We start from the raw sequence: 56,376 nt of genomic DNA, 5'->3' as shown, positions 1-56,376 counted from the left end.
GGTGCAGATGAAGGAGAGCGACAGATCGTGCGGTCCCTGCTCGCGGATGCGAGCCGCCGCCCGCGTGAAGCGGCCCGGACCGAAGGCTTCTTCGTTGATATGTTCGATGGCGGCGTCATGAGACGCGTCTTCGGTGAGGTAGACGAGATCGTGCTTGTACATGATGACAGAAACCGGATGGACAGATTGATGGGTCTCCAACACGCCTTGGGCGTTCGGGAGCATCAGCGTCGTCGCGGGTTTCTGGAAATGAACATCAGGCAGGGATCCTAAAATCGTGAAAAGGCCGATAGCAGGAAAAATTTCCGCCGTCCAACGCAAAATGCACACCACGGAACTCGAAACCATACAGGACCGGAACGGTGTGACACACTGTTCAACCTTTACCGCCTGCAAAGCCCCGCTATCTCAGCTAAGTTCGGTCCCGACACGCAACCAAAGGAAACGAAGATCATGGGAATGCTGGTGGACGGCGTCTGGCATGATGTCTGGTACGACACGAAGGAGAGCAAGGGTCAGTTCAAGCGTCAGCCCTCGCAGTTCCGCAACTGGGTGACATCGGACGGTCAAGCCGGCCCTTCCGGCAGCGGCGGCTTCAGGGCCGAGGCCGGGCGTTACCATCTCTATGTCTCGCTTGCCTGCCCCTGGGCTCACCGCACGCTGATCTTCCGCAAGCTGAAGAAGCTGGAGGATCTGATCTCGGTCTCCGTTGTCGACCCGCTGATGCTCGACAACGGCTGGGAATTCAAGGTCGGTGATGGCGCCACCGGCGACCAACTCTTCGGCGCCGCCACCCTCTGGCAGATTTACGCGAAGGCCGATCCGCATTATTCAGGCCGCGTCACCGTTCCCGTCCTTTGGGACAAGAAAACCGGCACGATCGTCAGCAACGAATCCGCCGAGATCATCCGCATGTTCAACAGCGCCTTCGACGAGCTGACCGGCGCGAAGGCCGATTTTTATCCCGACGATCTCCGCGCCGAAATCGATGCGCTGAACGCCACCGTCTACGACACCGTCAACAACGGCGTCTACAAGGCGGGCTTTGCCACCACCCAGGAAGCCTATGAGGAAAATGTCGGGAGGCTGTTCGAAACGCTCGACATGCTCGACGAACGCTTGGGCAAGGGCCGCTATCTCCTCGGCAACCGGCTGACCGAAGCCGATTGGCGCCTGTTTACGACGCTGGTGCGCTTCGACGCCGTCTATGTCGGCCATTTCAAATGCAACATCCGCCGGATCGCCGACTACCGCAACCTGCCCGGATATTTGCGCGACCTCTATCAGACCGCGGGCGTTTCCGAAACGGTGAACCTGAAGCACATCAAGGAACACTACTATCGCAGCCACAAGACCATCAATCCGACAGGCATCGTTCCCGTCGGTCCGGCGCTCGATCTCGACAGTCCGCATGGACGTGCGAAGCTTGCCGCTGCCTAATGCATGTCGCCCGGAAGTATGCAGCGGTTCCGGGGCAACGACATGCATCAAAACAAAGGATTAAAGCGCGTCGCATGAATGAGATTTGACGCGACGCGCGTTGAAAACTGCGCAGCCCTCACCAGCGGTGGTCGGGCTCCTGCTCGCCCCGAAGCTCCGCAAGGCGGCGATACGTCGCCTCGGTCGTGCCCTCGGGCAGGCTGTCGAGGGAGAAGAAGCCGCTGTCGGAGATTTCCCAATCGGGCGGGCGCGGCGCCGTCTGCTCGACACTCGCCCGGTAGAACACGACATGGTCCCGCCGTGTGATCGTGGTGTTGAAATAGACCTGAACCAACTGTGGCTTACCGATGATCCTGAGGTTGCCCTCCTCGCGCAGTTCCTTGGCCAGTGCCTCTCCGACCGTCTCGTTGCGCTCCAGCCCGCCGCCCGGCATATGCCAGCCACCGACATAACTGTGGCGCACCAGGAAAATCCGCCCCTCCGCATCGAAGCAGGCGGCCCTGACGCCCATCGTCATGCCGCGGGCGAAGGAAAAATAGACATGCAGAAGGCGCAGGGCCATCCGGATATGAAGGGGCCGCTTTTCTTTATCCACCATCGCTCCGTTTCAGCCCTTCATCGCGCCGGATGTGTTTGATTTGTCAATAAGCTGGTCTATGTCTCGTAACATGTTCAAGCTCGCGCATATTTCCGACGTCCACCTTGGGCCGTTGCCCCGTCTTTCCATCCAGGAGCTGTTTTCAAAACGCATAACGGGCTTTGTGAACTGGCATCGAAATCGACGCAAGCACCTTTTCGGCGGCACGCTGGATCTATTGCTCGACGACATCCGCGCCCATCAGGCAGATCATCTCGCGGTCACCGGCGACCTCGTCAATCTGGCGAGCGGGATTGAGATCCGCGCCGCCGCCGCTTGGCTGCGCGCGCTCGGCGATCCCGCCGACACCTCGGTCGTTCCCGGCAATCACGATGCCTATGTGCCCGGCGCCTACGAAAAGTCGATGCGCGCCTGGTACGAATATGTCCGCGGCGATCTCGCCCCGCCGCAATGGCAGGAGGATCGCCATATTTTTCCTTATCTGCGCATCCGCGGCAAAGTCGCGATCGTCGGCTGCTCGACGGCAGTCGCCACCCCTCCCTTTGCCGCCTCCGGCTTTTTCGGCGCGCGCCAGGCGCGCGATACCGTCAACATGCTGCGGGCGACCGGCGAAGCCGGCCTCTTCCGGGTCGTCATGATCCATCATCCGCCGATCCGCGGCGCCACGACCTTCTACAAGCGGATGATCGGCATTCGCCGCTTCGCCGCGGTGATTTCGACCGGCGGCGCCGAACTTGTGCTGCACGGGCACACGCATCTGAACACGCTGCACTGGCTGCGCGGCCAGGTGCAGCCGGTGCCGGTCGTCGGCATCGCCTCGGCCTCGCAGGGACCGGGCAGCATCAAGCCGCCCGCCGCCTACAACCTCTTCTCCATCGACGGCTCTCCCGGCGCCTGGGAACTCAGCGGCGAGCGCTTCAGCGTTAACCGATCCGGCGACGCGGTGATGGCGGAAAGTGTTGATATTTTCGCGCGTTAGCGCCGGCTCCGGACTCCTTTCTTCCAGCACTTGAAGCGACCTCAGAGAAGGTTGGGCCATCGTTGCAACAATTGCCATGGCGGCGGCTTACCCTCTTGGTATTTTTAGCGGTAAGCGTACAATCCGGCCAACAGCATCGCCTCAGAACGGAGCCCCGCCAATGACGTTTTCTTTCCGTCACCTGTCCAGACTTTCGCTCGCCGCCGGCTTTGCCTTCGGCATTGCCACGGCCGCTTTCGCGGTCGGCGACAGCAACGATAACACCAATCCGCCGCCGAAGACCGAAACGACCAAGACCTGCACCGGCGGCAAGGTCTGGGACAAGGCCAAGAAGGAATGCGTCAATCCGAAGAAGAGCAGCTTCAACGACGACGATCTTTACAAGTTCGCCCGCGAGTTTGCCTATGCCGGCCAGTATGACAATGCCATCACCGTGCTCAATCTCGCCCGCAACCAGAACGACCCGCGCATCCTGAACTACCTCGGCTACGCCAACCGCAAGGCCGGCCGCATGGAGCTCGGCATGTCCTACTACCGCAAGGCGCTGCAGGCGGATGAGAACTACATCCTCGCCCGCTCCTATATGGGCATGGCGCTTGTGGAGCAGGGAGATATCCAGGGCGCCCGCGTCCAGCTCGTGGAAATCCGCGATCGCGGCGGCGAAGGCACATGGGCCTATCGTGCTCTGCTGCAAAGCTTGAATGGCTACAAGACATATTGACGCAAGTTTTGTGGTCTACAATACGAAAATCCCTAGAGAAAAGGGGATGAAGACGGCCGGATGCTTGCGAAGTGCAGGAGACTTGTTTCATAAAGCACATGCATCATCGTCGGCCTCGATAAAGCCGGTTTCGCGCCCGACGGCGAACCCTTCGTCCGCGAAACCATTGTGAATGCTTCTTGGATAAACAATGCGTCAACCCGCAACGACCATCGATCTCCGGCGTGATCTCGTCGGCCTTCTGCCCCGCCTTCGCCGCTTCGCGATCACGCTCGCGGGTGAGGCTGCTCTGGCCGATGAACTCGTCCAGGCCGTCTGTCAGCGCGCCATCGCCAAGGGTCATCAATGGAGCGGTGAAGGCCGGCTGGAAAGCTGGATTTACACGCTTGCCCGCCAGCAATGGACCGACGACAGCCGCAAGCGCAAGCCCAAGGCCTCCCTCCGCGGCAACGTCACCGATATTCGCGAAGCCGCCCGCGAACGCTCGACGGCACCCGATCCCGACGCCATCCATCACATGATCGCCGATATGCCGGACGGTCTTTCCAGCGTGTTCCTGCTCGTCGACATCGAAGGCCACAGCTATCAGCAGGCAGCCGACATCATGGGCACGCCGGTGGCAAATGTCGCCTCGCAGCTCGCGACCGCAAGGCTGCATTTTGCCGGGCTCGCCGGCACTCACCCGATCCACAGGTACTGAATTGCTCGATCTTAGGAAATTGCCGCTCGAAGCCCAGCTCACCGCCCTTCTCGATGGCGAAGTCTCGCCCGAACAGCGCCACGAACTGGAACAGCGCCTGGCAACCGACGAGAATGCGCGCCGGCTGCACGAGAAACTTCGCCACGGCGCCGATTTCGGCCGCCGCCGCCTCGACGACATCCTGAAGGAGCCGGTGCCGCTCGCCCTCGTCCGCTCGATCAAGAGCACGCAGCCGCCGAAGACGCCGATCGCCCAGCGCGCCACGCGCCCGCAGGTGAAGCTGGCGCCGAGCGGCCCGCAGGCGCTGGCCGCCGCTCTCATCCTCTTCGCCGTCGGCTGCGGTATCGGCTATTTCGTCGGCACCAGCCCGGATGCCGACGAAATCGCCACCACGACTACCGCGACGGCGCCGGCCAATACCAGCGACTGGCTGGGCGACGTCACCGCCTATCAGCGCCTGCTGATCCGCCAACCCCGTCATCTCGTCGAAGTGCCCGCCTCGCAGGCCGAGGAAATCTCCAGCTGGCTGACGACAGCCATCGGCGTGCCTTTCCGCGTGCCTGATCTCAGCGCCGAAGCCTGGACCTTCCAGGGCGCACGCGTCATCCTCGGCGACAGCCGCCCTGTCGGCCAGCTCGTCTATTCCAATGCCGACGGCGACGTCATCTCCATCTGCTTCCGCAAGGACGCGCAGCCACCGGAGACCGACGACTTCAAGGAAACCATCAAGGACGAGATCGGCCTGGTGACATGGCACAATGCCGGCACCTCCTATGTGCTTGCCGGCCCCTCCGCCGAAGCGGCGCTCGGCCAGCTCGCCATGAAGATCGCCACGGCGATTTGATGCCGGCTGTCGTCTGTGGAGAATGATTACCGCCAGCGCAGTTGAAGCGGCGCCGTTGCAAAATCGACCATCAGCATCAGCCTCGCCCGTCTTTCAGGCTCCTCCGAGGTCGAATTATTGGTGAGACGATAACGCTGCTACCCTCTTCCCCAGCGGGGGTCCGAAGGACGGGTTGAGACCCGTGGCTCAACCCCGGTCGGTTGCCCGAAAGGTCGGATGAGGGGCCACACGGCACAACATTCATTGTTGCCCTTCGCTTGCGCTCAGCGCATTCGCTCCTGTCGTCGCTCCCCCTCATCTGCCTGCCGGCATCTTCTCCCCGCTGGGGAGAAGCGGACTCGTGGCGACGTTTCGCCCCTCTGACACTTCGGTTGTTGGAATGAGCCGACAGGATTGCTAACTACATCCTCAGGCCGCGCCCTACCGTTACGATCGCGGCCTGAGCCTTTGCCCGGTCAGGCCTTGCCGGCCTTCACGTCGAGCACGCGGTTTGCCGCCGAGACGATCGCTTCCAGCGATGCAGCGACGATGTTGGTATTGATGCCGGCGCCGAAGAGTTTGCCGCCGGGATAGGAAGTTTCGACATAGGAGATCGCCGCCGCGTTCGAGCCGTGCTGCAGCGAATGCTCGGAATAATCCTCGACCGACATCTCGATGCCGAGATAATGCGACAGCGCGTTGATGAAGCCGTCGATCGGGCCGTTGCCGCGCCCTTCGATGCGCTTGATCTCGCCATTGTCGGTGATCTCGGCCGCCACGATCCGCTGGCCCTTGTGCTCGGTATCGGGATAGGTGTGATGGTCGACAAACTTGAGGCGTCCTTCGGGCTGCGTCACGTAGCGCTCGATGAAACGGTCGTAAATCCGCTTCGAAGGAAGCTCCTTGCCCTCGACGTCGGTAATGCGCTGGATATCCTCGCGGAATTCCACTTGCAGGTTGCGCGGCAGGTTCAGCCCGTAATCCTGCTGCAGGATATAGGCGATGCCGCCCTTGCCGGACTGCGAGTTGATGCGGATGATCGCCTCGTAGGAACGGCCGACGTCACGCGGATCGATCGGCAGGTACGGCACTTCCCAGACGGGATGGTTGGCGACCTGCGCCGCCTTCATACCCTTGTTGATCGCATCCTGATGCGAACCCGAGAAGGCCGTATAGACCAGCTCGCCGACGTAAGGATGGCGCTCGCCGATCGCCATCTGGTTGGAATATTCGAACACTTCCTTGATGCGCTCGATATTGGAGCAGTCGATCTCGGGATCGACGCCTTGCGTGAACATGTTCAGCGCCATCGTCACCATGTCGACATTGCCGGTGCGCTCGCCATTGCCGAAGAGCGTGCCTTCGACACGGTCGGCGCCTGCCAGCAATGCCAGTTCGGCAGCGGCGATGCCGGTGCCGCGGTCGTTATGCGGATGCAGGGAGATGATCAGGTTCTCGCGATTGTCGAGATTGCGGCACATCCACTCGATCTGGTCGGCATAGACGTTCGGCGTCGCCATCTCGACGGTGGACGGCAGGTTGATGATCAGCTTGTTATCGGGCGTCGGCTTGACCACCTCGATGACGCCATTGCAGATTTCCAGCGCCACTTCGAGTTCGGTACCGGTAAAGCTCTCGGGGGAATATTCGAAACGGTAGCCGCCGCCCGCCTTGGCGGCCATATCGGTGATCATCTTGGCGGCATCGACGGCGATCTGCTTGATGCCCTGCACATCCTTGGCGAAGACGACGCGGCGCTGCAGCTCGCTGGTCGAGTTGTAGAAATGCACGATCGGCCGGTTTGCACCTTCCAGCGCTTCGAACGTGCGGGTAATCAGCTCCGGGCGGCATTGCACCAGCACCTGCAGGGAGACGTCGGCGGGCACGTTGCCCTCCTCCACGCACCAGCGGGCGAAATCGAAATCGGTCTGCGAAGCGGAGGGGAAACCGATCTCGATTTCCTTGAAGCCCATCTCCAGCAGCAGCTGGAACATGCGCGCCTTGCGGTCGTGCCCCATCGGGTCGACCAGCGCCTGGTTGCCGTCGCGCAGGTCGACCGAGCACCAGACCGGCGCCTTGGTGATGGTTTTCGTCGGCCAGGTGCGGTCGGGAATGTTCACCTGCGGATAGGCCCGGTATTTCACCGTAGCGTCAGGCATGCCTTTGGTGGAGGCCGTTTTTCTCTCGGAGAATTGCGTCGTTGCGTTCATCGTATCGTCTCCTCGTCCCGGCATTTGCTCCGCTCTTAGCCGATCATGTCAGGCTTGGCGATAAACAAATGCGGACCTTGTCGGTCGTTAGGTCAATTTTGAAAGTGAGTCGCGAGGAGCGATGGCCGTGCGGGCTTTCGGCCGCCGGGCGCTCCTCAAAGGACCCGGCAACCGCGCGTAAGGCCGAGGAGAAGAAGCGAGGTCAGGGCGCGCGTATTGTCACGCAGGGCGATGCGGCCGCGTGCAATCGTGTCGGAAATCTTGGCGCCAGTGGTCTTCATGGCCGCGCTTATAGCCTTGGGCGGCGAAACTGGCAAGCCCTTGCCCAGGCTTTTGGCCGCCGACCGCAACGACAGTCCGCTACCGCAGCTGGCGTCGGTCTTTCCAAACGCTCACCAGCCGCGACAGCGCCAACATCAGCCCGCCGGCGATCAGGCCCCAGAAAGCGCCGGAAATGCCGCCGAAGGAAACGCCGGAGGCGGTGACGAGGAAGGTGATCGCGGCCGCCTCACGCGAATCCGGCGCCTGGAAGGCCGACATTGCCGAGGAGGAGAAAGCCCCGACCAGCGCCAGCCCGGCCACCGCCTGGATCAGGATCGGTGGCGCAAGCGCGACGAAAGCCGTCACCGCGCCGGCGAGCAGCCCGAGGATGACATAACCGATGCCGGCGATCAGCGCTGCCCAATAGCGCCTCTTCGGATCGGTGTGGGCATCCTGCCCGGCGCACATCGCCGCGGTGATTGCCGCCAAATTGACCGCATGGCCGCCGAACGGGGCCGACAGCAGCGAGAAAAAGCCGGTGACGGCAAAGAGTGGACCTGGCTTCGGATCGTAATGATTGACCTTCAGCACCGCGATGCCCGGAATGTTCTGCGAAGCCATGGTCACGATGAACAGCGGCAATGCGATCGAGACGAGGCCGGCAAGATTGAATACCGGCCGGACGATTTCCGCGGTCGGCACCAGCGATTGTTCGAGCGAGGCGAAGGCGCCAGCGGGAATATCGACACCGAAGGCGAGCACCAGCACGAAGGCTGCGAGCGCCGCCGGCACCGCCCAGAGGCGCTTGAAGGCGCCGACGACAATCCAGGCGATGACGATCGGCAGGCCGAGGAGCGGATTGAAGCCGATCGCCTTTACCGGCGCGAAGCAGAGGCCGATCAGCACGCCTGACAGCATCGCATTGGCAAGCGGTGCGGGAATGGCAGCGACCGCCCGGCCGAGCGGCTTGAACAGCCCCGCGACGATAATCAGCGCGGCACAGATCAGGAAGGCCCCGACCGCCGCATTGAAGCCGCCTTCGATCGGCCCGGTGCTGGCCAGCAGTGCAGCACCCGGCGTCGACCAGGCGATGCTGATCGGCAATCGCGTGATGGCACAGAGCACGATCGCGCAGACGCCCATGGAGATCGATAATGCCATCAGCCCAGACGCCGCCTGCGCATCCGTAGCACCGATCGCCTCAAGCCCGTGCAGCACGACGGCAAACGAGCTGGCGGAACCGACGAAGGCGGTCAGCAGCCCCATGAACAGGGCCTGGACGGAAAAATCTTTGAGCATGGCGGGACTCGCGATCTGCGGGAATGGCGCATGGAGCATGACGGTTGCCGCAGGCGCAAGTCCGAATTCAGCCCTTTCCGTTCAGGTCCTGCATCTCAATGCCGGCCTCCCCTTGCCGGCCTAACCAAAACGCCCTCGCCTGATATCCACAGGCAAGGGCGCTCCGACGGTTTTTGGCCGAGAAAACTCAGATATCGGCCTGCGACGTCACGATCCGCGAGACGAGGCCATAGTCCCTCGCCTCTTCCGCCGACAGCCAGTAGTCGCGATCCGTATCCCTGGCGATCTTTTCGAGCGGCTGGCCGGTGGCCGCCGCCATGATCTTGTTCAGGCGCTCGTTCATCTTGATGATCTCGCGTGCCTGGATCTCGATGTCGGATGCCATGCCGCGCGTGCCGCCCGAGGGTTGGTGCAGCAGGAAGCGGGTGTTCGGCAGGCACAGGCGCTGCTCCTTCGGAGCGGCGACATAGATCAGCGCACCGGCGGAGGCGACCCAGCCCGTGCCAATCATCCAGACCTTCGGCTTGATGAACTTGATCATGTCATGGATGGAATCGCCGGATTCGACGTGGCCGCCGGGCGAATTCACATAGATGCGGATGTCCTCGTCGCTGGCCGCGGCAAGCGCCACGAGCTGCGAGCAGACCTTCTGCGCCAATTCCTGATTGATCGGTCCGTAGATGAAGATCGAACGCGACTTGAAAAGATTCGCCTCCGTTTCCTTGCCGAGCGGCAGTTCCTTCGTCTTGTCGTCCTGGTCTTCGTCGTTCATTCGAACCTCTTGGAGATGAATTCGGCTTCCCCGCACATAGTGCGACTCAATGCCTAAAACAATGCGGGAAAAACACAAGGCACCGAAGCGATGGAGATATCCTTAAGAAGCCGCGCGCCGTTCTGCAAGCCTTACTGAAATGTAACGGTGAAAGGCTTTGAAAAGCCTGAATCGGTTCCTACCTCAACCTCACGCAGCGATAGCTGCACCGAAAAATCATGGAGCGGGCTTTACGCGTCCGGTCGGACACGGCAGCGCTCCGGACCAACAGGAGGCAGGACATGTCACCCGAAGAACGCCAATTGCTGACCGCCCTCTTCGACCGCGTGCGCACCGCAGCGGCCCAGCCGCGCGACCGCGACGCCGAGGCCCTGATCGACCAGGCGACGCGCGAGCAACCCTCCGCCACATATTACCTCGCCCAGGCCGTCATCGTTCAGGAAAAGGGGCTGGAAGCCGCCGCCAACCATATCAAGGAACTCGAGGAGCATGTCCGCCAGCTGGAAGCCGGCGCGAGCGAACACCGGCAGGCCGAACAAGGCGGCGGCTTTTTGAGCTCGATCTTCGGCAACACCCAGACGCAGCAGCCCGCACCCGTCCCGTCCAATCCCGGTCCTTGGGGGCAGCAATCCCGCGCCTATGACGATTCCCGCGGTTACGACCGCGATGGCCGCCAGCCGCAGCAGCAGCCGACCGGCCCCTGGAGCCAGCAGGCCTATGCGCCATCGGCCGGCGGCAGCTTCCTGCGCGGCGCGCTCGGCACGGCAGCCGGCGTTGCCGGCGGCATGCTGCTTGCCAACTCGCTGAGCGGCATCTTCGGCAACCACATGTCCTCGCTCGGCTGGGGCTCGCCCTTCGGCGCCAGCCCCTTCGGCAACGCCAGCGCCCCCACCGAGGAAACCGTCATCAACAATTATTACGGCAACGACGACACCCGTCAGGCGTCCGACAACGCTGCCGATGACGACAATGCCAATGTACAGCAGGCCGATTACGACGACGGCGACGATTACAGTGATGACTCGTCCGGCGACGTTACGGATGTGTGAGGTTTAACCGACAAGGATGGGTGGCAATTGGTATTCGATTGCCGCACCGTATCCCGGCCCTTCGCTTGGGCTCAGGGCGTTCACCGCTGCAATCGATTCACTGGATCGATTGCTCGGGCTGCGCCCGACCGCGGCTCACCCACGTCCGCGATAGGTGGCAACGCCCTGTTCCGGCAGCCAGACGCCTTCCGGCGGCTTGCCCGTCTGCCAGAACACGTCGATCGGAATGCCGCCGCGCGGATACCAGTAGGCGCCGATCCTGAGCCACTTGGGATCGAGCAGCTCGACGATGCGCTTGGCGATGTAGATCGAGCAATCCTCATGGAAAGCGCCGTGATTGCGGAAGGAATGCAGGAAGAGCTTCAGCGATTTCGATTCCACCAGCCATTCGCCCGGAATGTAATCGATGACGATATGAGCAAAATCCGGCTGCCCGGTCATGGGGCAGAGCGAGGTGAATTCCGGCGCGGTGAAACGCACGACATAGTCGGTGCCGGCATGGTTGGACGGCACCTTTTCAAGCACCGCCACCTCCGGCGATTGTGCGGTTTCGGTCTGCTGGCCCAGCATCGACAGGCTGGAGGTATCGGTATTCGGCATCATGCCTCCTTGACGACTTTGACGCGGATGCCATGGGCCTTTTCACCCTCCGGCTCCACGTGAATGGCAATTTTGGCGCCCTCATGCACCGCACTGATGGCATCCTCAAGGCGGTCGCATATATCATGCGCCTGCCGCACGGACATAGTGCCGGGCACCACCATATGAAAATCGATGAAGGTGACAGCGCCGGCCCGCCTGGTCTTCAGGTCGTGCACACCGATCGAACCCGCTGCATGGGTGGCAATCGCCTGCTTGATCGCCTCTTCCTCCAGCGGATAGACGGCCTGGTCCATCAGCCCGCCGATCGATTGCGAGATCACTTTCCAGCCCTGATAAAGGATGTTGACGGCAACGAGAATGGCAAGCACCGGGTCGAAGATCGCATAACCGGTCGCCAGCGCCAGCAGCAGGCCGACGAGCACGCCGGCGGAGGTCACCACATCGGACATGATATGCTGCCCGTCGGCGGCAAGCGCCGCCGAGCGGTGTTTGCGCCCGGTCCGGATCAACAGCCGCGCCCAGACCGCATTGATGACGCCGGCCGCGACATTGATCGCGAGGCCGAGCACGGGCGCATCCAGCATGCGCGGCTCGGCGAGGTAGCCGACGGCCTCGTTGACGATCAGAAGTGCGGCGACGACGATCAGCACGCCCTCGGTGACGGCGGACAGATATTCCGCCTTGTGATGGCCGAAAGGATGGTCGTGATCGGCCGGCTTCTGCGCATAGCGGATGACGAAAAAGGCGATGAAAGCGGCAACGACGTTGACCGTCGATTCGAGCCCGTCCGACAGAAGTGCCACCGAACCGGTGACCCACCAGGCCACCATCTTCAGGCCCATGACGCCGAGCGACAGCGGAATCCCCCACATCGCCAGCGTCCGAACCGTAAGGTCGCCGTTGTCACTCATATCGTCCCCCTGCGGTTGCGAATGAATTGCAGCTCTTAAGCCATTGAAACGCAAAACCGCCCACGCGGCTATCGCGAAGGCGGTTCAGTTGAAGGTGATATGGGTGATGAAGGAGGATTTGTCAAAGGGAATGAAACCTTGTTCACAGACGGCGGCTTCTCGATCAAGACCGGTTCAAGGAGCCGGGTCGGAAAGGACAGGCTGCGGCCAGCGCAACAGCGCGGCCTGCCCTGCCGGCGTCAGGGCGTAGATGCCCTTTTCTATACGCTCGAACCATCCATAGACATTGTCGCGCAGGATCGCTCCGGCATTGGCCGCAAGCGCCTTCATGTCCCGCGGCCGCTTCAGGCCCTGCTCGAGTGCCGAGGCGCAGAGCAGCGCCTGCTGACGATAGGCGGTCATGATCGGGGCGCGCGAACCGCCACCGACGGCGGGATCGCCACGGCGGCGCTGGTGCTCACTGACGAGGCGCGAGCGCCGCTTCGGGTTTGTCCGGGGCATTGGCGAGATCGAACTGACGATGATGCTGACCTCCCCGCCGTCGGAGACGCCGAGCATGCCGATGCCGAGCCGCCGGCAGAGGTCGCGGTAGCGCCTGTCGGCCTCTCGCCCGCGTCCCTTGGCCGAAACGCGTGCCGCGATCCAGACTTCATCGCTCATCGCCGCACGGTCGACTGCCTGGAGAACGAGCTCGAGATTGAAGGAGAGTTTCAATTCGCAGACCACCACGACCGGTGGCTCACCATCGCTCAAGCCGACGAGATCGCATTTTCCGACCTCACCCTTCACGACATAACCGGCGGCCTCCAGGAAGGCTTTGACCGGCAGGTATAGCGACGTCTCCATGGTGAAAACGGGACCTCAGGCAGCGTTGAGATCGGCAATCTCGCCATATCGCGCCAGCAGTCGCGGTGAAGACATGTCGCCGGTTTCCTCGTCGACGATCACCGCATAGGCTGCCACGCCGACGAAACGCCCTGCCATCGCCGAGGCGATCTTTTCGGCGCTGACGGAGTTGGAAGCCTGGCGCATTTCGCCGGGCACGAGATTGCCGCGGTTCTTGCGGTAGGGGAGAATGATGAACTTTTCAGCATTGGCCACGGCGACGGGCTCCAATTGATCGTTCCTGAAATGTTCTGATTTGTCGCAAGAAGTCAACCAGGCTCTGCCGTGCCTGTCCGCGTTTCTCCGCCCGATCGGAATGCCCGCCTCGCTTTTCCCGCAAGCAGGAAGAGCGAGATGGCATTGCACTCAGGCAGCTTTCGTCTTCACCTTGCGCGCCAGATGCGCCACGACATTTTCGATCATCCGCATGCCGGCATCGCCGCCGAGCGTCATGATCGATTCCGGGTGGAACTGCACCGCGGCGATCGGCTCCTTGGCGTGTTCGATGCCCATGATCGTGCCGTCTTCGCTTTCCGCCGTGATGATGAACTCACGCGGCAGCGTGGAGGGATCGGCAAAGATCGAGTGGTAGCGGCCGACCGTCACTTCCTTAGCAAGACCGGAGAAGACGATGCCCGGCTCCAGCACGCGGATGCGCGAGGGCTTGCCATGCATCGGCAGCGCCAGATGACGCAGTTCCCCGCCATAGGCTTCGGCGAGCGCCTGCAGGCCGAGGCAGACGCCGAAGATCGGCAGGTTGCGCGCCCGCGCCTTCTTGATCGTCGCCTTGCAGTCGAAATCCTTCGGCGTTCCGGGCCCCGGCGACAGCACGACCAGGTCCGGGTTCAGCCGGTCGAAAATTTCCTCCGGCACCGGCGTGCGCACAGTCGAAACCGTTGCCCCCGTCTGGCGGAAATAGTTGGCGAGCGTGTGGACGAAACTGTCCTCATGGTCGACGAGAAGGATGTTGACGCCCTTGCCGACGCTTGCGACGTCGCGCTGGATCTTGCCGGAATTGCCGGTCTTGGCGTCTCGGATGGCGGAAAGCATGGCAGAGGCCTTCAGTTCTGTTTCGGCTTCTTCTTCGTGCGGGTCGGAATCGTTGAGCAGGGTCGCGCCGGCGCGCACCTCGGCGATACCGTCCTTGATGCGCACGGTGCGCAGCGTCAGGCCGGTGTTCATGTCGCCGTTGAAGCCGACCATGCCGATCGCCCCACCATACCATGCGCGCGGGCTCTTTTCACGGCTCTCGATGAAGCGCATTGCCCAGAGCTTCGGGGCGCCGGTGACGGTGACGGCCCAGGCGTGGCTGAGGAAACCGTCAAAGGCGTCCATGTCGTCGCGCAGCCTGCCCTCGATATGGTCGACGGTATGAATAAGGCGCGAATACATCTCGATCTGCCGGCGGCCGATCACCTTGACCGAGCCAGGCTCGCAGACGCGGCTCTTATCGTTGCGGTCGACATCGGAACACATGGTCAGCTCGGATTCGTCCTTCTTCGAATTCAAAAGCTTCAGGATCTGCTCGCTGTCGGCGATCGGGTCGTCGCCGCGCTTGATCGTGCCTGAAATCGGGCAGGTCTCGATGCGCCGGCCGGAGACGCGCACGAACATTTCGGGCGAGGCTCCGACCAGATATTCCTGATGACCGAGATTGATGAAGAAGGAATAGGGCGACGGATTGATCGCCTTCAGCCGCCTGGAAATGTCGGAAGGCTTGCTGTCGCAGCGCTCCATGAATTTCTGCCCTGGCACGACTTCGAAGAGGTCGCCCTTGCGGAAGCTTTCCTTCGCCTTGACGACTAGCTCGGCATATTCGCCCGGCCGGTGATCGCTTTTCGGCGGAATGGCATCCGTGTGCTTGAACGGCTCCGGCGCGATGTCTTGAGCCTTCCCTTCCGTCGTCACCCCGCCTTTCTCGAAATCGTAACGGTCGATCCAGGCCTTGGCGGCGTAGTTGTCGACGACGAGGATCTCATCGGGCAGGTAGAGCACCATGTCGCGCTGATCGGAGGGCCGCGTCAGCTTCAGCTCGATCGCGTCGAACTGGAAGGCGATGTCGTAGCCGAAGGCGCCGTAGAGACCGAGGCTCGCATCCGCCTGCGAATAGAAGAGGTCGGTGACGGCGCGCAGCACGGTAAAGACCGTCGGCATCTTCGAGCGCTCTTCCTCGGTAAACACCCGGTCCGGTGCCTTGACCGAGAGGTCGAGCCGCCGGGCGGAGGAAGCGCCGAGCACGAGGTCGGGCACCGTTTTCAGCCGCTCGGTCACGAAGCCGAGCAGCACTTCGCCGCGTTCGTTATAGGCTTCGATCCAGACATCGCGCCCGAAGGAAGAGATGCCGAGCGGCGGATCGACGACGGCGGTGTCCCAGCGTGTGTAACGGCCCGGATATTCGTAGTTCGACGAGAACACCGCACCGCGGCGCTCGTCGAGCTTGTCGATATAGGAAGAGACAGCATCGCTGTAAGGGATCGCCCGCCGCTGCCGCGTGACGGATATGCCGCCCTTGGTCTCGTAGATTTCCGCACCATCATCCCGCAGGATCGTTACCATTGTTCCACTCCGTTATCGGGGCCCGGACGACAGGCGGCGATAAATAAAAAAGCCGCCTCGAAGTTTCGGGCGGCTCACTCGTCGTCGTCTTTGGACACGATTGGTCGAGGCCGCCTTAGCGAGCCCACCACCAAACAGCAATGTTCAAGGACTTGATCATGGGAAAATTGTTAGCCTGAGATCAGCCGCCGCGCAAGAGGCGATTGCGCGAATGAAAGGGGCAGCCCGAAAGCCGCCCCTGCCCCCAATCTTGAACGCGTAATCCGCAATCAGAATGTCTTGGTGAGCGAGACCTTGAAGGTACGGCCCGGCTCGGAATACCACTCCTGCGGCTGCGATGCCGTCGCCGAGCTCAGGTTGACCTCGCGCACGGCGAGCGCGTTGTAATGCTCCTGATCGAAGATGTTGTAGACACCCCCCTGGATGCGCAGACCCTTCATCTGCTCCGGCGTCCACCATGCCGTCAGATCGACGACACCGTAGCCTGGCGCATCGAATGTGGTGTCGGCGGTGTTGGTGACGGGCGTATTGAGGTGGTCGGTCAGCATGCCGGCCGAAAGCGTCGAGGAAAGGTCGAAGCCGAAGGTCTCGTTGCTCCAGCCGCCACCGACGATCGCCTTGAACGGCGCCACCGATCGCAGCCGCTGGGTAGTTTCCTCGTTCCTGCCATAGGCATAGGCAAGCGAGGCATGCAGATTGATGCCGTTGTTGAAGGTCTTGACGGCGCTGGCTTCAATACCCGAGATCGTGGCTGCTGCCACGTTCGTGTAATTGAACTCCGTGAATCCGGTCGCGTCGACGCTCGTCACCGTCTGGATGAAGTTCTGGTAGCGGGTGTGGAAAAGCGCGACCCTTCCGGCAACATCACCCGTGTCAAAATTGGCGCCGACTTCGATGCCGCGGCCGATTTCCGGTTCCAGATCGGGATTGCCGAGCTGGGCGTAGCGACCCGTGGGGTTGTAGAAACGGCTGTAGAGCTCGTCCACGGTGGGCGCGCGGAAGCCGACGGACAACTGCATGTAGAGCTCTACATCAGGCGTCAGGTCGTATGTCGCAAGGATCTTCGGCGACAGGGCGGCTTCCGTCCGGTCGCGAAGACCACCGAAACGCGTAAGGCCGGTATTATTGGCAAAACCGCCGCCGGTCGAAGGATCGTAGTTGAACCAGTCGAAGCGGAAGCCGGGTGTCAGCGCGAAGCCGGTGTTGCCGATTTCGATCTTATCTTCGACAATAAGACCAAGAGTCTGGCTGTCCACATTGGGAACTTCGGCCTGGTTGTTCAGCGACGGGCAAGTGGTCGACGTGGGGCAAAGAGCCCAGCTATATTGGCTCCAGCTGGAGACGCCGACGTCGAGGCCGACGCGAACAGAGTGGTTGAGACCGGAATATTCGAAATCCTTCGTCGCGGCGCCGCTGAAGCCCCAGGTTTCGTTTTCGACCTCGTTGTTACGGCCATAGGCGACATTGGCGGTCGTGCGGCCCCTGCTGCCGGCTTCCTTCTTCAAATCCAGCCAATAAAGCGTGGCGCGCGCACTGCTGAAGAACGTATCTGAAGACTGCGCTTCATAGTCATAATCGAGCGATACACGATCGCGATCGCGCAGTTCGCGGCCGTCATAATTGTCGATCATGTAGGGGCGTCCGGTTCCCTGCAGCTCTCTCAGGTCGGTCTTGAGATCGCGGCGGAACCGTTCCGCCGTCAGGCCGATGCGATGACCGCCTTCCAGGTCCTGGCGCAGCTTGAAGAGCAGGTTGTTCTGATCGAAGTCAGCCGGATTCGCCTCGGTACGGAAACGACCATAGCTGTCGTTATCGCCCATATTGTCGCGTTCATGGCCTTTGCGGTAGCCGCCCTGGAACAGGATCGACGTGCCGCCGATCTTCTTGGCGGCGGCAGCCGAGCCGGAAAGGCTCCTGTCTTCGCTGTCATAGGTCGACTTGACGATCGCACCCCAGTCCCGGCCTTCAAGAATGAGATCCTCCGGCTCCAGCGTATTGAGAACGATGGCGCCGCCGAGCATGCCGGAACCGCCCTTGCTCGAATCTGCGCCGCGCACGATATCGAGCGAAGACAGCGAATCGAAATCGAAGGTGTCGCCGCCGCCATTGGCGTTGGCAGGCGCAAAAGCGCCCTGGCGCGAGCTGTTCGAAATATAAGGGATCGGAATTCCGTCGATGGTGGTCAGGATGCGAGCACCGGAAAGGCCGCGCAGGTTGAAGCCTGCGTCGCCGCGCGAATAGTTCACGCCCGCATCGACGCTGCGGCCGATATCGTCGTAATTGGTGACCTGCTTCTCTTCCAATTGCTTCTGGGTGATCTCCGTCGCAAGCGGCGTATCGGCGACGCTGCCCGGCGCCACGCGTTTGCCCTTGACGACGATCTTCTGCAGAACGGTGCTGTCATCCGTCGTCGCTTGCGGCGTGGTTGCCGGAGCGCTCTGCGCGAAAGACTGCGAAACTGGAAGAACAACTGCGGCTGCCGTGCAGACCAATAGCACCGAGCGCCAATACCGGACGATCATAACCTACCCTCTCATGATGATTACCGGGCTGGCTGGTCGTGGCGCGTCGAACGCTCGAGGGGCTGGCTGGGCTTTTGCGGATGAAGACGATGCAAAATTCCGCCTTCTTTTCGCCGCATAAAAAACATGAGAGGTTTTGTCAACATAACTTGGAAAGTTATGTTGAATATTATTATCAAGTTTTAACGATCCTCCCTTGCGTTGCGCAATTGCAACGAAAACCGCCATAATGCGTTACCCCTACGCGATCGACATGACGGAAACGGATGCGTTGAGAAAACTTTCGATACTGGCGATCCTTCTGGCCGCAGCCACCTTTCTTGCCGGTGCCCGCCTGCCCCCGCACGGCCCCTTACCCCAACCTCGACCGGATACCAGCGATACGACCAGCCCCACCCCGCTGCGCGATAAGGCCGAACCGCCGGCACCGGATGATGTGCCCGCACCTCAGCCAAAGCCTGATGTGAAGGAGCCGGAGACACCGGCGCCCGACCAGCCGTCGGCGCCCCAAACCGAACCGGCAAAACCCGAACGGCCAAAGCCCGAACCGATAAAGCCCGCGCCGGCAGAACCGATGCAGGGCCCGCCGCTGCCGCCGGGCAAAGGCCCACAGCCGCCGGCGGAAGACAACAAGCCGCCTGCCGAACAGACACTCGAAGAGCAGCACCTGACGATCGAACCCGAAAGCGATGCCAAGCACGCCGAATGCACCGCCGCGCTCAAAGCCTTGGGCGTCGTCTTCAAGGACGCGCCGCGTATCGACGACGGCAACGGCTGCGGCATCGACAAGCCGATCGTCGTTTCCGAAGCCCTGCCCGGCATCACGCTGAAGCCGGAGGCGACGATCCGCTGCCCGGCCGCACTCGCCCTTGCCCGCTGGATGAAAGAGAGTGTTATTCCGGCAGCCACCGCCGCCCTGCCGGAGCAGGGCCGCCTCACGACTGTCAACCAGGCAACGTCCTATATGTGCCGCCTGCGCAACGGCGCCGGAACCGGCAAGATCTCTGAACATGCCCGCGGCAATGCCATCGATATTGCAAGCTTCCATTTCGAGAAAGGCGAAGATGTCGCCGTCCGCTCCCGCCGCGAGGACCCGACGCTGACCGGCGCCTTCCAGCGCACCGTCAGCGCCGCCGGCTGCCTCTTTTTCACCACCGTCCTCGACCCGGAAAGCGACGCCGCTCACGAAACCCATTTTCACCTCGACGTGATCGAGAGAAAGGGTGGCTATCGCTATTGCCACTGATCATTCAGCGGCTGCGATCCTCGCTTGAATCGTGCAGCGAAATAACCAGATAGAAGCTGCAAATGGGTGGAGGGATCAGCGGCAAATGAAGATCATAGCGAACGTCTTCGCGGTTCTCCTGATCGTCGCTGTCGGCTTTATCTTTACCGGTGAATTGCATTGGGGCTTTGCCATCGGAATGCTGTTTCTCGGGGCGCCGCAAAGCCTTTTCATCTGGCTGTTCATCGATCCGGACTTTGAAAAGCGCCGCGAGCGCCGCCTGCTCGAGCGCTTTGGCAAACCGTCGCCGGCTCAGAACAAGCCTTCGATGTAACCCTGGTCGTTCAGGAAAATCCGCTCCGCCGACGGCGATTTCGGCAGGCCGGGCATTGTCATGATCTCGCCGGTGATGGCGACGACGAAGCCAGCTCCCGCCGAAAGCCGCACCTCGCGCACGGTGACGATGTGGCCTTCCGGCGCACCGCGCAGGTTCGGATCGGTGGAGAAGGAATATTGCGTCTTCGCCATGCAGACCGGCAGCTTGCCATAGCCCTGCTCCTCCCATGTCTGCAACTGGTCGCGCACCGCCTTGTCGGCCGTCACCTCGCCGGCATGGTAGATCTTCGAGGCAACGATTTCGATCTTCTCGAACAGCGAAATGTCGTCGCCATAAAGCGGCTGGAATTTCGCCTGACCGGATTCGGCCAGTTCCACCACCTTGTGCGCCAGTTCCTCGATGCCGGCCGAACCCAGCGCCCAGTGGCGGCAGAGGATCGCCTCGGCACCGAGCCGGGAGACGAATTCCTTCACCGCCGCGATCTCGGCGTCGGTATCGGAGACGAAATGGTTGATCGCCACCACGACCGGCACCCCGAACCGGCGCACATTGGCGACGTGGCGGCCAAGATTGGCACAGCCCTTCTTCAGCGCCGCGACATCCTCCGTGCCGAGATCTTCCTTCTTCACACCGCCATTCATCTTCAGCGCCCGGACGGTTGCGACGATGACCGCTGCATCCGGCTTCAGCCCGGCCTTGCGGCACTTGATGTCGAAGAATTTCTCGGCGCCGAGATCGGCCCCGAAACCCGCTTCCGTCACCACATAGTCACCAAGCTTCAGCGCCGTCTTCGTCGCCGTCACCGAATTGCAGCCATGGGCGATGTTGGCGAAAGGACCGCCATGCACGAAGGCCGGGTTATTCTCCAGCGTCTGCACGAGATTCGGCTGCATCGCATCTTTCAGGAGCACTGCCATGGCGCCGTCGGCTTTGAGGTCGCGCGCATGCACCGGCGTCCTGTCGAAGCGATAGCCGACGATGATATCGCCGAGCCGCCGCTCCAGATCCTTGAGATCGGTGGCAAGGCAGAGGATCGCCATCACCTCGGAGGCGACGGTGATGTCGAACCCGCCCTGGCGCGGGAAACCGTTGGCCACACCGCCGAGCGAGGACACCATGCTCCTGAGCGCCCGGTCGTTCATATCCATGACCCGCCGCCAGGTGATGCGGCGAATGTCGATATTCTCTTCGTTGCCCCAGTAGATGTGATTGTCGATCATCGCCGCCAAGAGATTGTGCGCCGAGGTGATCGCATGGAAATCGCCGGTGAAATGCAAGTTGATGTCTTCCATCGGCACGACCTGCGCATAACCGCCACCGGCCGCACCGCCCTTGACGCCGAAGCAGGGGCCGAGAGAAGCCTCGCGGATGCAGACGATGGCTTTCTTGCCGATTCGGTTCAGCCCGTCGCCGAGCCCGACGGTGGTTGTCGTCTTGCCCTCGCCCGCCGGCGTCGGATTGATCGCGGTGACGAGGATCAGCCTGCCGTCCCTCTTGCCCGTTTGCCCGGCAATGAACTCGGCACTGACCTTTGCCTTGTCGTGACCGTAGGGAACGAGATGCTCGACCGAGATGCCGAGCTTCGCCCCTATTTCGAAGATCGGCTTCTTGGCCGCAGCACGCGCGATTTCGATATCGGTTTTGATCGATGGCATTGATGTTCCCCGTCCCGGCCTTCCGCAGGCGCGGAGGCGTTTGCTCTCTCTTCATCGGGATAGCGAAATATCGACGAGGTGTGAATAGCGCTGCGCCTTGCGGTCGCCACGCCCGACGTTTAAGTGGCGATCAACGATCGCGGTTTCTGAAAGTGAAGATATGAAAGCACTGGAACTCATCATCGAACGCATTATCCTGTCGAGCCGCTGGATCCTCGTCGCCTTCTATATCGGCCTGGTCGCAGCGCTCGCCGTCTATGCCGTTTCCTTCGGCTACAAGCTGCTGAAGATCGCCGCCGGCGTCTTCGCCCTCGACGAGGCGGAGATGATCCTTGCCATGCTCAGCCTGATCGATGCGGCCCTCGTCGCGAGCCTGATCGTCATGGTGATGATCTCGGGTTATGAAAATTTCGTCAGCCGCTTCGATGAAGCCAGCGAAGCCGACAACGAAGTCTCCTTCCTCGGCAAGCTGGATTCAGGCAGCCTGAAAATCAAGGTCGCCTCCTCGATCGTCGCCATCTCCTCCATCCACTTGCTGCAGGTCTTCCTCAACGCCGACAAATATGCGGACGGCAAGATCATGTGGCTGACCTTCATGCACCTCGCCTTCGTCGCCTCCGCCGTCATGCTCGGCTTCCTGGAAAAGCTGATGAGCGCGACGTCGAAGAATGACTTGAAGGATAAGAGTTAGAGAATGGAAAAGCGGCGCCTCGAAAGCGGGACCGCCGAATTGCTCTCCTCCGCATGCTGATATCAATTTAGCGAAGCGGCAGTAGGAGCGATCCCTGCCTTAGCTTTTTTCGGGCACCGGAGACTTTCCTTGGCGTCGGGTCCGCACAGGCGAGAACCGGGTTCGTCACCATAAGGGATGATACCATTGATGATGCCGAGCTCGAGCGCCTGAGCACGAGGTATGGTCTTTTGCTCGATCGATGCCGCACGCATCATCGTCTCGAATGTCCCGGCATTGACTCCCATCTCGTCGACATAGGCGAAAAATTTCGTCTCTTTAGCCGTCGTGGGTCTGACGAGGCCGATATCGGAATATCCGGCAAGGCGTGGCGTTCCGCTCATCAAGACGAGAGTACAGGTCGAAAGGCAGTATGCACCGCCAGCGGAGACCTCGCCCTTGGTCGGCCCGCTTTTGGCCATGCTCGCCTTGCAACGCGGATCCAGCGTCGGACAGTTCGGCAACCGCGTTCTGCCAATCGAGGTCTCCAGGCCAGCAGCCCGGATCATACGCCCCATCGCGAAAGCTGCATCCGTGTCCCCGCCATTGGACTGAAGAACGACCGGCAGCTTTCTTTCGCCAAGCGTTTTCAAGATCGCCTTCAGCCGAGCCGGGGTCTCCGGCGTGATGTGTCCTTCCGCAGAAATCCACTGCGTGCACTCGTCCTGGCAATTGCCGTCATACATCAGCAGAAAATCCATTGGCCGACTTTCCGGCGGAGTCTGGCTGGCGACCGCTGCCGCGTCCTGCGCGGGCGCTTCGGCCGCCGGACGGCGGTGACAAACAGCCTCAGCCGCCGCATCCAACGCGCAAAGCGGCATGCCGGGCCATTCATTATACGCCAGCACGTCGGTTGCGAGACCCATTCGAAGGGCGTCTTCGGGCGGTACGACGTTGATTTTGTCAGGCGTGGCACTCATCATCACACCGATCAGATCGGCGCTGACGCCCATTTCTTTTAGATAGGCTGTGAGCGCAGCGGCTGCCTTCTTTCCCAATTTAGTCGAACTGCTTTGTCCCGCTGACTTGCGTCCAACCTCCTTGCGGGAGATTTCCGTCTTCTTGCCGTTCACGATCTTGTATTCTATGCGGTAGGAAACGCGCACCTTGCTATAGATGGTGGTGATCTGGTGGACGCCGATGAACGCCCATTGCGGCGCCGCACGCACGGTTCCGCCGGCGAACACCAGCGGACAAGCGGAAAAGCAGTATGCACCATAGGAATAGGTGTCACCAAGCGAGGCCCCGTCCTTTGCGACGGCAGCATCGCAACGCATGTCTTCCGCCGGGCAATCCTTCAACCGGGTGCCGCCGACCGCTGTTTCCAGTCCGGCCTTGCGGATCATTCGGCCCATTGCATAGGCCGCGTCGACTTCGCCACCCTCCGAAAGCAAGACAATCGGCAATTTCCGGTCGCCGATCTTCTTCAGAATTTTTCGGAGCTGAGCCGGTGTATCGGAGGTTATCCGTCCCTCCCCCGATATCCATTCCGGACAATCTTCCATGCACAGCAGACTGCGCACGAGGATGAAGCGCATCGGCGGCTGCCCCGCCTGCTTTTTCTGCCCGCCGGCCTGCGAGGTTGCCGCTCCGATCGGCAGGGTCAGGAATAATAAAGAAAGTAATAGGGCAAACAGGGATTTCATGAAAAAAGAAATCGCAGAGCGCACGATTAAATTGCCTCAATTATACATGGCACGACGCTTAGCAATTGCATTGATCGCCAGCAAGCCGGTTTTCGACACTTGTTGCGCCAGCTCTTTCCAAGATGATTCTCTCCCTGCATCACCGCGCGACACCCATGACTATGCGCATGAGGAAAATCGAAGATACCAAAACGCTATATCCGTAAGTCGATACTCAACTAAAGCGCGATCTCCCGTCAATAATTTTACACAATATGAGTAAATCGGCCGAGGTTAAGCCAATTGGGACTAGCATCCGGCCGCCTTTCCGTGTTTGATAGCGTTAACATTGGGACTGCCGGGGGCGTATAAATGTCTTACATGACCACCTCTGAAAGACAGTCATTGCTTTCGGCAGAACTTGCCGCTGCCCGAACGCGCAGCCTGTTTGCCCAAGCGCTCGGCAGGGTCTCTGCCGCTTTCGGATTGTCGCATGCGACGCTGATGCACGCCCCATCCCCGGAAGACCTCCTGTTGAAACCCCTGCTGATCGAAAGTTCGCTTCCGGCCGCCTATATCAGGGAGTTCGACCGCGCCCACATGATGCGCGGCTGTCCTTTTGGCTTACGGCTGCGGGAATCCGCCGTCCCGCCGGCCTGGCACCTCAACGACGCCGTCAATGGTCAGGCCTTCCCGGCCGAACTGCGTGCACTGATGCTGCGCCATGCCATCCCGGCGGGTGTTGCCATGCCGACCATTACCGCCAACGGCCAGCGCCTGGTCTTCTGGTTCTGCGGCGAGCGCGCCGCGCTCAGCCAGAGCGAGGTCAACGAACTGGCGATGATCATTCTGCATGCGCTCGATGCATACAATGCAGTCAAGCGGAATGAGGAATGCGCGCATAACGTGCTATCGACCAGAGAGCTGGAAGTTGTGCGCTGGACTGCCCAAGGCAAGACCTCGATCGAAATCGGACAGATCCTGGCGCTCTCGGACCATACGGTGAATGCCTATATGACGAATGCGATCAAAAAACTCGATTGCGTCAACCGCACCCAGCTGGTCGCCAAGGCCATTCGATTGAAGCTGATCAACTGAGTATCGGAAGAGAGTCAGGACGTCGTCCCGTGATCTGGGGGACCCGTGATCTGGGGGAAACGTGTCTCTTCGCTTCGAACAGCCCCTGATTGACAAGGTGGAGCAATCCCGCACCCACATTGGCATCACCGATGCGGAAATCGTCCAGATGCTTGCGGCCTATCGCCTTTTCGGCTTCTGGCGGATCGACATCGAGACGGGACATTTCTTTGCAAGCGAGGATGTGCACACGATCTTCGACCTCCCCTACAGCGTCGGTCCCGTCAATCTGACCGAGTTGATGTCGCGCATCCACGAGGATGACCGCGGCCTGGTCGCCCAGACCTTCGAAGAGGCGAGCCTTCACGGCGTCGGCTTCCATTTCGTATACCGCGTCGACAACCGGCTTGGCGGCCACAAGCTGGTGCGCAGCGTCGGCCGCTTCCGGGACGGTGAAAGCGGCGGCGGCATCGTCGGCGTGACCTATGAGTTCGTCGAGAAACTGCGCATCGTCGGCTTCGAGGACGATACGAGACCCCGCTGACTCCACGGGGTCTAAAACATGTCACGCACAAGTGTGCAGCGGTTTGCGGCAACGACATGCGCGCGCAAAAAAAGAGCTAAAGCGCGAGGAGCGAATCTGAAAGATCGCGACGCGCTTTAGCGGTCGAGCACCGAGCGGATCTCCACAATATTCGAGCGCACCCTGAGAATATAGAAGCCCATGGTGGCGAGATGGCTCGGCATGATCCAGCCGTCCTCGCGTCCGTTCGAGATGATCGCCGGCTGGATGCGCAGTGCCGCTTGGAACTGCCGCATCGTGCTGCCCCAGACAGCGCCGAGATTGCGCTCCTGCACCACCTGCGAGAAATCCGCCTGCGCGGCGGCAAGGATGGCGTAATAGGCGTAGAGCTGGCCGTAGGCGAACCAGAACCGGTCATCGGCACGCGTATCGAACCAGCCGCGATTGTGATTTTCCGAGCGCTCGGCGAGCATGTCGGACGTGCCGCCGAGATCATTGGCAATCCGGTCGATGAACTGCATGAGGTTGTCGGCGCGGCCGTCGAAAATGACATTGCACGCGGAAAGATCGGTGTTGAACTTGCGCAGGCTGCCGATCGCCGCGCGGTAATAGGACGGCGTCGGCGTCTTCGGCCCGAAGGGATTGAGCCCGAAATACCAGCTGTGTTCGTCGAACTGCAGGTTGCCGCGGGCACTTTGCAGATCGTTGTTGATACCAGAGGTGCCGCGCACGCGCCCCAGCGTATCGACTAGCTCCGCCGACGTCCGCCGGATCGCCTGGTTGATGCCGCGCTGGAACGACGCCTTGTTGTCGAGGAAGGGCGTGTGATCCCAGTCGATGCCGAAAAAGCCCATTTTATAGAGCAGCATGGAGGATATCCATGCGTTCTGGTTGACGTTGAAGTCGGTCAGGTCAGCCGTCACGTCGACGATCGCCGAACGCTGGCAGGTCTTGGCCGCCGTAGCGTTGCTTCCCTCGGCGACCGGTACTTCCTGGCCGGCGGCAACCTTGCGCTCGGAAAGCCGGTATTGGTCGACAAAGGCGGTGTTGAAATTCGACCAGACCTGCGTCTGCCAGAAGAAATAGCCGTAGAGCACGACGAAGAGCGCCACGAGCGCGATGACCGGCAGTCGGATCATCCAGCTCCGGCGCTGATACCAGCCATGCGCGGCAAGAAAGGGCCAGAAGGCCCAGGCGGAAAACAGGCGGGCCCAGCGACCGATCGTCCGGCCGATCAGCCTGAAAAAACCGGCTATCCGGTCAAGCATCGTCGTCTCCTGTCAGGCGAGGCAAATACTACAGCGCCGCGCGTCTTTTCAGACGCGCTAAGGGCGCTGTAACACTTTCAATTACTGCAGAATTCCTTAAATCGATTCCGATTTAAGGAATTCTGCAGTGGGACATTGAATACCCACATATGCGCTCGACGAGCAGAGCACAACACGAGCCCTTCGATTTTTCGGATCGAAGGCATCGCCGCGCATCGCGAACCAGGCCCCGCAGGTCAGGAACGCAAGAAAGACAAGCTGATACGGAAGGACCTGCGCGCCGTGTCGATCAGAGGCGCTCCCGATGTCTCCGGCGAAGCTTCGGCATAGGTCGGAAACCTGCTGGTAAAGTCCAGATCGGCGCGGCTCTTGCGCCGCTCCAGATCCTGGGCGACCAGCATGCCCTTGTCGAACAGCCCGATCGGCGCGGCAATATCGGGAAAGAGTTCCGGCTTGATGCGCATCTTCATCCCCGGCCTGTCGGTATCGACCTGCGCCTGGTAGATGATCAGCCGCTCCTCAACGTCGATCATCAATTTGCGCAGCAGCACATTGCAGGCGGCGATCCGCCCGTTCAGCGAATCGACAAAGCTCTGGAACAGACCGATGAAACGCTCGCGCCGCTGGCTGTCGTCGCGCATCTCGTGCTCTCCGGCGGAAATCTGCTCGGCTTGCGCCTTCAGCGCCCGCCGCTCCGCCTCCATCTGCTCCCAATGCGCCCTGTTGCCGTAGACGCCGATACGGCCCTGCGTCGTCAGCGCCTTGGCGTTGAGCTCCTTCATTTTGAGGCGGGCGATATCGATGGAATCGACCAGCCGGCGCCGTTGCTCGACGATGTCGACGAGACCGCGTTCGGCGACCCTGTGCCGCTCGATGATCGCAGCGCGCTGGCCGCCGATCAGCCTGGCGAGCGCATCCGATTTCGACAGAAGGTCGAGCAGCCGCTCGATGACCGGGGCCTCGCGCACGCGCTCGGTATACATACGCCACATCCGCTGGCGCGACGTCCAGCCGGCCATCTTCTCGCGCAGCGTCAGCCCCCGGAAGCTGTCGAGATCGGCGGAAACCTCGGCCGTCAGCCGGTCGAGGGAAAAGACCAGCTCGGCCTGCAGGGCGTCGAGTGCTGCAGCATCGGCGATATGGGCCTGGAAACGGGCATTCTGCTCGAGGAAAACCTCGTCGGCCGACCGTGCGTCATCGCTGCTGAAGGCGCTGATCGCGGCCACGCAATAGGCTCCGTCTGCCGCAACCCTCTCGGCAAGGCTGCCGGCAGCTTCGTATTGGCTTTGGAATGGCGGAGGTTTGCGCACAGGCCTCTCCAGGGAATCTCGTATTGCCCAAGCTAAAGCATGATGCCGAAAAGTGTGAAGCGGTTTTCCGCTCGGAATTGCGTAAAATGGAAAGCAGGTCGCTTGCGCCGCTAAAAACAGGCGGCATCGCGGCTTCAGGCCGGCTCGGCGATCCAGGCCCCGTTCATCGCTTCGTCCCAATGCCTGCGGCAGAGCGAGACATATTTCTCATTGCCGCCGACATCGATCTGCGCGCCTTCGTGCAGCACTTTGCCTTCCGCGTCCAGCCGCACCACCATCGTCGCCTTGCGTCCGCAATGGCAAATCGTCCGCACCTCACGCATTTCGTCGGCGATCGCCAGCAGTTCCTGCGAGGCCGGAAACAATTTGCCCTGGAAATCGGTTCGAAGGCCGTAGACCATCACCGGAATGCCGAGCCTGTCGACGACGCGGGCAAGCTCCCAGACATGGGCAGGCGTCATGAAATGCGCCTCGTCGACGAAGACACAGGCAATCGGCGCTCCTTCTCCACTCAGCGTCGCAATCAGCCGGAACAGGTCCTCGTGCGGCTCGAAGGGAATGGCGCTCGCCTCCAGCCCGATCCGCGAGCCGATGACGCCCCGGCCGGTGCGCTCGTCGAAGGCAGCGATCAGTTGCACCGTGCGCATGCCGCGCTCCTGGTAATTATAGGAGGCCTGCAGCAGCATCGTCGACTTGCCGGCGTTCATCGTCGAGTAGTTGAAATAGAGTTTTGCCATCCGATCTCTCCTTGATCGGTTATTGAAAGCTCAGAATGGCAAAGAAAAGCCCCCTATGGGCGATAACCACAGGAATTCCAGCCCGAAAACCGCCGAGCCGCCTCAAAATCAGGTGCCGCGAAAAATCCGCCGACGTCGCAATCGCATGGGTCGATACGACGCAAACGCACTGAGGTCGCTTGTCAAACTCGGCTATTGGTGGTTGGCTTGGGAACTTAAAGACTGGGAGTCTAAAATGAAAACAACAAGCACGTTCAAACTCGTTACCGCAACTGCCGTCGCCGCCCTCTCCGTTGCGACCACCGCCTTCGCCGCCGATCCCGACAGCTGCTCTACCGTCCACTTCTCGGATGTCGGCTGGACGGATATTACCGCCACCACCGCCACCGCAGCCGTCGTCCTGAAGAGCATCGGCTACCAGACCGACATCAAAGTTCTCTCGGTGCCGGTCACCTATACCTCGCTGAAGAACAAGGACATCGACATCTTCCTCGGCAACTGGATGCCGACGCAGGAAAAGGACGTCCGCCCCTATCTCGACGACAAGTCGGTCGAATCCTTCGGCCCCAACCTCGTCGGCGCCAAGTATACGCTCGCCACCAACGCCAAGGGCGCTGAACTCGGCATCAAGGACTTCAAGGACATCGCCGCCCACAAGGACGATCTCGACGGCAAGATCTACGGCATCGAGCCCGGCAATGACGGCAACCGCCTGGTCATGGACCTGATCGAAAAGAACACCTTCGGCATGAAGGACATGGAGGTCGTCGAATCCTCCGAACAGGGCATGCTCGCCCAGGTCGCCCGCGCCGAAAAGGCAGGTAAGCCCGTCGTCTTCCTCGGCTGGGAACCCCATCCGATGAACACCAACTTCAAGCTGACCTACCTCACAGGCGGCGACGACGTCTTCGGTCCTGATTTCGGCGGCGCCAAGGTCTATACCAATGTCCGCGCCGGTTATCTCGGCGAATGCCCGAATGTCGGCGCGATGCTGAAGAACCTGACGTTCTCCCTCGACATGGAGAACCAGATCATGGGCAAGATCCTCGACGACGGCAAGGAGCCGGAAGCGGCGGCGACCGAATGGCTGAAGGCAAACCCTTCTGCGCTCGAGCCCTGGCTCGCAGGCGTCAAGACCCGCGACGGCAAGGGCGACGCGCTGGCGGCCGCCAAGACCGGCCTCGGCCTTTGATGATATGAACGGGGCGGCTCGCCGCCCCGTTTCATTTTTGTCCGATTGTTGATTTTTTTTGGATAGGCGCTCCCTTGAATTGGATCACCGAATTTAAAATTCCCATCGGCTTAGGGGCCAAAGCCTTCGTCGACTGGCTGACCTCGAACGGCGCATGGTTCTTCGACCAGCTCGCCTTCCTCCTGTCCAGCGCCATAGACGGCCTGCTTTTCGTGCTGCAGAAGCCTCACCCGCTGATCGTCATCGCTGCCATCACCGCCATCGCCTTCTGGCTGCGCCGGTCGATTGCGATCGCCCTCTTCACCTGTCTTGGGCTGCTGCTCATCGTGAACCAGGACTATTGGAAGGAGACGACGGAGACGCTCGCCCTCGTGCTGGCCGCCACCTTCGTCTGTATGGTGATCGGCATTCCGCTCGGCATCGCCGCCGCCCGCCGTCCCTGGGTCTATGCCGCAATGCGCCCGGTGCTCGATCTCATGCAGACCATCCCGACATTCGTCTATCTGATCCCGGCGCTCATCCTGTTCGGCCTCGGCATGGTGCCGGGCCTGATTGCCACCGTCATCTTCGCGATCCCCGCCCCCATCCGGCTGACGCGCCTCGGCATCATCTCGACGCCGCCGTCGCTGGTTGAAGCCGCCGTCGCCTTCGGCGCCCGGCCGATGCAGGTGCTGCGCAAGGTCGAACTTCCCTTCGCCGCGCCGCAGATCATGGCGGGCCTGACCCAGACCATCATGCTGTCGCTGTCGATGGTGGTTATTGCCGCCCTCGTCGGCGCTCCCGGGCTCGGCGTGCCGGTCGTGCGCGCGCTGAACACCGTCAATATCGCGAAAGGCTTCGACGCCGGCTTCTGCATCGTCATCCTGGCGATCATTCTCGACCGCATATTCCGCGCAGGGGACGAAGGAGACGGCGCATGACAGCGATAGATTTCAAGAATGTCAGCATCATCTTCGGCGATCGGCCGCAGGCCGCCCTTGCCATGGCCGACCAGGGCAAAACGCGGGACGAAATCGGTGCCGCCACCGGCCTGGTGCTCGGCGTCGCCAATGCCTCGCTGACCATCGAGGAAGGCGAGATCCTGGTGCTGATGGGCCTATCCGGCTCAGGCAAGTCGACGCTGCTGCGCGCCGTCAACGGGCTTGCTCCCGTGGTGCGCGGCGATGTCGCGGTCTCCACAACGACCGGCTCCGTCAACCCCTACAAATGCAATGCCAAGGCCCTGCGGGAACTGCGCACCCACACCGTCTCCATGGTGTTCCAGCAGTTCGCCCTCCTGCCCTGGCGCACCGTCGCCGAGAATGTCGGCTTTGGCCTCGAGCTCGCCGGCATGCCGGAGGCGGAGCGCAAGGTCCGCATCGGCGAGCAGCTCGAACTCGTCAACCTGTCGAAATGGGCCGACCGCAAGGTCAACGAACTCTCGGGCGGGATGCAGCAGCGCGTCGGGCTTGCCCGCGCCTTTGCCACCGGCGCGCCGATCCTGCTGATGGACGAGCCGTTCTCGGCGCTCGACCCTTTGATCCGCACCCGCCTGCAGGACGAACTTCTGGAGTTCCAGCGGCGGCTGAAGAAGACCATCCTCTTCGTTAGCCACGATCTCGACGAGGCCTTCCGCATCGGCAACCGCATCGCCATCATGGAGGGCGGCCGCATCATCCAGTGTGGAACGCCGCATGACATCGTCAAGAACCCCGCCGACCAGTATGTCGCTGATTTCGTGCAGCATCTCAACCCGATCAGCATGCTGACCGCGGCCGACGTGATGCAGCCCGGACTCGGTCAGACAGCCGCCGGCATGAGCGTCAGCGCCACGGCCCGCGCCGAGACCCCGCTCGTCGATATCCTCGATGCCCTTGCCCGCCAGCCGGGCAGCATCGGCATCGTCGAGAACGGCACGATCGTCGGTACCATCTCGGCCCAGGATATCGTCGCAGGCCTGACCCGCCATCGCCGCAAGCAGGACGCTTGATGTTTTCAGCCCGCTTTGCCACAAAGCGGATATGAAGGATCAGCCCTCGCCCATACGCGAAACCGACGACGACGCCCGCAAACTCGCCCGCGTGCTGCTGCGCTCCGCGCGGCACGCGGCGATTGCCGTTCTCGACCCCGAGACCGGCTTCCCCTTCGCCAGCCTCGTGCTCGTCGCGACCGATATTGACGGCACCCCCGTCATTCTCGTTTCGAAACTCTCGGCCCATACCAAAGCGCTCGGCCATGACGCGCGTGCCTCGCTGCTGACCGGCGAGCCCGGCAAGGGCGATCCGCTCGCCCACCCTCGCCTGACGACCCAATGCCTGGCGGAACCCGTCGAGCGCGGCAACGCCTTCCACGAGCGTCTGCGCACGCGTTTTCTCGCTCGCCACAGCAAGGCAAAGCTCTATATCGACTTTCCCGATTTCCTCTTCTTCCGCCTCAAGCCGGAGCAGGCCAGCCTCAATGGCGGCTTCGGCCGCGCTTACCAGCTCGCTGGGAACGATCTCATCATCCAGTCGGCCGCGAATGAGGAGATTGCCGCCGGCGCGGCAGAAACAGTGCGAGATTTAGTAGCACGCCACCCCGATGTAGCAGAGACCCTCGCCGCCAGGCTAAAGGCGCCGAAACCGGCGTCCTGGCGCATTTGTGGTATCGATCCCTCAGGTTTTGATATGATTTCCGGCGATTTTCTGATGCGATATGAATTCGAAACCCTCGCTGAGGAGGCCGATCACATTTGTTCAAACATATCTAAAATAGCATACTCGATACCTTAAATTTAGGTATATACAATCTTCGACCTCAATTGCTAGTTTTTAGGCGTCGGTCGAAATCCGGCTGGCGGCCTGTGCCAACACGCATGATGTACGTTTCGCATTAGGAAGATAACAATATGGAAACCACTGATTTGGCCGATCACACCAATGTGGCCGCAGCTTTATTATCGGCCATGGCCAATCCCAAGAGATTGCTGATCCTGTGCAGCCTCGTGAAGGGCGAAGTGGCCGTCGGCGTGCTTGCAACGCAGGTCGGCCTCAGCCAGTCGGCACTGTCTCAGCACCTGTCGAAACTGCGCGCACAGAAGCTGGTGAAGACCCGCCGGGATGCACAGACCATCTACTATTCCAGCACCTCCGAGCCGGTGATGAAGATCCTGGCAACGCTCGAAGACATTTACCTCGTGCAGAACCGGAACAGATCCGCCGCATGATGATAGCGCTGACATGAATGTCGGCCTATGCCGTGCCGCAAGGGGATGTTCCCGGAAGCGCGGTAACGATATTTCAGCACCTGAACCTTATGGCACGACCGGCAAACCTTGTGATTTGCCGGTCGTGCCTTTTTTGCTGTACCTATCCCCGGGTCGAGCCGGTCAAAACTCAAGCCTTCCTGTCAAGAACAGCTCCCGGGCTTTTTGCCGTTGACGCTTCAAGAAGCCCTGATAATTTGACCGGGCAGTCAAAATATGGGCGTGAAGCCCCGGGAAAGGGCCGTCAACGGCCAGGAGAACAGCATGTCCAATCGCCTCAACGCACCGAACGATCTTCGCGCCTTCTGGATGCCGTTTACGGCAAATCGCCAGTTCAAGAAGGAGCCGCGCATGTTCGTCGGCGCCAAGGACATGTATTATACGACCCATGACGGCCGCCAGGTGCTGGACGGCACGGCCGGCCTCTGGTGCGTCAATGCCGGCCACTGCCGCCCGAAGATCACCGAGGCGATCCGCGAACAGGCCGGCGAACTCGATTACGCCCCAGCCTTCCAGCTCGGCCACCCCAAGGCCTTCGAACTGGCGAACCGTCTGGTCGACATTGCGCCGGAAGGCCTGAACCACGTTCTCTACACCAATTCCGGATCCGAATCCGTCGAGACGGCACTCAAAGTGGCGCTCGCCTATCACCGCGTGAAGGGCAATGGTTCACGCTTCCGCTTGATCGGCCGCGAGCGCGGCTATCATGGCGTCAATTTCGGCGGCATCTCCGTCGGCGGCATCGTCACCAACCGCAAGATGTTCGGCACGCTGCTGACTGGCGTCGATCACATGCCGCACACCCACCAGCCCGGCAAGAACAACTTCACCCGCGGCGAGCCCGAGCATGGCGGCGACATCGCCAGCGAACTCGAGCGCATCGTCACCCTGCACGACGCCTCGACGGTGGCGGCCGTCATCGTCGAACCGGTGGCCGGCTCCACCGGCGTGCTCATCCCGCCGAAGGGATACCTGCAAAAGCTGCGCGAGATCTGCACCAAGCACGGCATCCTGCTGATCTTCGACGAGGTCATCACCGGCTTCGGCCGCCTCGGCGCCCCCTTCGCCGCGCAATATTACGACGTCAAGCCCGACATGATCACTGCCGCCAAGGGACTGACCAACGGCGTCATTCCGATGGGCGCCGTCTTCGTCACCTCCGAGATCCATGATGCCTTCATGAACGGCCCGGAGCACATGATCGAATTCTTCCACGGCTACACCTATTCCGGCAATCCGATCGCCTCTGCCGCCGCCCTCGCCACGCTCGATACCTACAAGGAAGAAGGGCTGCTGACGCGCGCCGCCGAGCTTTCCGACTACTGGGCCGACGCGCTGCATTCGCTGAAGGACTGCCCCAATGTCATCGACATCAGGAATACCGGCCTGATCGGCGCGATCGAACTCGATCCGATCGCCGGCGAACCGACCAAGCGCGCCTTCACCGCCTTCCTGAAAGCCTATGAAAGCGGCCTGCTGATCCGCACCACCGGCGATATCATCGCGCTCTCGCCGCCGCTGATCATCGAGAAGCACCATATCGACGAACTCTTCGGCAAGCTGCGGACCATCCTGCAGAACAACATCTGAGAAAGTTCTTAAGCTTCCCCATCATGGCCTGCGGCGGGTGCAAGCCCACGCAGGCCTTTTTGTTGCCGCGAGAAATCGACCTCAGGTGACGGAGGCAACGGAAAGGCAGAGGGCGAATTTTTTCAGGAGCCGGCGGTCGAAGTGCCCTTCATTCCCGAACATCCATTTCAGTGCGTCGCTCGCGCTCCATGCCGCCTTATATGATCGCACCGAGGTGATCGCGTCATAGACATCGCAGATCGTGGCAATGCGCGCGTGCAGGCTCAACTCTCTGCCGGACAGCCTGCGCGGATAGCCCTTGCCGTCGATGCGCTCATGGTGATTGAGGCAGACATCGAGAACAATCTCCGACATGCCCTCCTGCCGCGACAGGAATGCGTGCCCCTTCTCCGGATGGCCACGGATCAGGCTGATCTCATCCTTTTCCAGAGGCCCGGCCTTGTTGAGCACCTCAAGCGGAATTTCAAGCTTGCCGACATCGTGCAGCAACCCGGCGGTGCCGAGCATCTGCACCGTAGGCTCGTCGAGTGCGAGATGGCGGCTGAACAGGATCATCAGCGCGCTAACCGAAATGGAATGGAGGAAGGTCACTTCGTCTTTTGATTTCAAACGCGTGACGTTCAGGAAAACCGAGGGATTGTCCTCCATCGACTTGGAGACGGAAGAAATCACCGGCGCTACATGCGCGACGCTGATCGCATCGCCATTCCGCAGCCTCGCGAAAGCCTCTTCCAGCACCTGAACAGATTTCTGGACGGTCTCGCGCGCGGCCTGGATATCGATCTCGATGTCACGGCCCGGCAGGCGGCCGGTATCGAGCCCTTTGCTGGTGTTGATCACCACGATGGCGGTGCCGCATGTGCGAATTTTTGCGGCATCGGCCTCGCGCCGCAGGGAGAATCTGCGCTTGGACAAAAGCGGATCCTGCCATAGGCCCTCGACGGCCTCTACAAACATTCCGATACGCACCTGGCTGGCGTCGATACGCTTGAGCATCCAGTCTCTATTCCCGATATGTCTATCTAATTATTTGTATGGGTCTCTTTTTCAATGCTGCGTATTCTGGGTATCGCGGGATACTACTGCCATTGGCCAAACTAACGGTTAATGCGAAAGACAAAGACAACCATACGGAGGTGGTTTGGGCGGCGGCCTGCCCTTTGCGACGTTCCTTATGAGAAATCACCGAAAAACGAAGAAAACGATCGCCTTCAAGCGACTTTCCGGCCGGATCGATCCGATTTTCCTCCGTTTTGTTATGAACTTGCGCAATCCCGTCAAAATTCCTAGAAATCTCGCCATGAGCCTTCCCGAGTCAAATATGGCCGGCAGGCTCACTGATCGCGCCCTTGTCGATCGTCCTTGGCACGGCCCAAAGGGCCGTTGAATGATCGGAAAAACCGGCGCGGCACTTCATCGCGGGTCGAAGGACCCCACCCAAGGAGACAGACAATGACCCTCAAGACATTGACGGCGACACTCGTTGCGTCGCTTGCCTTTGCGCCGCTTGCTCATGCCGATATCACCATCGGCCTGATTGCGCCGCTGACCGGCCCCGTCGCCGCCTATGGCGATCAGGTGAAGAACGGCGCTCAGACCGCCGTCGACGAGATCAACAAGAAGGGCGGCATTCTCGGCGAGAAGGTGGTTCTCGAGCTGGCAGACGATGCCGGCGAACCGAAGCAGGGCGTTTCCGCCGCCAACAAGGTCGTCGGCGACGGCATTCGCTTCGTCGTCGGGCCGGTGACCTCTGGTGTTGCCATTCCGGTTTCGGACGTGCTGGCTGAAAACGGCGTGCTGATGGTCACCCCGACCGCGACGGCGCCCGACCTCACCAAGCGCGGTCTCACCAACGTGCTGCGCACCTGCGGCCGCGACGATCAGCAGGCCGAAGTCGCCGCCAAATACGTGCTGAAGAATTTCAAGGACAAGCGCGTCGCCATCGTCAACGACAAGGGTGCCTACGGCAAAGGCCTCGCCGACGCCTTCAAGGCGACGCTGAACGCCGGCGGCATCACCGAAGTCGTCAACGACGCGATCACCCCAGGCGACAAGGATTTCAGCGCGCTGACCACCCGTGTTAAATCCGAAAAGGTCGACGTCGTCTATTTCGGCGGCTATCACCCGGAAGGCGGCCTGCTCGCCCGGCAGTTGCATGATCTCGCTGCTAACGCAACGATCATCGGCGGCGACGGTCTCTCCAATACCGAATTCTGGGCGATCGGTACGGATGCGGCAGCAGGCACGCTGTTCACCAACGCGTCCGACGCCACCAAGAACCCGGATTCCAAGGCTGCCGCCGATGCGCTCGCTGCCAAGAACATCCCGGCCGAGGCCTTCACGCTCAACGCCTATGCCGCCGTCGAAGTGCTGAAAGCCGGCATCGAGAAGGCCGGCAGCGCCGAGGATGCGGAAGCCGTCGCGGCGGCGCTGAAAGACGGCAAGGAGATCCCGACCGCCATCGGCAAGGTCACCTACGGCGAAACCGGCGACCTGACCTCGCAGAGCTTCTCGCTCTACAAGTGGGAAGACGGCAAGATCGTTTCCGCTGAGTAAGCCATCGCTGGTCACCATCGACCGGGCGCCTCTGTGGCGCCCGGTTTCGTTTTGCGCCCCTCGCTTGTGACGATAGATCGGTTATAACTTCGGAATCGGTTGTAATGTGAGCGATGCCATGATCAGCAAACTCGAACGTCTCATCGACCAGGGTGTCGGCCGCGTGCCGGCCGATATCGTGCTGAAGGGCGGCCGTTTCTTCGACCTCGTCACCGGCGAACTCGTCCGCTCCGACATCGCCATCGGCGGCGATCGCGTTGTCGGCACCTGTGGCAATTATCAGGGCGAAACCGAGATCGACATATCGGGAAAAACAGTCGTTCCCGGCTTCATCGATACGCATCTGCACATTGAATCCTCGCTCGTCACGCCGCATGAATTCGACCGCTGCGTTCTGCCCTACGGCGTCACCACGGCGATCTGCGATCCGCACGAAATTGCCAATGTGCTGGGAGCCGCCGGCATCGAATTCTTTCTCCAATCCGCGCTCGAGACAATCATGGACATCCGCGTCCAGCTCTCCTCCTGCGTTCCGGCAACGCATCTCGAAACCTCCGGCGCCGATCTGCCGATCGAGCGCCTCCTGCCCTTCCGCCACCATCCGAAGGTCATCGGCCTTGCCGAGTTCATGAATTTCCCCGGCGTGATCCACAAGGATCCCGTCTGCATGGCCAAGCTCGACGCCTTCCAGGGCGGCCATATCGACGGTCACGCGCCGCTGCTTTCCGGCAACGACCTCAACGGCTACCTCGCAGCCGGCATCCGCACCGAGCACGAATGCACGAGCGCCACCGAGGCGCTGGAAAAGATCCGCAAGGGCATGCATATCCTGGTCCGCGAGGGCTCGGTGTCCAAGGATCTTGCCGCGCTGATGCCCATTATCACCGAGCGGCTATCACCTTATCTCGCACTCTGCACTGACGACCGCAATCCGCTCGACATCGCCGAACAGGGCCATCTCGATCACATGATCCGCACGGCGATCGCAAGCGGCGTCGAGCCCTTGGCGATCTACCGCGCCGCCTCGATTTCGGCTGCCCGCGCCTTCGGCCTCCGGGACCGCGGCCTGGTGGCGCCGGGCTGGCGCGCCGATCTCGTGGTTCTCGACAGTCTGGAAAGCTGCCGCGCCGACATGGTCTTCTCCGCTGGCCGCCGCGTCACCGACGCGCTCTTTTCCACGCGCAAGCCGATCGCTCCGATCGGCCTTGACAGCGTCAAGGCCCGACCGGTTAACGCGGCCCATTTCGGCGTGCCGGCCAGGGAGGGCGAGACATCGGTCATCGGCGTCATGCCCGGCAAGATCATCACCGAACATCGCCGCTACCGGCTGCCCGTGAAAGGCAACGAGACGGCGGTCGATCTTGCCAACGACATCATCAAGGTCGCCGTCATCGAGCGCCACGGCAAGAACGGCAACCACGCCAACGGATTCGTCCAGGGCTTCGGCCTGAAGAAGGGCGCGATCGCCTCCACCGTCGGCCATGACAGCCACAATATTTGCGTCGTCGGAGTCGACGAGGACGACATGGCGCGCGCCGCAAACCGCCTCGGCGAGATCAAGGGCGGCTTTGTCGTCGTCGAGGACGGCAAGGTCACCGGCGAAATCGCCCTGCCCATCGCTGGCCTGATGAGTCTCGAGCCCTACGAGACGGTCCGCGATACGCTGCACCATCTGCGCAAGGCCGCCTTCGCACTCGGCGCCACGCTGGAAGAACCCTTCCTCCAGTTGGCCTTCCTGCCACTGCCGGTCATCCCACACCTGAAGATATCCGACCGCGGCATGGTCGATGTGGACAAGTTCGCGCTGATTGGGCGATGCAACTGATTGGCCCACGAGATTTGGTGAGAGCGCTTATATGTACTCAAACCGCGTGATGCCTCGTCGTCAGTTCTAGCCCGATCGCCTTCATCACGGCCAGTGTCGTTTCAAGGGTAGGATTTCCGTTCTCGCTCAGCGCCTTATAGAGATGCTCGCGCGCAAGACCGGTTTCCCTGGCGATTTTGCTCATGCCCTTGGCGCGCGCAACGACGCCAAGAGCCGACGCGATGAATTTCGCGTCACCGGTCTGCAGCGCTTCGGTAATAAAAGTTTTGATGGCTTCGTCGGAGTCGAGCAACTCAGCCGGATCGAAGTCGAAGATCTGTTCAGCCATTATCGTCGCTCCATTCCATTGGCAATTCTCTTTGCCGTTCTTATATCCGCTTCCTGCGTGCTCTTGTCGCCTTCGCAGAGAAGGACAATGATGGTCTCTCCCCGCTTGCGGTAATAGATCCGATAGCCCGGCCCGTAGTGAATGCGCAGTTCACTCACCCCTTCGCCAACCGGTGCTGCATCACCGGCATGCCCGATCGCAAGACGCTGGAGGCGCAGGGCGATCATTGCCTTCGCCTTTCCATCCTTCAATCTTTTGTGCCACTTCTGGAAAGTGCCCGTCTGCTTCAGAACGAACATATCAATTGTAATTTAAAAAATACATACTGTCAAAATTATTACCTCCGCAGCGATAGCGAGACCGTCAAACCCGTGCACAGAATCCATCCAGCGCCGCAAGTTTCACCGAGCCCGCGCCAGCCACTGCCTTAAACCCCGGCATGGCGAGCGGTTCCGCGAGCACCATGCCCTCCGGCAGGCGGAATTCCGCCGGCTTGCGAGCGAGGTTGAAAACGAAGAGCAGCTTTTCTCCGCCCTTCTCGCGGGTGAAGGCGAGCAGGTCCTCGTTGGTGCCAATGAAGGTCATGTCGCCGTCGATCAACGCCGGGTGGTTTTTTCGGAAGGCGAGCGTCCTGCGATAGTGATTGAGCACAGAGCCGTCGCGTGCCTCCTGCGTATCGACGGAAAGGGCCGCCTGCTCATAAGGCACCGGCAGCCAGCTCTTTTCGGCAGAGGTGAAGCCCGCATGCGCCTTCCCGGCTTCCCAGGGCATCGGCGTGCGGCATCCGTCGCGGCCCTTGAAGGCCGGCCAGAAGCGGATGCCGTAGGGATCGCGCAGATCCTCGAAGGCGAGCTCAGCCTCCGGCAGGCCAAGCTCCTCGCCCTGATAAAGGCAGATCGAGCCGCGCAGCGCAGCAAGCACGGAGATCGCCAGCTTGGCGATGGCGGGCCGCTCCTCCGCCGTCAGCGCGAACCGGCTGACATGGCGCATGACGTCGTGATTGGAAAAAGCCCAGCAGACCCAGCCGTCGGTCACCGACTTCTGAAAAGCCTCGACGCAGCCGCGAATATGCTCGGCGCTGAACTCCGGCCCCAGCAGATCGAATGTGTAGCACATGTGCAGCTTGTCGCCGCCGCTCGTATAGGCCGCCACCGTCTTCAGCGAACGCGCCCCGTCACCGACTTCCCCAACGGTCGTGCGATCCTCATACTGGTCGAGCAGCACCCGGAAGCGCTTGAGGAAATCGACATTCTCAGGCTGCGTCTTGTCATAGAGGTGGTTCTGCATGCCGTAGGGATTGCTGTCGGGCGCATCGAGGCCTGCGTCATCCTCATCGGGCTCGTGCGGCGGATTGCTTCTGAGCTGCTTGTCGCAGAAATAATAGTTGACCGTATCCAGCCGAAAGCCGTCGACGCCGCGATCGAGCCAGAATTTCACCGTCTCCAGCACCGCGTCCTGCACTTGCCTGCTGTGGAAATTGAGATCCGGCTGAGAGGTGAGAAAATTGTGCTGGTAATATTGCCTGCGCACGCCGTCCCACTCCCAGCCCGGCCCGCCGAAGATCGACAGCCAGTTGTTCGGCGCCGTGCCATCCGGCTTCGGGTCGGCCCAGACATACCAGTCCGCCTTGGGATTGGTCCGGCTCGTCCGGCTCTCGACGAACCAAGGATGCCGGTCTGATGTATGCGAGATCACCTGGTCGATGACGACCTTGATGCCGCGCCGATGCGCCTCGGCCATCATCTCGTCGAAATCGGCAAGCGTTCCGAAGATCGGGTCGACATCGCAATAATCGGAAACGTCATAGCCCATGTCGGCCATCGGCGATTTGAAGAAGGGCGAAAGCCAGATTGCGTCGACCCCGAGACTGGCGATATGCGGCAGCCGGCGGGTGATCCCCTTGAGGTCGCCGAGCCCGTCGCTGTTGGTGTCCTGAAACGAGCGCGGATAGACCTGATAGATCACCGCGCCGCGCCACCAGTCCGCATTCCCGCCTGCCTGCAATGCCATCGGCTCCATCTCCTGCCTTGTTAGCGCCCGCCACACTAAAGCGGACGAAACAAAAGACAACATGTGAGGCCGTTATGGATGTGCTGGAAATGTCGCAATGTGTCGTCGCGATCCAACAAGGGGGAGACGTATATAGGCTTGTCCACAACCCGTTTCCAGCCTCCGGATTTGGGGTTGCAACGCGATTCCTTTGCGATAAGGTGCGCACTGACCTGCACGTAAGAGGTCAAATGTCGGGAACAGATGTCTAATAAAGGCGCAAAGCCTAGAAAGGTGGACCCACGATGAACCAGTTCACGAAAAAATTTCTCGCCTCCGCAATGCTTGGCACATTGCTGGCGTTTTCGGCGCATGCGGCCACGCTCAACATTCACAATGGTGGCGACCCGCAATCGCTCGATCCGCAGAAGCTTTCCGGCGACTGGGAGAACCGTATCGCCGGCGACATTTTCGAAGGTCTCGTCACTGAAGACGCCAAGGACAATCCGGTCCCCGGCCAAGCAGAAAGCTGGACGATTTCCCCTGATGGCAAGATCTATACCTTCAAGCTTCGCGACGGCATCAAGTGGTCCGATGGCCAGCCGGTAACGGCAGGAGACTTCGTCTTCGCCTTCCAGCGCCTCGTCGACCCGAAGAACGCCGCCGATTACGCCTATCTGCAGTTCACCATCAAGAATGCCGAAAAGATCAACAAGGGCGAAATCACCGATCTCAACCAGCTCGGCGTCAAGGCGATCGACGACAAGACGCTTGAAATCACCCTTGAGAACCCGACCCCTTATTTCCTAAATGCGCTGATGCATTACACCGCCTATCCGCTGCCCAAGCACGTCGTCGAGGCGAAAGGCCAGGATTGGGTCAAGATCGGCAACATCGTCACCAACGGCCCTTACAAGCCGGTCGAATGGGTTCCGGGCTCGCATGTCACGACAGTTAAGAACGACCAGTGGTACGGCGCCAAAGACCTGAAGATCGACGGCGCCAAGTTCTTCGTGCTTGAGGATCAGGAAGCGGCACTGAAACGTTACCGTGCTGGCGAATTCGACATCCTCACCGATTTCCCCACCGACCAGTACGAGTGGATGAAGAAGAACCTGCCGGGCCAGGCGCATGTGGCCCCCTTCTCCGGCCTCTATTATTACGTCATCAATTCGAGCAAGCCGCCCTTCGCCGACAAGCGCGTGCGCCAGGCCCTTTCCATGGCGATCAACCGCGAAGTCATCGGGCCGCAAATTCTCGGCACCGGCGAACTGCCGGCCTATTCGTGGGTCCCGCCGGGCACGGCAAACTACGGCGAACCGGCCTACGTTTCCTGGAAGGATCTTCCCTATAAGGACAAGGTCGAAGAAGCCAAGAAGCTGCTGAAGGAGGCCGGTTTCGGTCCGGATCATCCGCTGACCGCCGAACTCAAATACAACACCAACGACAACCATAAGCGCATCGCCGTGGCGATCGCCTCGATGTGGAAGCCGCTCGGCGTCAATGTCGAACTCGTCAACGCCGAGACCAAAGTCCATTATGACCAGTTGCAGCGCGGCGAAGTGCAGATCGGCCGCGCCGGCTGGCTCGCCGACTACAACGATCCGGACAATTTCCTGAACCTGCTGGTCACAGGCGTCCAGATGAATTACGGCCGCTGGTCCAATCCTGAGTACGACAAACTGATCAAGGACGGCAACGCCGAGACGGATCTGAAGAAGCGCGCCGAAATCTTCAAGAAGGCCGAGCAGTTGGCGCTTGATGATTCTGCCGCCCTGCCGATCTACTACTATGTCTCGAAAAACGTCGTTTCGCCGAAGATCGAAGGCTTCGTCGACAACATTCAGGACATCCACCGCACCCGCTGGCTGTCGATGAAAGAGTAAGGGAAAACGGTCCTTCCCGCCGCGCGCGGGAAGGACCGGCCCACGATCATGATCAAATATGCCCTCCGTCGCCTGCTATCGACGATCCCCGTTCTGTGGATCGCCGTCACAGCCTGTTTTTTCGTTTTGCGCCTTGCCCCCGGCGGCCCGTTCGATGGCGAAAGGCCATTGCCGCCGGTGATCCTGAAAAACCTCGCGGTTCATTACAATCTCGATAAGCCGCTGATCCAGCAGTACCTGATCTATGTCGGTGACCTGCTTCGGGGCGATCTCGGCCCCTCCTTCGCCAGCGAGGATTTTTCCGTCGCCCAGCAGATCATGATCGGTCTGCCCTATACCTTCACGATTGGTACCGCCGCCTTCCTGATCGCCATCATCGTCGGCATCGCCGTCGGCTGTCTTGGCGCGCTCTACCAGAACAAGACGCCGGACTATATTCTCGGCGCCCTCATCCTGGTGGGGGTGGTGTTGCCGAACTTCCTGATCGCGCCGATCCTGCAATTGATCTTCGGAATTCAGCTCGGCTGGTTTCCGGTCGGCGGCTGGGGTGACGGCTCGATCAAACATCTGATCCTGCCGATCGTCGTTCTGGCCCTGCCGCATGCCGGCCGCATCTCGCGCATCACCCGCGGCTCGATGATCGAGGTGATGAACCAGAACTTCATCCGCACCGCCAAAGCCAAGGGCATCGGCCCGCGGCTGACGGTGATGCGCCATGCGCTGAAGCCGGCGCTCATGCCTGTCGTCTCCTATCTGGGGCCGGCGGCAAGCTACCTTCTCACCGGCTCGCTCGTTGTCGAAAGCATCTTCGGATTGCCCGGCATCGGCCGCTACTTCGTCAACGCAGCGCTGAATCGCGATTACGGCATGGTTCTCGGTACGGTCATCTTCTACATGGTGCTGATCGTGTTCCTGAACCTTCTGGTCGACATCGCCTATGCCTGGCTGGACCCGAAAGTGAGAAACCGATGATCCTCAACCCCGCAAAACGCGAACTGCTCGCCGAGGAGCTTCTGCAGGCGGAGGGCCTGGCCCCCGAAGGCCGTTCGCTCACCAGGGATGCGCTCCGCCGTCTCGGGCGCAACAAGGCGGCCGTTCTGTCGATCGCCGTCCTGGCGCTGTTGATCCTCGCCGCCTTCCTCGGCCCCTGGTTCATTCCCTTCAACTACGAGGATCCGGACTGGGCCGCCTTCCGCATTCCGCCGTCGATCGAGACCGGCCATTATTTCGGCACCGACCCGAACGGACGCGACCTGCTTGCCCGCGTGCTCTACGGCACCCGCGTCTCGCTGGCCGTGGCGCTGACGGCAACCGTCGTCTCGGTCGTCATCGGCGTACTCTACGGCGCCATATCGGGCTATATCGGCGGCAGGCTGGACGCGATCATGATGCGCTTCGTCGATATCATGTACGCCCTTCCCTATATCCTCTTCGTCATCCTGCTGATGGTGATCTTCGGCCGCAACGTCTACCTGCTCTTTGCCGCGATCGGCGCGCTGGAGTGGCTGACCATGGCCCGCATCGTGCGGGGCCAGACCCTGTCGATCAAGCATCGCGAATTCATCGAGGCGGCCCGTGCCTCCGGGCAGCGGCCGTTCAAGATCATCGTCAAGCACATCATTCCGAACCTCGTCGGCCCGGTGGTCATCTTCGCGGCGCTGACGGTGCCCGAGATTATCGCCACCGAAAGCTTCCTGTCCTACCTCGGCTTCGGCGTCCAGGAACCGCTGACCTCGCTCGGCACGCTCATCGCCGAGGGAACCGACGCCATGGAAAGCATGCCCTGGCTGCTGATCTTCCCGGCAAGTTTCCTCGTGGCCCTGCTGCTCAGCCTGCTCTTCATCGGCGACGGGCTGCGCGACGCGTTCGACCCGAAGGATCGCTAGAATGGCCCATGAAACGCAAAAAGACATTCTGCTCGAACTTAAGGACTATTCGATTACCTTCAAAACGCCTGACGGCGAGGTGAAGGCGGTCTCGAATATGAACCTCACCGTCCGGCGCGGCGAGCGCGTCGCCATCGTCGGCGAGTCCGGCTCGGGCAAGAGCCAGACCTTCCTCGGCATCATGGGCCTGCTCGCCAAGAACGGCAGGACGGCGGGACAGGCGCTGCTCGAAGGCAGGGATGTGCTGTCGTTGAAACCGCGCGAGCTCGACCAGATCCGTGGCAAGGACATGGCCATGGTCTTCCAGGATCCGATGACCGCCTTGAATCCATCGCTCAGGATTTCGCGGCAGTTGACGGAACAGCTCGAGGTTCACCGCGGCCTGACGGCACGTGCCGCATCCGAGGCGGCCCTCGACATGCTGAAACGCGTCGGCATCCCGGACCCGACGCGGCGCTTCCACCTCTATCCGCATGAGCTTTCCGGCGGCATGCGCCAGCGCATCGTCATCGCCATGGCGCTGCTCACCAAGCCGAAGCTGCTGATTGCCGACGAGCCGACGACGGCGCTCGACGTCACCATTCAGGCCCAGATCCTCGATCTCTTCAACGACCTGACGGCGGAGATGAACACGGCGCTGATCATGATCACCCACGATCTCGGCGTCGTCGCCGGCCTCGCCGACCGCGTCGCCGTCATGTATGCCGGCCGCATCGTCGAGGAGGCGCCGGTCGACGAGCTCTTCGACAATCCCGCCCATCCCTATACGGCGGCGCTGCATGCCTCGATCCCGCGCCCGGATCAGGATGTCGACGAGCTGGTCGTTATCCCCGGGCGCCCGCCGAACCTGCAGCACCTGCCGAAGGGCTGCAATTTCTCGCCGCGCTGTTCACAGGTCCAGGACGATTGCATCGACCGCCCGCCGCCGCTCGAGACCCTGGCGCCGCGCCACTGCGCCGCCTGCTACCACCCGTTCCCGCGCCGTGAGGAGTTGCTGAACCATGGCTGACCGATCGCTTCTAAGGGTCGAGAACCTGACGACCCAGTTCGAATTGCCGGCGAAGGGCTTGTTCAAGCCGCCGATTTTCCTCACCGCCGTCAACAATGTCAGCTTCGATCTCGCCGAAGGCCGCACCCTCGGCGTCGTCGGTGAATCCGGCTGCGGCAAGTCCACGCTCGGCCGCTCCATTCTGCGGCTGTTGAAATCGCAGAAGGGCCGCATCCTCTGGCAGGGCCGCAATCTTCTCGACCTCTCGGAGGAGGAAATGCGCGCCGCCCGCCGCGACATGCAGATCATCTTCCAGGATCCGATCGCCTCGCTCGACCCGCGCATGACGGTCGGCGATATCATCGCCGAACCGCTCACCGTTTTCGAGCCGAAGCTTTCGAAGGCCGGGCGCACCGAACGTGTGCGCGAGATCATGACTGCCGTCGGCCTGGTGCCGGAGATGATCAACCGCTATCCGCACGAATTTTCCGGCGGCCAGGCGCAACGCATCGGCATCGCCCGCGCTGTCATCACCAAACCGAAGCTGATCATCTGCGACGAGCCGGTTTCGGCACTCGACGTCTCGATCCAGGGCCAGGTGATCACGCTTCTGCGCAAGCTGCGCAAGGAGTTCGGCCTGACGCTGATTTTCATCAGCCACGACCTCTCCGTCGTGCGGCTGATTTCCGACGATGTGCTGGTGCTCTATCTCGGCCGGGTGGTGGAGGCGGGCGACTGTGCCACCGTCTTCGATCATCCGGCCCATCCCTATACACAGGCGCTCTTTTCCGCAGCACCGATCCCGGATCCGAAGCTCGCGCGCCTGCGTACCCGCATCCGCTTGCAGGGCGATCCGCCCTCGCCGCTCAACCCGCCGAAAGGCTGTGTCTTCTCGCCGCGCTGCTGGAAGGCGACCGATATCTGTCGCACCGAAATGCCGCCGACCGAGGGGGTCCGTCCCGGCCAGAAGGCAGCTTGCTATCATATGGACAGGCCATGAGCGACTACGCAATCTCAGGATGAAGCGCCTGGAAAAGCGGACTTATTTTGGGTTCTAAAGTCCCCGATAAGAAAGATTTATCTGAGCGCATGCTAACTCTTTCCCGCCCAATCACGGGTTAGGGGAACGCATATATGAAATCGAGACTATCGGGATTGATCGCAGTTACATCTGCGATCATCGCTGCCTCCGCCATTTCGGCACAGGCCGAAGATCTGAAGTTCAAGCTCACCAACGGCACCGACTCCGTCCTGACGCGCTTCTACAGCTCGCCGACGGGTGTCGCCAATTGGGAGGAAGACGTCTTCGGCGAAGACGTTCTCGATCCGGGCGAAAGCATCGACATCACTATCGCCGATGGCCGCACCGTCTGCAAATACGATATGCGCTTCGAGTTCGAGGAAGGTTCGAACCTCGCGACCACCGAAGACACGCAGGATCTTTGCCAGATGGGCAGCTACACGATCCACGAATAAGAGCCCTTGCCGGCGCCCGTCTTCGCCTCGCGACGAAGGCGGGCTTTACCTCCTGCGATATCGGCATCCATGATATCAACGCTTGTCACTCCGCCTGGCTCCGCGTATCAGCGATAAAGAACAATGCCGGGAGGACAAGGTGAGCAGACGGTTTCTATCGATCGGTGAATGCATGGTGGAGCTCTCGCAGGCAGGCGACGGCCTGCTGCGCAAAGGCTTCGCCGGCGATACGTTCAACACCGCCTGGTATGCCCGTGCCTGCCTCGGCCCCGACTGGTCGGTCGATTATTTTACCGCGCTTGGCGACGATGCGATGTCGGATGAGATGGTCGCCTTCATCGACAAGGCAGGCATCGGCACGAGCCTCATCCGCCGCATCAGGGGCAAGACACCCGGCCTCTATATGATCAATCTGAAGAACGGCGAGCGCTCCTTCAGCTATTGGCGCGACAGTTCGGCTGCCCGCGGACTGGCCGCCGACCCCGACCGCCTGCGTGAGGCGGTTGAGAGTGCTGACCTCGTCTATTTCTCCGGCATCACCCTTGCCATCCTGCCGCAGGAGGATGCCACGACGCTGCTCGCCGAAATCCGCCGCGCCAAGGCCGCCGGCAAGCTGGTGGTGTTCGACCCGAACATCCGCCCCCGCCTCTGGTCGAGTTATGACATCATGCACGCAACGATCAGCGAGGGCGCCCGCTCCTCGGTGATCGTCATGCCGAGCTTCGATGATGAGGCCGCCCATTTCGGCGACGATTCCATCGAGGCGACGATCAACCGCTATCACGCGCTGGGCGCCGTCCATATCGTCGTCAAGAATGGCGCGGACGGAGTCAGGCTGAATTTCGCCGGAGAGGAGAGCTTCGTTCCGGCCGAGAAGGTCGCCCAAGTGGTCGATACCACCAGTGCCGGCGACAGCTTCAACGGCGCCTTCCTTGCAAACTATCTGGAAACAACGGATGCAACCGCCGCCGCCCGCTTCGCTGCAGGCGTCGCAGCCCGCGTCGTCAGTGAGCACGGCGCATTGGTGGCAAAGGAAAAACTGGGGTTGAACGGCGGCTGAGCCCGCACATGACAACCCGGGACGAATGCGATACGCAAGCGCTCGCCGCCTTGTCGGCGTTCTGACCCGCTAAAGGGGAAAACTCAGGACTTCGTCGGCCGGTCGGTCTCGCGAGCCGCCTCGTCATGGTACCAGCAACTGTCGAGCGCCGCGTCGCAAATATCGGCGGCCTCGCGCTCCATCATCCGAAAGCGTTCGAACCGGCTGGCGGCCCGCGTCGGCTTGACGGGAAACTGGTAAATCGTTGCGGATTCACGATGGAAACCGGTGGGCATGAGATCGCCTCCATTCAGTTCGGCGCATCGACATTTATCGCCGCGACCATAACACGATGCACATAGTTTATGCAAATTGCACAAATTATATGCATCTCAATATTATGATTGATCGATATGCTGTCTGCTCCGAGAGCGTCCGCCTATTTGTTCAACACTTCATCACGCCAGGCTAACGCCGAAATTTTCATCCGGTTCCGACGGCGAAATTCGGTTTCTTGCCGATGACACGGCCATCCGCCGTCAAAACGGGTGATTTCGGCAGAGAAAAATGCATGTCCGCAGGCTGATTTGCGATTTTTTTCGCCACTGCAGCCGAACTGGCACGCTACATGCTTTAAGAGGTGCATCCCCTGGCGGTTGGATGCGCTTGCGCGCCGAGATCGTCTCCGGATTTGCTCACCTTCGTAGCATTGAGAGAGTCACGATGACAAAATATAAGCTCGAGTATATTTGGCTCGATGGGTACACTCCGGTACCGAACCTGCGTGGCAAGACGCAGATCAAGGAATTCGACGTATTCCCGACACTGGAACAGCTTCCGCTCTGGGGCTTCGACGGTTCGTCGACCATGCAGGCCGAAGGCCGCAGCTCCGATTGCGTGCTGAAGCCGGTCGCCATCTATCCCGACCCGGCTCGCACCAACGGCGCGCTCGTCATGTGCGAAGTCATGATGCCTGATGGCGTCACGCCGCACCCGAGCAACGCTCGCGCGACCATTCTCGACGATGAAGATGCATGGTTCGGCTTCGAACAGGAATACTTCTTCTACCAGAACGGCCGTCCGCTCGGCTTCCCCGAGCAGGGCTACCCGGCTCCGCAGGGCCCCTACTACACTGGCGTCGGCTATTCGAACGTCGGCGACGTCGCCCGCGAAATCGTCGAAGAACATCTCGACCTGTGCCTGGCTGCCGGCATCAACCACGAAGGCATCAATGCCGAAGTGGCCAAGGGCCAGTGGGAATTCCAGATTTTCGGCAAGGGCTCCAAGAAGGCCGCCGACCAGATCTGGATGGCACGCTACCTGCTGCAGCGCCTGACCGAAAAATACGGCATCGACATCGAGTATCACTGCAAGCCGCTCGGCGACACCGACTGGAACGGTTCGGGCATGCATTGCAACTTCTCGACCAAGTACATGCGCGAAGTCGGCGGCAAGGCCTATTTCGAAGCGCTGATGGCGCAGTTCGAAAAGAACCTGATGGACCACATCGACGTTTACGGTCCTGACAACGACAAGCGCCTGACCGGCAAGCACGAAACGGCTCCGTGGAACAAGTTCTCCTACGGCGTTGCCGACCGTGGCGCCTCGATCCGCGTCCCGCATTCCTTCGTCAAGAACGACTACAAGGGCTATCTGGAAGATCGCCGCCCGAACTCGCAGGGCTGCCCCTATCAGATCGCTTCCCAGGTTCTGAAGACGATTTCGGAAGTTCCGACCGCAAGCTCGGCTTCTGCTGCCGCTTAACCTCCCAAACGGCGCCGGTCCACGATCGGCGCCGTCCTTCTTTCCGCATGAAACCGCGATCGGCCGCTGACATATTCGCGGGGATCGGGCCGCTGAAAGGCCTGCAAACGCGGGCATGCGGCTGTAATATTTCCATCATGGTCATGCCTCAAAATAGGCAGGCGGGAATCGCCGTTCCGGAACCTCGCTTTGGGATTGAGCGTTGGCACACCGATGCAACGCGGATGGAAATCGTGACATGCTGCAACATCCGGCAAACACTCATCACAGCGAGAGCTGGGCCAATGCTACAGCCGCCGGCAACCTGCCGGAACGCTTGGTGATCGTTACTGACGCCTGGCATCCGCAGGTCAACGGCGTCGTGCGCTCGATCGAGAACACCAATCGCGAGCTGGCGAAGATGGGCGTGGCTGTTTCGATGGTGACGCCGGAGCGCTTCAACAGCATCCCCTGCCCGACCTATCCCGAGATCCGCCTGTCGATTGCCAATTACCGCCGCATCGCCCGTGAGATCGAAAAACACAATCCTTCCTATGTGCATATCGCCACCGAAGGGCCGCTGGGGCTGACCGCCCGCCGATGGTGCCTACGCAAGGGCATGCCCTTCTCCACCAGCTATCACACGCGCTTTCCCGAATATGTTTCGGCCCGCCTGCCGATTCCGCAAAGCTGGCTTTATGCCTTCGTACGCTGGTTCCACAATGGGGGCGCCGGCTGCATGGTCGCGACACCGAGCCTTGCGCGCGAGCTTTCGGCCCGCGGCATCAAGAACCTGATGCCTTGGACCCGGGGCATCGACGCCACGCAATTCCATCCGATGCCGCTCGAACAGGAGCCATTCGGCCTTCCGCGCCCGATCTTCATGACAGTCGGCCGTGTGGCGTTGGAAAAGAATCTGCCGGCCTTTCTCGATCTCGACCTGCCCGGTTCGAAGGTCGTCGTCGGCGACGGCCCGGCACGCGCCGAGCTGGAGCAGCGCTATCCCGATGTGCACTTTACCGGTGTGAAGTTCGGCGAGGATCTGGCGAAAGCCTATGCCCAGGCCGACGTCTTCGTCTTTCCCTCGCTCACCGACACGTTCGGCAACACCATCCTTGAAGCGCTGGCATCGGGCGTCCCGGTCGCCGCCTATCCGGTCACCGGCCCGCTCGATATCATCGGCGAAGACAGCAAGGTCGGCGCGCTCGACCAGAACCTGCAAGCCGCCTGCCTTGCCGCCCTCTCCGCCTCGCGCACCCAGGCACTCGAGCTTGCCATGCAATATTCCTGGGAAGCGGCGACGCTGCAGTTCATCAACAATATCCGCGCCGCCAACGGCGTCATCACGCCGAAATGGAAAAGGGCCTGGCAATTTGCCAAGTCGCTGCCCAGAAGCAGAAAGCCCGGCGAAACCGCCGGGCCCGTTCCCTCCGCAGACTAAAGCAATTCCAGCAAAAGTGTGACGCGGTTTTGCCAGGCAAAGCGCAAAGCGCTTTTGCCCGAAATTGCGTGAACACAAAGAGCTGTATCGCCCTTACTTGTGCAAAGCGTTGCGAAGCGTGTCGTTCGCAACCGCAATCGCGCTGCGCGCAGCAGGCGTTTCGGCGATGGCGTTCAAGAGTACGAAGTCGTGGATCGTGCCGTTGTAACGCATCGACGTGACGCGAACGCCGGCCTGACTGAGTTTGCGGGCATAGGCTTCGCCCTCATCGCGCAGCACGTCGTTCTCGTCGACGATGACGAGCGCCGGCGGCAAGCCGTTCAACTGCTCCAGCGTGGCCTGCAGCGGCGAAGCCGTCGGCTCCTTGCGCTTGGCCTCGTCGGGCAGGTAGGCGTCCCAGAACCACTTCATCGCTTCCTTGGTCAGCCACGGACCATTGGCGAACTGGTTATAGGAACCATTGTCGAAATTGGCGTCGGTGACCGGGTAGAACAACACCTGCTGGTCGATCGCGGGACCGCCGCGCTCTTTGGCAAGCAGCGTCACCACCGCCGCCATGTTGCCGCCGACGCTGTCGCCCGCAACCGCCAGCCTGCTGGCGTCGACGTTGAACTCCTTGGCGTGCTCGGCGACATATTTGGTCGCCGCATAGGCCTGCTCGATGGCCACGGGATAACGGGCTTCCGGCGAACGTTCGTAATCGACGAAGACGACGGCGGCATTGGCGCCGTTGGCGATTTCGCGCACCAGCCGGTCATGCGTATCGGCATCGCCCAGCACCCAGCCGCCGCCATGGAAGTAGAGAATAACCGGCAGCGTGCCCTTGGCATGTTGCGGGCGGACGATGCGCAGCTTGATGCTGCCGGTCGGCCCTGATTTGATGACCTTATCTTCTTCCTTTGCGGCAAGCTTCTTGACGTCGCCCTTCTGCGCGCCGGCCAGAACATTCCGGGCATCGGCCGGTGACAGCGTGTAGATCGGCTGGCCGCCGGCAAGGCTGTCGATGAATGTCTGCGTTGTCGGCTCGAGTACCGGGTCGGCAAACGCGCCGACGGCGGAGGCTGCCAGGAGTGCTGCGGCGGAAACGGCGGTCTGGATGGTCGACATTGTCTTGTCCTCTCGGTTTGGTGTTCGTCGTGAACACGACAGTTATATCGCGCACGATTATTTATCGAGCAATTTAAATTTTGGCACGCCTGCCATGCAAAAAAGACGCTTGCGATTATTTGTTGCACGATATAAATTCACTCAGTTCTGGAGATGACCATGCAGGATCAGCTGAAGCTCGATAATTTCATTTGTTTTGCCGTGTATACGGCAAGCCATGCCCTGAACCGGGTTTACAAGCCGCTTCTCGACGCACTCGGTCTCACCTATCCGCAATACCTGGCCATGGTCGCGTTGTGGGAACAGGACGGCCAAACGGTCGGCGGTCTCGGCGAAAAGCTCTTCCTGGAATCCAGCACGCTGACCCCTCTGCTCAAACGCTTGGAAAGCGCCGGCTATATCAGGCGCGAACGCAGCAGCGAGGACGAACGCATCGTCGTCATTCGGCTTAGCGACCAAGGCAACCGACTGAAGGAAAAAGCGATCGGCATCCCCGGCTGCGTCGTGGAAGCGAGCGGTCGTGAGGCCGTGGATCTTACTCGGCTCCAGGCTGAAATCGTGGCGCTGCGCGAGGCGCTGGATAGAAGCGTGGCTTAGTTCAAGGCGATCGAGATAGGTCGTGCCTGAGGCACCCCTCTGCGCTGCCGGGCATCTCCCCCACAGGTGGGAGATCGGCTGGGCGGACCCACTCGCTCCAACATCAATTGTTTGGGGAGATTCCATCCACGTGTCGATCTCCCCCCTTATGGGGGAGATGCCCGGCAGGGCAGAGGGGGGGTAACCCAAGTACGACGCAAACGGACATTCCTCAAGGCACCAACAGGCGCCCTAGGTCCGCCTCTTCTTGCCTTCGAACGGATTCTCAGCCGAACGGAAATGAATTCGGATCGGCACGCTCGGCATGTCGAAATCGGCGCGCAATCCGTTGATCAGATAGCGCGTATAGGATTCCGGCAGCGCGTCGGAACGGGTGCAGGAGATCATGAAGGCCGGCGGGCGGGCCTTGACCTGGGTCATGTATTTCAGCTTGATGCGCCGGCCGGACACGGCCGGTGGCGGATGCTGGATCTGTTGCGTCTCCAGCCAGCGGTTGAGCCTTGCCGTCGAGATGCGCTTGTTCCAGACCCTATCCGTGTCGATGATCGACTGCATCAGCTTATCGAGCCCCCAGCCGGTCTGGCCGGAGATCGGCACGGCGCGGATGCCGCGCGCCTGCGGCAGCAGCCGGTCGGTCTTTTCGCGCAGATCCGCAAGCACCGCCTGCCGGTCTTCGATCATATCCCACTTGTTGAAGGCAAGCACGGCCGCACGACCCTCGCGCAGCACCAGATCGACGATCTGCAGGTCCTGCTTCTCGAAGGGGATCGTCGCGTCGAAGACGATGACGACGGTCTCGGCAAAACGGATGGCGCGCAGCGCGTCGGCGACGGAGAGCTTTTCGAGCTTCTCGGTCACCCGCGCCTTGCGGCGCATGCCTGCGGTATCGAACATCTTGATGGTGCGGCCGCGCCAATCCCATTCGACCGAGATGGAATCGCGGGTGATGCCGGCCTCCGGCCCGGTCAAAAGCCGATCCTCGCCGAGGAAGCGGTTGATCAGTGTCGACTTGCCGGCATTCGGACGGCCGACGATCGCCACCCTGAGCGGCTTGGTGTCGTCATAGACGGGCTCTTCGTCCTCGTCCTCGCCTTCGCCTGCGGCCTCGGAAATGTCGACGTTGGTGACGGCGACATCTTCCTTGGCATAGGCCCGGTCCTTGCCGATCGCCTCGACGATCGCGTCGCGCAGATCGAGCATGCCCTCGCCGTGTTCGGCCGAAATCGGCGTCGGCTCGCCGAGACCCAGCGTATAGGCGTCGTAGAAACCGCTGTCGGAGCCGCGCGCCTCGGATTTATTGGCGACCAGCACGACAGGTTTGCCACGCCGGCGCAGCATTTCGGCAAGCGCAGTGTCGACGGGCGTCAGCCCGTTCTTGGCATCGACGACGAACAGCGAAAGATCGGCCTCATCGATCGCCGCTTCCGTCTGCGCGCGCATCCGGCCCTGCAGGCTTTCCTCGTCGGCCTCTTCCAGGCCGGCAGTGTCGATGATCGTAAAGGTCAGGCCCATCAGCCGCGCATCGCCCGGCCGGCGGTCACGGGTCACTCCAGGCGTGTCGTCGACAAGCGCCAGCTTCTTTCCCACCAGGCGGTTGAAAAGTGTCGACTTGCCGACATTCGGACGACCGACGATCGCGACCGTGAAACTCATTCTTTTTCCTTAAAACTCAGCCCTGCGCGGCGGGCGCCTTGCCGGATGCGGTAATGAGATCAAGCATCATGTGGGCGCGATTGGCAACGTTGCGCGGGCTGTCGGTATCGTCGACGATCGACTGGAACCATTGCCGGGCCTGGGCCATGTTGCCGGCCTTATAAGAGGCAAGGCCGAGCGCTTCGCGTGCCGAATGGCGGAAGGCGTTGCCCGGCACGGCCATTTCCTCGATCGCCGCCGAAACCTGTTCATAGGAGCCGTTTTCGATCAGCAGCCAGCCGGCGCGCATCTTGGCGGCATCGCGCACGGCGGCCGGCACACCATTGTCCTGGCCGATCTCGTTGAAGGCGGCAATCGCCGCGGCGGCATCGCCCTTCTGTGCCTGGACGGTCGCGGCCCGCATGCGCGCCAGCACCGGATAGGCGCCATGGCCTTCTTTCTCGAGTTTGTCGAGCGCGGCCAGCGCCTCGTCGTTCTTGTTTTCGTCGGCAAGCTTCATCGCCGCCAGGAACTGGTCGCCGGTGCCGGAGGAGCGGTTGTCGTCCCAATATTCGTAGAGAACCTTGCCGGCGGTGCCGACGACGATCAGGATGGCGACGACGATGATATAGCGGCCGAACCGGCGCCAAGCGCCCTTCATCTGGTCGGACCGCAATTCCTCATTGACTTCACGGATGAAGCTGTCGTCGTTGAATGCCATTCTCGTCTCCGGCCGCGGAATACTATACGCACGTGCATGACATGCACATTGTCGGGCCTTCTACCCCATTTTGCCGCGGTTGTAAGGGGGATATGAAAGATTCGTTACATCCAATGCATGTCGCCGGAAAGTGTGCAGCGGTTCCCGGATAACGACATGCATAAAACAAAGAGCTAAAGCGCGTCGCATGAATCAAGTTAACCGCGACGCGCTTTAGATGTGGAGCCTCAACAGGTTGTCCTTGATCAGGCCGAGTCTACTGACGGGCGGTTTGGATTGTAGGCTGCCGTGCGGGCGATGCCAATTGTAACGGTGGAGCCAGAGCGGCAGGTCGGCGGCGC

At 61.1% G+C, this 56,376-nt stretch carries 55 protein-coding genes and 1 pseudogene (1 of these 56 only partly in view); 30 read left to right on the top strand and 26 right to left on the bottom strand.

Features of this window, described 5'->3' with window-relative positions; genetic code table 11:
* Nucleotides 1–225, bottom strand: the 5' end (the start) of a protein-coding gene (locus tag ATY75_RS03155) for an N-acetyltransferase (protein ID WP_088936525.1). The gene continues 339 nt to the left of window position 1, outside the view; 225 of the gene's 564 nt are visible here — the first part of the coding sequence; the start codon lies at nt 223–225; its stop codon lies beyond the left edge, outside the window.
* 228 nt (nt 226–453) lie between these two features.
* Here ATY75_RS03155 and ATY75_RS03150 point away from each other — a divergent pair, with 228 nt between their 5' ends.
* Complete coding sequence (locus ATY75_RS03150; RefSeq protein WP_088936441.1) at nt 454–1,440, top strand: glutathione S-transferase family protein; 987 nt, start codon at nt 454–456, stop codon at nt 1,438–1,440.
* Between the two features lie 118 nt (nt 1,441–1,558).
* On the opposite strand, the gene ATY75_RS03145 is transcribed toward ATY75_RS03150, so the two are convergent.
* Nucleotides 1,559–2,038: an NUDIX domain-containing protein gene (locus tag ATY75_RS03145; protein WP_088936440.1), complete on the bottom strand. Its 480-nt coding sequence runs from the start codon at nt 2,036–2,038 to the stop codon at nt 1,559–1,561.
* Nucleotides 2,039–2,108: 70 nt separating this feature from the next.
* Here ATY75_RS03145 and ATY75_RS03140 point away from each other — a divergent pair, with 70 nt between their 5' ends.
* From ATY75_RS03140 to ATY75_RS03125, 4 genes are all read left to right on the top strand, one after another.
* Nucleotides 2,109–3,017 (top strand): metallophosphoesterase, encoded by a 909-nt coding sequence (locus tag ATY75_RS03140; protein ID WP_088936439.1) that lies wholly within the window; start codon nt 2,109–2,111, stop codon nt 3,015–3,017.
* A 160-nt stretch (nt 3,018–3,177) separates the two neighbouring features.
* Nucleotides 3,178–3,738, top strand: a complete 561-nt coding sequence (locus tag ATY75_RS03135; RefSeq protein WP_064840038.1) for a hypothetical protein — start codon at nt 3,178–3,180, stop codon at nt 3,736–3,738.
* 190 nt (nt 3,739–3,928) lie between these two features.
* The gene (locus ATY75_RS03130; RefSeq protein WP_088936438.1) at nt 3,929–4,438 is read left to right on the top strand and encodes an RNA polymerase sigma factor; all 510 of its coding nucleotides are present in this window, start codon (nt 3,929–3,931) and stop codon (nt 4,436–4,438) included.
* Between the two features lies 1 nt (nt 4,439).
* On the top strand, nt 4,440–5,282 hold the full coding sequence (locus tag ATY75_RS03125) for an anti-sigma factor (protein ID WP_088936437.1): 843 nt from the start codon (nt 4,440–4,442) through the stop codon (nt 5,280–5,282).
* Between the two features lie 455 nt (nt 5,283–5,737).
* On the opposite strand, the gene leuA is transcribed toward ATY75_RS03125, so the two are convergent.
* From leuA to ATY75_RS03105, 4 genes are all read right to left on the bottom strand, one after another.
* Nucleotides 5,738–7,471, bottom strand: a complete 1,734-nt coding sequence (leuA, locus tag ATY75_RS03120; protein ID WP_088936436.1) for a 2-isopropylmalate synthase — start codon at nt 7,469–7,471, stop codon at nt 5,738–5,740.
* Nucleotides 7,472–7,626: 155 nt separating this feature from the next.
* The gene (locus ATY75_RS35425; RefSeq protein ID WP_257784951.1) at nt 7,627–7,752 is read right to left on the bottom strand and encodes a hypothetical protein; all 126 of its coding nucleotides are present in this window, start codon (nt 7,750–7,752) and stop codon (nt 7,627–7,629) included.
* A gap of 79 nt (nt 7,753–7,831) precedes the next feature.
* Complete coding sequence (locus ATY75_RS03110) at nt 7,832–9,031, bottom strand: benzoate/H(+) symporter BenE family transporter (RefSeq protein ID WP_088936524.1); 1,200 nt, start codon at nt 9,029–9,031, stop codon at nt 7,832–7,834.
* A 187-nt stretch (nt 9,032–9,218) separates the two neighbouring features.
* Nucleotides 9,219–9,803 (bottom strand): ATP-dependent Clp protease proteolytic subunit, encoded by a 585-nt coding sequence (locus ATY75_RS03105; protein ID WP_088936435.1) that lies wholly within the window; start codon nt 9,801–9,803, stop codon nt 9,219–9,221.
* Between the two features lie 281 nt (nt 9,804–10,084).
* Between ATY75_RS03105 and ATY75_RS03100 the strand changes: the two genes are divergently transcribed.
* Nucleotides 10,085–10,852: a DUF2076 domain-containing protein gene (locus ATY75_RS03100; RefSeq protein ID WP_064840050.1), complete on the top strand. Its 768-nt coding sequence runs from the start codon at nt 10,085–10,087 to the stop codon at nt 10,850–10,852.
* A gap of 135 nt (nt 10,853–10,987) precedes the next feature.
* Here ATY75_RS03100 and queF read toward each other — a convergent pair whose 3' ends face one another.
* From queF to ATY75_RS03070, 6 genes are all read right to left on the bottom strand, one after another.
* Nucleotides 10,988–11,452, bottom strand: coding sequence for a preQ(1) synthase (queF, locus tag ATY75_RS03095; RefSeq protein ID WP_064840052.1), 465 nt, complete (start codon nt 11,450–11,452; stop codon nt 10,988–10,990).
* Complete coding sequence (gene emfA / locus ATY75_RS03090; RefSeq protein ID WP_088936434.1) at nt 11,452–12,366, bottom strand: CDF family cation efflux transporter EmfA; 915 nt, start codon at nt 12,364–12,366, stop codon at nt 11,452–11,454. The genes queF and emfA overlap by 1 nt, the downstream gene beginning before the upstream one ends.
* A gap of 174 nt (nt 12,367–12,540) precedes the next feature.
* Entirely contained in the window at nt 12,541–13,212 is a 672-nt protein-coding gene (locus ATY75_RS03085; protein ID WP_088936433.1) for a DUF2161 family putative PD-(D/E)XK-type phosphodiesterase, read from the bottom strand.
* 15 nt (nt 13,213–13,227) lie between these two features.
* On the bottom strand, nt 13,228–13,467 hold the full coding sequence (locus tag ATY75_RS03080; RefSeq protein WP_088936523.1) for a hypothetical protein: 240 nt from the start codon (nt 13,465–13,467) through the stop codon (nt 13,228–13,230).
* A 150-nt stretch (nt 13,468–13,617) separates the two neighbouring features.
* Entirely contained in the window at nt 13,618–15,807 is a 2,190-nt protein-coding gene (locus ATY75_RS03075) for an anthranilate synthase (RefSeq protein WP_088936432.1), read from the bottom strand.
* Between the two features lie 269 nt (nt 15,808–16,076).
* Nucleotides 16,077–18,329 carry a TonB-dependent hemoglobin/transferrin/lactoferrin family receptor gene (locus ATY75_RS03070; protein ID WP_088936431.1) on the bottom strand — a complete coding sequence of 751 codons (2,253 nt, stop codon included), beginning with the start codon at nt 18,327–18,329 and terminating at the stop codon, nt 16,077–16,079.
* A 253-nt stretch (nt 18,330–18,582) separates the two neighbouring features.
* Here ATY75_RS03070 and ATY75_RS03065 point away from each other — a divergent pair, with 253 nt between their 5' ends.
* Both ATY75_RS03065 and ATY75_RS03060 read left to right on the top strand, forming a co-directional pair.
* Nucleotides 18,583–19,575 (top strand): extensin family protein, encoded by a 993-nt coding sequence (locus ATY75_RS03065; RefSeq protein WP_088936522.1) that lies wholly within the window; start codon nt 18,583–18,585, stop codon nt 19,573–19,575.
* A gap of 85 nt (nt 19,576–19,660) precedes the next feature.
* On the top strand, nt 19,661–19,888 hold the full coding sequence (locus ATY75_RS03060; protein ID WP_088936430.1) for a hypothetical protein: 228 nt from the start codon (nt 19,661–19,663) through the stop codon (nt 19,886–19,888).
* Here the strand turns inward: ATY75_RS03060 and ATY75_RS03055 are convergent.
* A complete protein-coding gene (locus ATY75_RS03055) occupies nt 19,867–21,546 on the bottom strand; it encodes a formate--tetrahydrofolate ligase (RefSeq protein ID WP_088936429.1) in 1,680 nt (559 codons plus the stop codon). The two genes, ATY75_RS03060 and ATY75_RS03055, sit on opposite strands and share 22 nt — an antisense overlap.
* A 160-nt stretch (nt 21,547–21,706) precedes the next feature.
* On the opposite strand from ATY75_RS03055, the gene ATY75_RS03050 reads away from it, so the two are divergent.
* Complete coding sequence (locus ATY75_RS03050; protein ID WP_082935678.1) at nt 21,707–22,237, top strand: TIGR00645 family protein; 531 nt, start codon at nt 21,707–21,709, stop codon at nt 22,235–22,237.
* A 62-nt stretch (nt 22,238–22,299) separates the two neighbouring features.
* Here ATY75_RS03050 and ATY75_RS03045 read toward each other — a convergent pair whose 3' ends face one another.
* On the bottom strand, nt 22,300–23,946 hold the full coding sequence (locus ATY75_RS03045; RefSeq protein ID WP_088936428.1) for a hypothetical protein: 1,647 nt from the start codon (nt 23,944–23,946) through the stop codon (nt 22,300–22,302).
* A gap of 327 nt (nt 23,947–24,273) precedes the next feature.
* Here ATY75_RS03045 and ATY75_RS03040 point away from each other — a divergent pair, with 327 nt between their 5' ends.
* Nucleotides 24,274–24,999, top strand: a complete 726-nt coding sequence (locus ATY75_RS03040) for a LuxR family transcriptional regulator (RefSeq protein ID WP_064840070.1) — start codon at nt 24,274–24,276, stop codon at nt 24,997–24,999.
* Between the two features lie 61 nt (nt 25,000–25,060).
* Entirely contained in the window at nt 25,061–25,522 is a 462-nt protein-coding gene (locus tag ATY75_RS03035) for a diguanylate cyclase (RefSeq protein ID WP_088936427.1), read from the top strand.
* 116 nt (nt 25,523–25,638) lie between these two features.
* Here ATY75_RS03035 and ATY75_RS03030 read toward each other — a convergent pair whose 3' ends face one another.
* The 3 genes from ATY75_RS03030 to ATY75_RS03020 form a co-directional block, all read right to left on the bottom strand.
* Nucleotides 25,639–26,769 carry a DUF2333 family protein gene (locus tag ATY75_RS03030; protein WP_088936426.1) on the bottom strand — a complete coding sequence of 377 codons (1,131 nt, stop codon included), beginning with the start codon at nt 26,767–26,769 and terminating at the stop codon, nt 25,639–25,641.
* A 236-nt stretch (nt 26,770–27,005) separates the two neighbouring features.
* Complete coding sequence (locus tag ATY75_RS03025) at nt 27,006–28,079, bottom strand: hypothetical protein (protein ID WP_088936425.1); 1,074 nt, start codon at nt 28,077–28,079, stop codon at nt 27,006–27,008.
* Nucleotides 28,080–28,213: 134 nt separating this feature from the next.
* A complete protein-coding gene (locus ATY75_RS03020) occupies nt 28,214–28,816 on the bottom strand; it encodes a thymidine kinase (protein WP_064840080.1) in 603 nt (200 codons plus the stop codon).
* A gap of 235 nt (nt 28,817–29,051) precedes the next feature.
* Here ATY75_RS03020 and ATY75_RS03015 point away from each other — a divergent pair, with 235 nt between their 5' ends.
* From ATY75_RS03015 to ATY75_RS02990, 6 genes are all read left to right on the top strand, one after another.
* Nucleotides 29,052–30,008, top strand: coding sequence for a choline ABC transporter substrate-binding protein (locus ATY75_RS03015; protein ID WP_088936424.1), 957 nt, complete (start codon nt 29,052–29,054; stop codon nt 30,006–30,008).
* A 74-nt stretch (nt 30,009–30,082) separates the two neighbouring features.
* Nucleotides 30,083–30,928 (top strand): choline ABC transporter permease subunit, encoded by an 846-nt coding sequence (choW, locus tag ATY75_RS03010; RefSeq protein WP_064840085.1) that lies wholly within the window; start codon nt 30,083–30,085, stop codon nt 30,926–30,928.
* The gene (gene choV, locus ATY75_RS03005) at nt 30,925–31,977 is read left to right on the top strand and encodes a choline ABC transporter ATP-binding protein (protein ID WP_088936423.1); all 1,053 of its coding nucleotides are present in this window, start codon (nt 30,925–30,927) and stop codon (nt 31,975–31,977) included. The genes choW and choV overlap by 4 nt, the downstream gene beginning before the upstream one ends.
* 31 nt (nt 31,978–32,008) lie before the next feature.
* On the top strand, nt 32,009–32,758 hold the full coding sequence (locus ATY75_RS03000) for a pyridoxamine 5'-phosphate oxidase family protein (protein ID WP_088936422.1): 750 nt from the start codon (nt 32,009–32,011) through the stop codon (nt 32,756–32,758).
* A 116-nt stretch (nt 32,759–32,874) separates the two neighbouring features.
* Complete coding sequence (locus ATY75_RS02995) at nt 32,875–33,192, top strand: metalloregulator ArsR/SmtB family transcription factor (protein WP_049736138.1); 318 nt, start codon at nt 32,875–32,877, stop codon at nt 33,190–33,192.
* 303 nt (nt 33,193–33,495) lie between these two features.
* Nucleotides 33,496–34,821: an aspartate aminotransferase family protein gene (locus ATY75_RS02990; protein ID WP_049736137.1), complete on the top strand. Its 1,326-nt coding sequence runs from the start codon at nt 33,496–33,498 to the stop codon at nt 34,819–34,821.
* Between the two features lie 81 nt (nt 34,822–34,902).
* On the opposite strand, the gene ATY75_RS02985 is transcribed toward ATY75_RS02990, so the two are convergent.
* The gene (locus ATY75_RS02985) at nt 34,903–35,817 is read right to left on the bottom strand and encodes an HD-GYP domain-containing protein (protein WP_088936421.1); all 915 of its coding nucleotides are present in this window, start codon (nt 35,815–35,817) and stop codon (nt 34,903–34,905) included.
* Nucleotides 35,818–35,962: 145 nt separating this feature from the next.
* Here ATY75_RS02985 and ATY75_RS34465 point away from each other — a divergent pair, with 145 nt between their 5' ends.
* The 3 genes from ATY75_RS34465 (at nt 35,963) to ade (ending at nt 39,202) form a co-directional block, all read left to right on the top strand.
* A complete protein-coding gene (locus tag ATY75_RS34465) occupies nt 35,963–36,208 on the top strand; it encodes a hypothetical protein (RefSeq protein ID WP_088936420.1) in 246 nt (81 codons plus the stop codon).
* A gap of 65 nt (nt 36,209–36,273) precedes the next feature.
* A complete protein-coding gene (locus ATY75_RS02975) occupies nt 36,274–37,377 on the top strand; it encodes a branched-chain amino acid ABC transporter substrate-binding protein (protein ID WP_088936419.1) in 1,104 nt (367 codons plus the stop codon).
* Nucleotides 37,378–37,495: 118 nt separating this feature from the next.
* Nucleotides 37,496–39,202, top strand: coding sequence for an adenine deaminase (gene ade, locus ATY75_RS02970; protein WP_088936418.1), 1,707 nt, complete (start codon nt 37,496–37,498; stop codon nt 39,200–39,202).
* Between the two features lie 37 nt (nt 39,203–39,239).
* On the opposite strand, the gene ATY75_RS02965 is transcribed toward ade, so the two are convergent.
* From ATY75_RS02965 to ATY75_RS02955, 3 genes are all read right to left on the bottom strand, one after another.
* Nucleotides 39,240–39,530, bottom strand: coding sequence for an addiction module antidote protein (locus ATY75_RS02965; protein ID WP_064840102.1), 291 nt, complete (start codon nt 39,528–39,530; stop codon nt 39,240–39,242).
* The gene (locus ATY75_RS02960; protein WP_143535258.1) at nt 39,530–39,829 is read right to left on the bottom strand and encodes a type II toxin-antitoxin system RelE/ParE family toxin; all 300 of its coding nucleotides are present in this window, start codon (nt 39,827–39,829) and stop codon (nt 39,530–39,532) included. The genes ATY75_RS02965 and ATY75_RS02960 overlap by 1 nt, the downstream gene beginning before the upstream one ends.
* Nucleotides 39,830–39,893: 64 nt before the next feature.
* Entirely contained in the window at nt 39,894–41,540 is a 1,647-nt protein-coding gene (locus ATY75_RS02955) for an alpha-glucosidase family protein (RefSeq protein WP_088936417.1), read from the bottom strand.
* A 284-nt stretch (nt 41,541–41,824) separates the two neighbouring features.
* Between ATY75_RS02955 and ATY75_RS02950 the strand changes: the two genes are divergently transcribed.
* The 7 genes from ATY75_RS02950 to ATY75_RS02920 all read left to right on the top strand — a co-directional run bounded on the left by ATY75_RS02950 (nt 41,825) and on the right by ATY75_RS02920 (nt 48,815).
* Complete coding sequence (locus tag ATY75_RS02950) at nt 41,825–43,405, top strand: peptide ABC transporter substrate-binding protein (RefSeq protein ID WP_088936416.1); 1,581 nt, start codon at nt 41,825–41,827, stop codon at nt 43,403–43,405.
* Nucleotides 43,406–43,453: 48 nt separating this feature from the next.
* The gene (locus ATY75_RS02945; RefSeq protein ID WP_064840109.1) at nt 43,454–44,377 is read left to right on the top strand and encodes an ABC transporter permease subunit; all 924 of its coding nucleotides are present in this window, start codon (nt 43,454–43,456) and stop codon (nt 44,375–44,377) included.
* Nucleotides 44,374–45,291: an ABC transporter permease subunit gene (locus ATY75_RS02940; RefSeq protein WP_064840112.1), complete on the top strand. Its 918-nt coding sequence runs from the start codon at nt 44,374–44,376 to the stop codon at nt 45,289–45,291. The genes ATY75_RS02945 and ATY75_RS02940 overlap by 4 nt, the downstream gene beginning before the upstream one ends.
* A 1-nt stretch (nt 45,292) precedes the next feature.
* The gene (locus ATY75_RS02935; RefSeq protein ID WP_064840114.1) at nt 45,293–46,300 is read left to right on the top strand and encodes an ABC transporter ATP-binding protein; all 1,008 of its coding nucleotides are present in this window, start codon (nt 45,293–45,295) and stop codon (nt 46,298–46,300) included.
* Nucleotides 46,293–47,279, top strand: coding sequence for an oligopeptide/dipeptide ABC transporter ATP-binding protein (locus ATY75_RS02930; protein ID WP_088936415.1), 987 nt, complete (start codon nt 46,293–46,295; stop codon nt 47,277–47,279). Before ATY75_RS02935 ends, ATY75_RS02930 begins: the two co-directional genes overlap by 8 nt.
* 134 nt (nt 47,280–47,413) lie before the next feature.
* Complete coding sequence (locus ATY75_RS02925; protein ID WP_088936414.1) at nt 47,414–47,755, top strand: hypothetical protein; 342 nt, start codon at nt 47,414–47,416, stop codon at nt 47,753–47,755.
* Between the two features lie 139 nt (nt 47,756–47,894).
* Nucleotides 47,895–48,815, top strand: coding sequence for a sugar kinase (locus tag ATY75_RS02920; RefSeq protein WP_064840119.1), 921 nt, complete (start codon nt 47,895–47,897; stop codon nt 48,813–48,815).
* Between the two features lie 83 nt (nt 48,816–48,898).
* Here ATY75_RS02920 and gstI read toward each other — a convergent pair whose 3' ends face one another.
* On the bottom strand, nt 48,899–49,090 hold the full coding sequence (gstI, locus tag ATY75_RS02915) for a glutamine synthetase translation inhibitor GstI (protein ID WP_088936413.1): 192 nt from the start codon (nt 49,088–49,090) through the stop codon (nt 48,899–48,901).
* 427 nt (nt 49,091–49,517) lie between these two features.
* On the opposite strand from gstI, the gene ATY75_RS02910 reads away from it, so the two are divergent.
* Together ATY75_RS02910 and ATY75_RS02905 are read left to right on the top strand one after the other, a co-directional pair.
* Entirely contained in the window at nt 49,518–50,558 is a 1,041-nt protein-coding gene (locus ATY75_RS02910; RefSeq protein WP_088936412.1) for a glutamine synthetase beta-grasp domain-containing protein, read from the top strand.
* Between the two features lie 238 nt (nt 50,559–50,796).
* Nucleotides 50,797–51,978 carry a glycosyltransferase family 1 protein gene (locus ATY75_RS02905; protein WP_088936411.1) on the top strand — a complete coding sequence of 394 codons (1,182 nt, stop codon included), beginning with the start codon at nt 50,797–50,799 and terminating at the stop codon, nt 51,976–51,978.
* Between the two features lie 93 nt (nt 51,979–52,071).
* Here the strand turns inward: ATY75_RS02905 and ATY75_RS02900 are convergent, their stop codons facing one another.
* The gene (locus ATY75_RS02900) at nt 52,072–53,085 is read right to left on the bottom strand and encodes an alpha/beta hydrolase (protein WP_088936410.1); all 1,014 of its coding nucleotides are present in this window, start codon (nt 53,083–53,085) and stop codon (nt 52,072–52,074) included.
* A gap of 159 nt (nt 53,086–53,244) precedes the next feature.
* On the opposite strand from ATY75_RS02900, the gene ATY75_RS02895 reads away from it, so the two are divergent.
* Nucleotides 53,245–53,682 carry a MarR family transcriptional regulator gene (locus ATY75_RS02895; protein ID WP_088936409.1) on the top strand — a complete coding sequence of 146 codons (438 nt, stop codon included), beginning with the start codon at nt 53,245–53,247 and terminating at the stop codon, nt 53,680–53,682.
* A 231-nt stretch (nt 53,683–53,913) separates the two neighbouring features.
* On the opposite strand, the gene der is transcribed toward ATY75_RS02895, so the two are convergent.
* From der to ATY75_RS33730, 3 genes and pseudogenes are all read right to left on the bottom strand, one after another.
* A complete protein-coding gene (gene der, locus ATY75_RS02890) occupies nt 53,914–55,335 on the bottom strand; it encodes a ribosome biogenesis GTPase Der (RefSeq protein ID WP_088936408.1) in 1,422 nt (473 codons plus the stop codon).
* Between the two features lie 16 nt (nt 55,336–55,351).
* Nucleotides 55,352–56,035 carry a tetratricopeptide repeat protein gene (locus tag ATY75_RS02885; protein ID WP_088936407.1) on the bottom strand — a complete coding sequence of 228 codons (684 nt, stop codon included), beginning with the start codon at nt 56,033–56,035 and terminating at the stop codon, nt 55,352–55,354.
* A 213-nt stretch (nt 56,036–56,248) separates the two neighbouring features.
* Nucleotides 56,249–56,376 (bottom strand): annotated as a pseudogene (locus tag ATY75_RS33730) (IS481 family transposase); the annotation flags it as partial.

Origin of the sequence: Rhizobium sp. N122, from assembly GCF_002211295.1 — a bacterium.
In the GTDB taxonomy this organism is placed as follows: Bacteria; Pseudomonadota; Alphaproteobacteria; order Rhizobiales; family Rhizobiaceae; genus Rhizobium.
The sequence above is the reverse complement of the archived record's forward strand: the minus strand, read 5'-3'. Positions and strand labels throughout refer to the sequence as shown.

What these genes read in the sequence shown, in the direction of transcription:
- ATY75_RS03150 (WP_088936441.1), top strand. Translation starts at nt 454, where the DNA reads ATGGGAATGCTGGTGGACGGCGTCTGGCATGATGTCTGGTACGACACG.
- ATY75_RS03145 (WP_088936440.1), bottom strand. Translation starts at nt 2,038, where the DNA reads ATGGTGGATAAAGAAAAGCGGCCCCTTCATATCCGGATGGCCCTGCGC.
- ATY75_RS03140 (WP_088936439.1), top strand. Translation starts at nt 2,109, where the DNA reads ATGTTCAAGCTCGCGCATATTTCCGACGTCCACCTTGGGCCGTTGCCC.
- ATY75_RS03135 (WP_064840038.1), top strand. Translation starts at nt 3,178, where the DNA reads ATGACGTTTTCTTTCCGTCACCTGTCCAGACTTTCGCTCGCCGCCGGC.
- ATY75_RS03130 (WP_088936438.1), top strand. Translation starts at nt 3,929, where the DNA reads ATGCGTCAACCCGCAACGACCATCGATCTCCGGCGTGATCTCGTCGGC.
- leuA (WP_088936436.1), bottom strand. Translation starts at nt 7,471, where the DNA reads ATGAACGCAACGACGCAATTCTCCGAGAGAAAAACGGCCTCCACCAAA.
- ATY75_RS35425 (WP_257784951.1), bottom strand. Translation starts at nt 7,752, where the DNA reads ATGAAGACCACTGGCGCCAAGATTTCCGACACGATTGCACGCGGCCGC.
- ATY75_RS03110 (WP_088936524.1), bottom strand. Translation starts at nt 9,031, where the DNA reads ATGCTCAAAGATTTTTCCGTCCAGGCCCTGTTCATGGGGCTGCTGACC.
- ATY75_RS03105 (WP_088936435.1), bottom strand. Translation starts at nt 9,803, where the DNA reads ATGAACGACGAAGACCAGGACGACAAGACGAAGGAACTGCCGCTCGGC.
- ATY75_RS03100 (WP_064840050.1), top strand. Translation starts at nt 10,085, where the DNA reads ATGTCACCCGAAGAACGCCAATTGCTGACCGCCCTCTTCGACCGCGTG.
- queF (WP_064840052.1), bottom strand. Translation starts at nt 11,452, where the DNA reads ATGCCGAATACCGATACCTCCAGCCTGTCGATGCTGGGCCAGCAGACC.
- emfA (WP_088936434.1), bottom strand. Translation starts at nt 12,366, where the DNA reads ATGAGTGACAACGGCGACCTTACGGTTCGGACGCTGGCGATGTGGGGG.
- ATY75_RS03085 (WP_088936433.1), bottom strand. Translation starts at nt 13,212, where the DNA reads ATGGAGACGTCGCTATACCTGCCGGTCAAAGCCTTCCTGGAGGCCGCC.
- ATY75_RS03075 (WP_088936432.1), bottom strand. Translation starts at nt 15,807, where the DNA reads ATGGTAACGATCCTGCGGGATGATGGTGCGGAAATCTACGAGACCAAG.
- ATY75_RS03070 (WP_088936431.1), bottom strand. Translation starts at nt 18,329, where the DNA reads ATGATCGTCCGGTATTGGCGCTCGGTGCTATTGGTCTGCACGGCAGCC.
- ATY75_RS03065 (WP_088936522.1), top strand. Translation starts at nt 18,583, where the DNA reads ATGACGGAAACGGATGCGTTGAGAAAACTTTCGATACTGGCGATCCTT.
- ATY75_RS03060 (WP_088936430.1), top strand. Translation starts at nt 19,661, where the DNA reads ATGAAGATCATAGCGAACGTCTTCGCGGTTCTCCTGATCGTCGCTGTC.
- ATY75_RS03055 (WP_088936429.1), bottom strand. Translation starts at nt 21,546, where the DNA reads ATGCCATCGATCAAAACCGATATCGAAATCGCGCGTGCTGCGGCCAAG.
- ATY75_RS03050 (WP_082935678.1), top strand. Translation starts at nt 21,707, where the DNA reads ATGAAAGCACTGGAACTCATCATCGAACGCATTATCCTGTCGAGCCGC.
- ATY75_RS03040 (WP_064840070.1), top strand. Translation starts at nt 24,274, where the DNA reads ATGTCTTACATGACCACCTCTGAAAGACAGTCATTGCTTTCGGCAGAA.
- ATY75_RS03030 (WP_088936426.1), bottom strand. Translation starts at nt 26,769, where the DNA reads ATGCTTGACCGGATAGCCGGTTTTTTCAGGCTGATCGGCCGGACGATC.
- ATY75_RS03020 (WP_064840080.1), bottom strand. Translation starts at nt 28,816, where the DNA reads ATGGCAAAACTCTATTTCAACTACTCGACGATGAACGCCGGCAAGTCG.
- ATY75_RS03015 (WP_088936424.1), top strand. Translation starts at nt 29,052, where the DNA reads ATGAAAACAACAAGCACGTTCAAACTCGTTACCGCAACTGCCGTCGCC.
- choV (WP_088936423.1), top strand. Translation starts at nt 30,925, where the DNA reads ATGACAGCGATAGATTTCAAGAATGTCAGCATCATCTTCGGCGATCGG.
- ATY75_RS03000 (WP_088936422.1), top strand. Translation starts at nt 32,009, where the DNA reads ATGAAGGATCAGCCCTCGCCCATACGCGAAACCGACGACGACGCCCGC.
- ATY75_RS02995 (WP_049736138.1), top strand. Translation starts at nt 32,875, where the DNA reads ATGGAAACCACTGATTTGGCCGATCACACCAATGTGGCCGCAGCTTTA.
- ATY75_RS02990 (WP_049736137.1), top strand. Translation starts at nt 33,496, where the DNA reads ATGTCCAATCGCCTCAACGCACCGAACGATCTTCGCGCCTTCTGGATG.
- ATY75_RS02985 (WP_088936421.1), bottom strand. Translation starts at nt 35,817, where the DNA reads ATGCTCAAGCGTATCGACGCCAGCCAGGTGCGTATCGGAATGTTTGTA.
- ATY75_RS02975 (WP_088936419.1), top strand. Translation starts at nt 36,274, where the DNA reads ATGACCCTCAAGACATTGACGGCGACACTCGTTGCGTCGCTTGCCTTT.
- ade (WP_088936418.1), top strand. Translation starts at nt 37,496, where the DNA reads ATGATCAGCAAACTCGAACGTCTCATCGACCAGGGTGTCGGCCGCGTG.
- ATY75_RS02965 (WP_064840102.1), bottom strand. Translation starts at nt 39,530, where the DNA reads ATGGCTGAACAGATCTTCGACTTCGATCCGGCTGAGTTGCTCGACTCC.
- ATY75_RS02960 (WP_143535258.1), bottom strand. Translation starts at nt 39,829, where the DNA reads ATGTTCGTTCTGAAGCAGACGGGCACTTTCCAGAAGTGGCACAAAAGA.
- ATY75_RS02955 (WP_088936417.1), bottom strand. Translation starts at nt 41,540, where the DNA reads ATGGCATTGCAGGCAGGCGGGAATGCGGACTGGTGGCGCGGCGCGGTG.
- ATY75_RS02950 (WP_088936416.1), top strand. Translation starts at nt 41,825, where the DNA reads ATGAACCAGTTCACGAAAAAATTTCTCGCCTCCGCAATGCTTGGCACA.
- ATY75_RS02945 (WP_064840109.1), top strand. Translation starts at nt 43,454, where the DNA reads ATGATCAAATATGCCCTCCGTCGCCTGCTATCGACGATCCCCGTTCTG.
- ATY75_RS02940 (WP_064840112.1), top strand. Translation starts at nt 44,374, where the DNA reads ATGATCCTCAACCCCGCAAAACGCGAACTGCTCGCCGAGGAGCTTCTG.
- ATY75_RS02935 (WP_064840114.1), top strand. Translation starts at nt 45,293, where the DNA reads ATGGCCCATGAAACGCAAAAAGACATTCTGCTCGAACTTAAGGACTAT.
- ATY75_RS02930 (WP_088936415.1), top strand. Translation starts at nt 46,293, where the DNA reads ATGGCTGACCGATCGCTTCTAAGGGTCGAGAACCTGACGACCCAGTTC.
- ATY75_RS02925 (WP_088936414.1), top strand. Translation starts at nt 47,414, where the DNA reads ATGAAATCGAGACTATCGGGATTGATCGCAGTTACATCTGCGATCATC.
- gstI (WP_088936413.1), bottom strand. Translation starts at nt 49,090, where the DNA reads ATGCCCACCGGTTTCCATCGTGAATCCGCAACGATTTACCAGTTTCCC.
- ATY75_RS02910 (WP_088936412.1), top strand. Translation starts at nt 49,518, where the DNA reads ATGACAAAATATAAGCTCGAGTATATTTGGCTCGATGGGTACACTCCG.
- ATY75_RS02905 (WP_088936411.1), top strand. Translation starts at nt 50,797, where the DNA reads ATGCTGCAACATCCGGCAAACACTCATCACAGCGAGAGCTGGGCCAAT.
- ATY75_RS02900 (WP_088936410.1), bottom strand. Translation starts at nt 53,085, where the DNA reads ATGTCGACCATCCAGACCGCCGTTTCCGCCGCAGCACTCCTGGCAGCC.
- ATY75_RS02895 (WP_088936409.1), top strand. Translation starts at nt 53,245, where the DNA reads ATGCAGGATCAGCTGAAGCTCGATAATTTCATTTGTTTTGCCGTGTAT.
- der (WP_088936408.1), bottom strand. Translation starts at nt 55,335, where the DNA reads ATGAGTTTCACGGTCGCGATCGTCGGTCGTCCGAATGTCGGCAAGTCG.
- ATY75_RS02885 (WP_088936407.1), bottom strand. Translation starts at nt 56,035, where the DNA reads ATGGCATTCAACGACGACAGCTTCATCCGTGAAGTCAATGAGGAATTG.